Below are 57,671 nucleotides of genomic sequence, written 5' to 3' on the forward strand. Positions count from 1 at the left end.
AGTTAAAGGGATGTTAACTGGACCGGTAACGATTCTTAACTGGTCATTCCCACGTGAGGATATTTCGCAAAAAGAATCGGTATTCCAAATTGGATTGGCCATTGGTGATGAAGTGTTAGATCTTGAAGCTGCAGGCATTAAGATTATTCAAATTGACGAAGCCGCGTTAAAAGAAAAATTACCACTGCGTAAAGCGGATTGGAACAGCGAATATCTTGATTGGGCGATTCCGGCATTTAGATTAGTACACAGCAAAGTCCAAGCTGATACTCAAATTCATACACATATGTGTTATAGCGAATTTGCTGACATCATTAAAGATATTGATGCCATGGATGCTGATGTAATTTCGTTCGAAGCTTCTCGCTCTAATCTGCAATTAATTGATGTGCTCAATGCCAATAATTTTAAAACCGAAGTTGGACCAGGTGTTTACGATATCCATTCGCCACGCGTTCCACCTGTTGCTGAAATTAAAGCGACGATCGAAAAGTTACTGGCGAAGATCGATAAACAAAAATTATGGATTAACCCAGACTGTGGTTTAAAAACACGTGGTGAAAAAGAAGTGGTTGAAAGCTTACAGCATCTTGTTGAAGCTACATTAGCAGTAAGGAAAACACTCAATTAAGCACTGTTTTATAAAGAACTGAGCTTATTTATTAAGACATCGTATTTTACGATGCTGACAATTCCGCCGCCTATTTGGGCGGCGGAAATGTCAATAAGGAAAATAAGCGATATAACGAATGGATGATAAAAATGAAAACAAATCTATTATTTAATAAAAAAACGGTGTTCTCTTTTGAAGTTTTTCCACCTAAAAAAACATCACCTTTAGAAACCATTTACAGCACTCTGCGAGAGCTTGGTTATTTTAAACCCGATTTTATCAGTGTCACTTATGGTGCGGGTGGTAGCTTAAATGGACAAACCACCATTGATATTGCCCACTCGGTAAAACACACTTATGGTATCGAAAGTGTTGCTCACTTACCGGGCATTAATTTTGATAAAGCCGAGATGCAAAAAATCCTACACGATCTTAAATGTGCAGGGATTGATAATGTGCTTGCTTTGCGTGGTGACATCAGCCCGAATGTACCGCCTAAAGATGATTTTCGATACGCCAGCGAACTGGTGACATTTATTAAAGAAAACGGTGATTTTAACGTGATTGGTGCATGTTATCCAGAAGGACATCTTGAAGCATCAACCCTAAAACAAGATCTGATCCACCTAAAAGAAAAGGTCAATGCGGGTACTGATCAACTTATTTCACAGCTATTTTTTGATAATGACTATTTTTATGCATTTTTAGATAAAGCACACGATATGGGCATTAATGTGCCAATCGAAGCCGGCATTATGCCAGTGACCAATAAAAACCAAATTGAGCGCATGGTATCGATGTGTGGGGTGAATTTACCTAAAAAATTCAAACAAATGATGGAAAAATATGAACATCATCCCGATGCATTTCGTGATGCGGGTATTGCTTATGCCATCGATCAGATTGTTGATTTAGTTTCACAAAATGTGGACGGCATTCATTTGTACACCATGAACAATAGCTACATAGCCAGACGCATTAGCGAAGCTGTTGCAACATTATTAGCTGTGCCAAAAACAAAACAGTGATTTAGAAAAAAGGATATATCAAGGATTGATAGGAATTGGTTGCGGGGGCTGGATTTGAACCAACGACCTTCGGGTTATGAGCCCGACGAGCTACCAAGCTGCTCCACCCCGCGTCAAAGAGGTGACCATATTATAGTAATTAAATAATAAAGCAATACTTATTTAACGCAATCGCGCCATTTTTAAACACTATTGAGTAAATATGTACTATTTTTTTACATAAACACAAAGTGACATAAAAATTTTTAACAATAACTTTAGTCTTTCATTAAAGCTAAAAGGTATATAAAACCTAGCGGTTTAAAAATAGAAACTTTCCAATAGCTATTATGATCTTACATAAAAACATTAATTTTTATTATATAAATCTAAATATTTCTTGTACAAATTAATAAAAATATTATCTATAAGAGATAGTGTGGCAAACTATATAAAATAATTTTCATATTTATAATCATTATCAACAAGTGTTTTTAATGATGGCAAGTGTTGTTGAACACACAATATATTATGAGCACATCTATTTCTATGACGATATAGATGTTTTTCATATATTTTTTCTTTTAAAAAGTTATTTTTATTTTCAGCTAAAAATAAAGTACCTTTAGCAAAATGATCTATTGTAATAGTCTTCCAAAAATCTTCAAATTCATAATATTTTTTTGTGCTCCAGTAAAACAAATTAGTATTTTTGAAAATATTATGTATTTCGAGTGTTGTATCTTTTAATATTTTTTCTCTTTCCTCGTCAGAAAAATGTTCAAAGCTTGGATCATGTTTTTTAATTTGTTCAACAAGTTCTGTATATATATTATTTTTGTCTTTATATTGAGAACATTCTCCTAAACCATTTCTAAATTTCTGATATCGATAATCGTAATCGTCTGTTGCTAAATCCCAACAAATACACTTCATTTTTTGTTCTTGAAATCCAGTCATTTTGAGAAAAATTGATTGCATTATGTAGTCACATAGGGGAAAAGTTTCAATACCATTACCGATACCTGAGCAGGAAGTCACTGCAATTTCTAAATTGCTTGTAATAGGAGTTAAAATAAAATTTTTATGCATTTTCATTATCTATAATTTTTTCATATAATTTTATTGATTGTTCCATACGTTTTCTTAAATGTTGTAAGTTGCTAGGTGATTTTTTATGAGCACCTTTTTTAAAAATATTAATCTTCTCATCTAGTTTTGTTTTAAATTCATCAATTTCAATATACTTTATTGAATCGCCATCTTTAAATTTTATTTTAGTATTATCTATGATAGGTATTTCATTTTTATTAAAGATAATTTGATATATTAGACCAAAAAAATATACATCTAGATCAATAATTGAACTATATTCATTAGGGATTTTGAGATTGTTTATTGTTTGTTTTAATAGTTCAAAACGTGAACTATATTCTTTATTAGGAAAAATTTCTGAAAATTTGCCGAATAATTTTGATTCTTCATCATTAACTACACAATAGATATATTGTTCATAATATTGTTCCATTTTAGATTTATAGCTACGTGCAACTATATTTTTATTTTGACTTTTAAAATAATGCGAAAGAAGAGATAAATATCTAACAAAATCGAATTTAGCCTTATTACCAAAGTTTTTTACCGTTATTTTTTGACAAAAATCTGGTGTAAAAAAATTTGTTAATTCTTTATCCAAAAAATATAATGAGGCTCGACTTTCTTGGGGTAACAGTGTTTGACCTTGAATATTGATATTTCTAAAAACGGAAGAATAGTATTTTTGTTGGATTTTAGCGTCATCCGATATATCAGGAACTAAATAAGAAAAACCCAAAAAATTTTTTTCAAAAAATTCATCGTCCAGATTGAAATCTAGCGATTTATATTCTGCATTTTCTGCATTATTTATATTTATCTTCTTAATTAAATCATCTCTATTGCTGCCTTTTTTTGTAAGCTCTCTAAAAGTCCATTCACATATACATGGATCTTCATCATCATCATCTTCATCATCATTTTCACTAACATATGATTCTAACGGCTTAGAATATTTGTCTTTATTTGGATATAGACCTAAATAAGCTAATAAAATACTTGTTAAGCGTTGTTGTCCATCAAGAATTAAATTATCATTTTTACCATCGATTTTAAAAGCGCCGATTGTTACAGGAGGTATAAATTGTTTATCTGAAAAAGTTTGTATTAATGTTTTTACTTTTTCATCACTCCAAACAAAATGTCGTTGATAATCAGGTAACACAATATTTTTATTCAAGATTAATTCAATCCAATGTTTTAAAGTATACTCTCCATAATAAACCCTATTTTCCATAAAATTACCTGCCATAAATTTTTCATGATTAACAATACGAAAACAACTATCGCGGTTTTAATTAACAAATCTGCTATATTTTGAACGAATTTATTATATACGTATAACGGATAATTTTTCCAATATCCTGTATCATAATGAGGTTTAGAATGTTACCAAAATTCCTAAATCCCAATGTACATCACTTTATAACCATATGATTTTAATTTAAAAAGTTAAAAAGTCAAAAAATAAAAATTCAATAAAATCAAAATTCTACCTGAACTATTTTTATAGTAAACACGTTAATTTTTTACAAAAGAGTAAGGTTATTATAGCTAATCTATTTAGCTTAATACTGTTCTGGTGAAAAGATGTTGGTGTAGTAAGCCATAAATAATCATCCAATTGTAATTAACATAATTTTTTAATTGCTTAGTTTTATTTTAGAGCGATCAACTAAATGAGCCATTTTTTTATCTGCTTTTCCCTGTGGTGGATTCGGTGTCATTGAAAAACCTGCTTTGCCCTATTTTTGGTATATTTTAAACCAGTGGCCTACATATCGAAAGTGTATATCAAACGCCAAAGCAGCTTGGTTTTGTGACGGGTTTTAGTTCTTCAATGCCTTTTCTTTTATATAACTTTACCCACGACTCCACTGTACCGACAGGCACTTGAAAGTGCCAAGCGGTTAAACCATAACCATCATGACTCTTAAAATAATGTTCAATAACTTGTTTTTTAAAATCGAATGTATATTTTTTTGCCATAATTTTGTTCCCAAAAGTAGATTTAAACAATCCAACTTTTGGGGGGCAGTTCAGAAACCTGCGCACCCAATTTATTCTATTCACCAACCCCAAAAAGGCCTGATTTCCCGTCCAAAAATCGGTCAGAAAAGGTATTGATTTTATTGAGGTTTTTTGGTTGTTTTTTTAACAAAAACTGCCTTACAAAAACACAACAATCCTTCCCAAAACGATGGTTATGTTATTTGTCTTATTCCGGCGTCAGAATGTGCCGACAACAGAGTGAGGTTAGCACGCCAAACAAGGATGTTTGGCGAGTTTGTGGTGCGTCTGACAAATTTGTCTGGAACAAATTTGAACACCTGAGCATAGCGAAGGTGGCCTCGTAGAGGCGAGTATCAGGATGATACGAGTAATCCCACAAACGGTGCGTTAAGACCGAGCGACGGCGTCGGACAAATTTGTCTGGAACAAATTTGAACATCTGAGCAAAGCGAAGATGGCCTCGAAGAGGCGAGTATCAGGATGATACGAGTAGTGCCACAGGCCACATTCTGCAGCCTTGCGCGGGGTTTTTAGGGGATTTCGCAAAAAATTCCCTAAATCGGACGTGGTCACTGTGGCTATTTTGTTTATTATAGGTCAAAACGTCCGAAACCACCGCACTCAATTTATTCTATTCATCAAAACAAAAAAGACCTGATTTTTCGTCAAAAATCGAAAAATATTATTTATTTACTTTCTGATTAAATGTATTAAGCTCCTCTACCGTATTGATATTGATAAAACAAGCTGCTTTATCACTAAAATCAACAGATTTAGCACTGATTTGTTCTAAAAATAGCATCAGTTTACGTTCACCTTGTTCTAAATAAGCTTGTAGCTGTGGAATAGTTGTTTTATGAATAAGCAAGATGGTTGGATGGTGATGTTGTCCATCATATGGATAAATAGCACTGTTATTTGCCGTATAAACAGCTAAGCGGTCAATTAAGTCATCTGGCAAAAAAGGCGTGTCACAACTGATAAATAAGTTCCAATCGGTTTTGCTGCGTAGTAAGCCACTATAAATCCCCGATAATGGCCCACAAAATCCTGCCAGATCGTCACTAAATACAGGATAACCTGCTTTTTGGTATTGTTGGATATGGCGATTACAATTAATCATGAGTGCGTCAACGTGAGGTTGGATGCGATCAATAACATGTTGATAAAGTGGTTTTTGTTGTAATAATAACAGTCCTTTGTCGTTGCCATTCATACGGGTACTTTTACCGCCGGCTAGAATGATTGCAGTAATAGAGGGTTTTTCCATAAATTATTTCTCTTTTACGTTGCGAAAAAACAAAATAACATTACTATATAGCAAAGTTATTGCAAGTCGTAGCGTATCATTTTTTGATGATTGCTTATTTATCATTATCTTCGAAAGGTTTGAAGATCTACTAAAGGTAACAATTATGAAATGTCATCGTATTGATGAAGTAGTGGAATTATTGCAACCCGCATGGGAAAGCGATTCTGATCTTAACTTATTACAATTTTTAGCTAAATTAGGTCAAGAGGCTGGTTTTGAAGGTGAATTAAAAGATTTGAGCGATGAAGTTTTAATTTATCATTTAAAAATGCGGGGTTCGGATAAGAATGAGGCTATTCCTGGTCTAAAAAAAGATTATGAAGAAGATTTTAAATCCGCATTGTTAAAAGCTCGTGGAATTATAAAAGAATAAGGAGAATTATTAAAATGAAAAAAACACTTATTGCAATTAGTATTTTGCTTTCTTCTGTAAGTTGTTTTGCCGATGAAGGAAAAACAACAACTAAAACTGATGAATCACAAACTGTCTCTACCAATGCACCAGCGCCGATCGAATTAGGCAAACAATATGCTGCACTGCCAACTAATCCATCACCCGATAAAGAAGTTATTGAGTTCTTTTCGTTTAATTGCCCAAGCTGTTTTAGATTTGAAATTCAAAATAATGGCTCACAAACTATCAGTAAGGCTTTACCAGAAGGCTTTAAATTTAAACGTTATCATTTAGAGAACTTTGGGTTATTAGCTAAAGAGCTTTCACAAGCATGGGCGGTGGCTAATGTACTTGGTATTCAAGATAAAGCTTCAGATGCACTTTATAATGCAGTTCAAAAAGATAAAACAATAAAAACAGCTGATGATATTAAAGCGGTTTTTGAAAAATTAGGTATCAGTGCTGAAGTGTATGATAAAACGAAAGATAGCTTTTTAGTTAAAGCGTTTATGGCACAACAAAGTGATGCGATTAGAGAGATGAAACCAGAGTCCATTCCTACTGTTATTGTTAATCGTAAGTTTTTTATCATAGCAAATCAACTTAATCTAACTAGTGATACAGCCTTTATTCAGGATTATGCAAGAGTGACTTCATTTGTTGCTGGATTAGATCCTAATGCAAAAATAGAAGAAAAAACGGATTCTAATAAAAAATAAATGATTATCAGGGTTAAAGAAAAACCTGTATCAATTAATTTTTAAATCCCTTTGCATCATTATTTGGTGCAAAGGGATTTTTTATTATATTAGGATGACTATTCTCGCTCTAATGCATAAATAGGATCGAGTTTTGCGGCACGTTTTGCTGGAAAGTAACCAAAGATAATGCCAATTATGCTTGAGCAGCTAAATGCCGCAACAATGGCAAGTACGGAAAAACTCATGGCAAATGATGTAACAAAAGCGTTAAAAATAAATCCAATAGCAAACGAAAGTAAAATACCTATTGTGCCACCGGTTAAACAAACTAATACGGCTTCAATTAAAAATTGTTGTAATATGTCGCTTGAACGCGCACCAACGGCCATACGTACGCCAATTTCTCGCGTTCTTTCTGTGACCGATACTAGCATAATATTCATTACGCCAATGCCTCCCACAATAAGTGAAATGAGTGCTATAGCCGAAACCAAGAGTGTCATTACCCAAGCTGATGAGTTAATGGTTTCTCGTATATTGTCTGAGTTGAAGATGAAAAAATCTTTTGTGCCATGTCGTTTTAACATGATTTGATTAATGGCTTGTTCTGCAATTGATAAATCAACATGATCTTTAACGCGTACTGTGATGCTTTTTAACGAAGTTTGACCCACCATTCGATTAATAACGGTGGTATAAGGTAACCAAATATTCAAGCTTTCATTACTACCAAACCCTTGTTGTTGTTTAGTCGCAACGCCAATGATTCTTACAGGTAGCTGGCCGGCCATTAAAATTTTTCCGATAGGGTTTTGATCTGCAAATAGTCGTTTAACGGTGTTTTCATCAATTACCGCATCTTGTGCTGAAGTAATAATGCTGGTTTCATCAAACGATTTTCCTTGAGAAATAGTATAACCACGAACAGCAAAGAATTGCTCTCCAACACCGTTTACTGTTCCTGTTACCGCTAAGTTGTTAATTCGAAAATAAACACTGGTTGCAAGATTTGGTGTGGTGCTGTGAACAAAACTTTGTTGCGCTAAAAAATCGGCATCAGATGAGCGTAGTGTCGTGATTTTATCTGCATTGCGATCGCCAAAGCCTGAGCCTGCATAGATTTCAAGTGTGCTTGTTCCTAACGAATTAATGTTAGATAAAATTTTCTGCTTTGTGCCTTGTCCTAATGCAACGACTGATACCACAGAAGCAATACCAATAATGATACCTAACATCGTTAATACAGTACGTAATCTCTGTGAAAGCATTGATAATATAGCCATCTTAAACGCATCACGAAAACGATAATATTTTGCCAAGAAGTTATCTTGGGTTTTAGTCGCTTCGATTTGTTTAATTTGACGATTATCACTTTGTTCAGATTGGTATTTGGGGTTAATAGAATCAGAAATAATATTACCGTCACTAATTTCAATAATTCGCTGGGCATTTTGGGCAATATTTGCATCGTGTGTGACAATAATAACTGTGTGGCCTTGTTGGTGTAACTCTTGTAATATGGCCATCACTTCTAAGCCACTTTTGCGGTCGAGGGCTCCGGTTGGTTCATCTGCTAAAATGATTTGTCCACCATTAATTAAAGCTCGGCCAATACTGACACGTTGTTGTTGTCCTCCTGATAATTGACTAGGTTTATTATGTATTTTATCGGCAAGTCCTAAACGTGTTAAAATTTCGTTCGCTCTTTTTTGTCGCTGTTCACTGGTTACACCAGCATAAATGGCTGGGATTTCTACATTGCCTTGTGCAGTTAGTGCATTTAACAAGTGATAACGTTGAAAGATAAAACCAAAATGTTCGCGACGTAATTCGGCGAGCTCATCAAGTGACAATTTACTAGTTGTTCGTCCGCCAATGGAGTAGGTGCCAGTGGTTGGTTTATCTAGGCAGCCTAATATATTCATTAAAGTGGATTTACCAGATCCTGATGCCCCAATAATCGCCACCATTTCACCAGCATTAATTGTCAGATTTATGCCTTTAAGAACTTGTATGGTTGAATCGCCTGCTGGAAATTCACGAACAATATTTTCAAGTTTGATAAGAGGTGTATTATTTGCCATATTAGAATCGAATCCTTGGGGATCTTGCATTATTACCTATTGATGCTCCATTAGTACTACTTACTACAACAATATCACCTTCTTTTATACCCGATTTTATTTCAACATTGATATTATTATCGATACCTAAAATAACTTCGTGTTCTTCAATTTCTTTATTTTTATTTAATAGATAAACAATGGCTTTATTATTGCTTAATTTTTTTTGGACTGCTTGAGAAGGAATGGTTAATACATCTTTTGCTTCAGATAGGACAATATAGACTTGTGCTGTCATTGAAATTCTTAAAATATGATCAGGATTATCCACATCAAATAATCCATTATAATAAATCGCGCTTTTTGTGGTTGATGATGAACTTGATAAGGTTGTTTCGGTATTAATTGAATCTGGTGCGGGCTCTATCGCACGTAGTGTTAAGCCATCAAAACGTCTATTAGGCTGTCCTAAAATGGTAAAATAAACAGGCATGCCTTTTTTGACATTGACCACATCGGCTTCAGAAATTTGCGCTTCAATCGTCATTTTATCAAGCTGAGCTACTTTAACAATGGTTGGTGCACTTTGGACGGAGTTTACTGTTTGTCCTTCATCGACTGGAATTGCGACAATTACACCATCAATGGGCGAGCGGATTTTAGTATATCCTAAGTTAACTTTCGCTGTATCAACCGCAACTTGCGCCTTAACTATGTCGGCATTAAGCGCAGCAATATCGGCTTTGATTGCATCAAGTTCGGCTTTTGCTGTATCCAAATCCGATTGAATACCCACACCCTTACTGACCAGTTTGTGCTGACGATCATAGGTTAACTGATAGTTGATTAGTCTTGCCTTTTTGGCTTCACGTTGTGCTTCTAAACTATTAAGTGAGGCTTCTGATTGTTTTAAATCGTTGCTTTGTTTTAGATCGTCGATTTCGGCAATCATATCGCCTTGTTTAATTTCATCACCCAACTCAACATAGAGTTTTTTTATTTGACCAGAAACCTGAGCACCCACACTAACTTGTTTAAAGGCACTAATTGTGCCATCGGCCAGTACTGTTTTTTCAATATTATTTTTTGTTACAGGCGATGTAATGTAATTGACTGTCGGTTCTGAACGTGATGTGATGAAATATGCAATACAAATAATTACAAAAGTGGCAATAGCCATAAATATATATTTAATTTTTATCAATTTTAACAATCTTTTTTATCCTTTAATGTTCTTATTATGATTTTAACATTCTATCGCAATAAACTAAATGCTATTGATAACCATTCTTAATAAATTGTAATAATTATGAAAATATACCCGATATAAGTTATTGCTTTGATACATAAAATATATGTTTAATCGGCATTTTAACTAGTATGTATGTTGTTCAATAAGCAATAATAGGATCCTTATTCGGATTTATTAGCGATTGCGCTATAATGTCGCAAATTTTTTATAGTCGGTAAAGATAAACTGTAATGGCATTAAAAATAACTAGCAAATGTATTAATTGTGATATGTGTGAACCCGAGTGCCCAAACGAGGCTATTTCAATGGGATTTGACACGTACGAAATCGATCCCAATAAATGTACTGAGTGTGTGGGATATTATGATCATTCGACTTGTCAGCGAGTTTGCCCTATTCAAAATGCGATTATTGCTGATCCTGAACATATTGAAACAAAAGAAGAATTATTAGTAAAATTTGAGGGACTGAAGTCTTCTTAATTCAAGTTGATTTAATGTCAATTCGAAGTTCTTTTGGAATTTCAAAAGTGATATTTTCTAAAATGCCATCTGTTTCAATAAGAGATGTGCAACCTAAGCTTTTTAAATGATCAATCACCTGTTGCACTAAAATCTCAGGTGCAGAAGCGCCTGCTGTTACACCTATCGTATGTGTATTTACTAGCCACTCTTTTTTGATGTCAGATGCAAAATCAATTAAATAAGCTTGCTTGCTGTTTCGCCTTGCTAGCTCGGCTAGGCGATTTGAATTAGATGAATTTTTAGATCCTACGACTAAAACAATGTCTGCGTGTGATGATAGTTGTTTCACTGCTTGCTGGCGATTGGTTGTAGCATAGCAGATATCATTTTTGCGAGGACTGCGAATATTAGGAAAACGTTTTTTTAAAGCAGTAATGATTTCGGCTGTATCATCAACCGATAACGTTGTTTGTGTGGTAAAGCAAAGATGATTTTCGTTTTTTACTTGCAGTGTTTTTACATCATCAATTGATTCGATTAAATAGATGCCACCTTCGGGATTGCTATATTGCCCCATTGTACCATCTACTTCGATGTGACCAGCATGACCGATTAAAATCACCTCTTCGCCACGATAGCTTGATCGAGCAACTTCCATATGTACTTTGGTTACGAGTGGACAAGTTGCATCAAAAATGCGCAGTTTACGTTGTTTTGCCTCCTCTCGGATCGCTTTAGACACGCCATGTGCTGAAAATATAAGAATGGTGTTATCAGGTACTTCGCTAATATCTTCAATAAAAATCGCCCCTAACTCTTTTAGACGATTAACAACATAGCGATTATGTACAACTTCGTGGCGTACATAGACCGGTGCTCCAAAGAGTTCTAGTGCACGTTCAACGATGGTGATAGCTCGATCAACACCAGCACAAAAACCACGAGGATTGGCTAAAATAATTTGCATATTATACGGTCTTCTTCGGTTTTTTATAACTATAGAAAATAAATAATCCAATACCTACGCAAATGGCACAGTCTGCGATATTAAAGGTTGGATAGTGCCAATCACCAAAATTGACATCAAGAAAGTCGACGACAAAACCATGATAAAGGCGATCAAATAAATTACCTAATGCACCACCTAAAATCAGCGATAATGAAAAGTTTTCTAATTTTTGCTGGCGAGTATTGCGGTATAACATATGCAAAATTACAGCACTGATAATTAAGGCGATAGCAGCAAGCATCATACGTTGGCCCTCAAAAATGCTAAAGGCAGCACCAATATTACGTACATAAGTAATTGAGAAGAAGGGTAAGAGGTTCACTGATTCAAATAGTGAGAAGTTATTTAAAATCCAAAATTTACTTGCGATATCAATGATAAAAACAAGGATTGCAAATAATAACCAGTAAAGTCCGTTATCTTTTTTCATATAAGTCTGTGCTCATTATTATATTTCCGCCGACAATTGTCGGCGGAAAGGGTACTAGATAGCTATAAGGCGTCGCTATAGCTTATTTTAATGTGCTAAATAGCTTAGCATTATGCAAAATGCCGCACTTCGCCTTGGCCGTGAATATTTTCTGCACAACGTTTGCATAAGTGTGTGGTTGGCTCATTATCGACGGTATAGTGCCAACAACGAGGGCATTTATCACCTTGCGCCTTAGCAAGTTCAATTTTCAGTCCTTGAATATCGCTTTGCACAGCATTAGCCGGCGCTGCTTGTAATGGTTTTACACTTGCTTGTGATGTGAGTAAAACAAAGCGTAATTCGTTTTCTAACTTAGCTAATGCCGTAGCAATATCTTCATTAGCATAAAGTGTAACGGCAGCTTCAAGTGCACCACCGATCACTTTGTCATTACGACCTTGCTCAAGTACTTTATTTACTTCACTACGAATAGTTAAAATTTTTGCCCAATATTCGCTATTTAACGCTTCGTTATCTGATAACGTAAACAGTGAGCAATACCATTCATCTTCAAATACAAATTCTGATTTTTCTGAACTAGGTAGATATTGCCAAATTTCATCGGCAGTAAATGATAAAATCGGCGCGATCCAGCGAACTAATGCTTGTGCAATATGATATAACGCAGTTTGACAACTGTGGCGAGCGATGCTGTCGCTTTTCGCTGTGTACTGACGATCTTTGATGATATCTAAATAGAATGATCCCATCTCAATTGAACAAAATTGCATAATTCGTTGTACCACTTTATGGAAATCATAATTTTCATAAGCTTGAATAATTTGTTCTTGAGCTTCTTTTGCCATACTAACCGCCCAGCGATCAAGGACAACCATATCTTCTGGTTTGACCATATCTTTCTCTGGATCGAAACCATTTAAATTCGCCAGTAAGAAACGTGCGGTATTACGAATGCGGCGGTAACTATCAGCGGAACGTTTGATGATTTCATCTGAATAGTTCATTTCGCCAGAATAATCTGTTGAGGCAATCCATAAACGTAAGATGTCGGCACCAAGTTTATTCATTACATCTTGTGGAGTTACAATGTTACCAAGCGATTTAGACATTTTGCGTCCTTGCCCATCAACCACAAAACCATGAGTCAATACTTGTTTGTAAGGTGCTTTGTTATCAATTGCCGTTGATAACATTAATGAAGACATAAACCAACCACGGTGTTGATCTGAGCCTTCTAAATACATGTCGGCTTCATGTCCTTCAAATTCTGGGCGAACGCGAACCACTGACGAAAAAGTAGATCCTGAATCAAACCAAACATCTAATGTATCAGGTACTTTGCGATAATCATCAGCATCAGGGCCTAAGAGATCTTTAATATCAGCATCCCACCAAGCTTGAATACCATCTTTTTCAACTAATTTAGCGACTTTTTCAACTAATGCTAACGTATCTGGATGAAGTTCTTCTGTTTCTTTATGAACAAACAACGTCATAGGCACGCCCCATGTTCGTTGACGCGAAATACACCAGTCTGGACGATTAGCTACCATGGTTTCAATGCGAGCTTGTCCCCAATCAGGGATCCAACGAACTTGTTTGATCTCTTTTAATGATTGTGCCCGTAAACCTTGTTTTTCCATGCTGATAAACCATTGCGGTGTTGCTCGGTAAATAACAGGGGTTTTATGACGCCAACAGCATGGATAACTATGTTCAATATTTTCAAAGTGTAATAATGCGTTGTGTTCTTTTAATATTTCAACGACTACTTTGTTTGCTTTGAACACAAATAGACCATCTAGCCCTGCGCCTGTTCCCGGTAAGTAACAGCCATTTCCTCCAACAGGGTTAGCTACTTCTAGCCCATATTTTTGTCCTACTATAAAGTCTTCTGTACCGTGACCTGGTGCAGTGTGCACAGCACCCGTACCGGCATCAATAGTTACATGATCGCCAAGCACAACCGGCTCGTCAAAATCAAGGAATGGGTGCTTAAAGCGTAATAACTCAAGTGCATTGCCTTGACAGCTACCTAACACTTTCCATTCGCTGATATTAGCTCGCTTCATCACTGTTTCAACTAAATCAGTGGCTAAGATTAAGCACTCTTTATCATTGATTTGAACGAGTTGGTATTCAAAATCTGCATTTAAAGCAATCCCTCGGCTAGCAGGTAGAGTCCAAGGCGTGGTTGTCCAGATAACTGCATAAATGGTTAAATCGGTATTGATACCAAATTTATTTGCAACAGCTTGATTATCAACCGCTTTAAATTTTACATCGATTGCTGGTGATGATTTATCATAATATTCGACCTCGGCTTCCGCTAAAGAAGACATACAATCAGTACACCAATAAACCGGTTTTGCACCTTTAACTAAATGACCATTTTCAATCACTTTACCTAAAGCACGAATAATGTTGGCTTCAGTATCATAATTCATGGTGCGATAAGGGTTTTGCCAATCACCAAGTACGCCCATACGAATAAAATCGGCTTTTTGTAGTTCAACTTGTGAGGCCGCATAATCACGGCAAATTTGGCGAAATTCAGCCGGAGATACTTTAACCCCAGGCTTACCAACTTGCTCTTCGACCTTTTGTTCAATTGGTAAGCCATGACAATCCCATCCTGGAATATACGGGGAATCATAACCGCTTAAGCCTTTTGATTTGATAATGATATCTTTGATAATTTTATTAACAGCATGACCAATATGAAGTTTACCGTTTGCATAAGGAGGACCATCATGCAAAATAAAGGCTTTTTTGCCTTTTTTCACTTGGCGGATTTTGCGATAAAGTTCTTTATCGTACCAATTTTGTAACATTGCAGGTTCGCGTTTAGCGAGATCGCCTCGCATTGGAAATCCTGTTTCAGGTAAATTCAATGTGTTTTTATAGTCTGTCATGCTGATTTATTCCAGTTAAATTTGTTGATACTACTTTTAATTGGTTAATTGTGCACTGATCTTTTTCGCAGTGCAAATATCTTGTGTAATTTGTTGTTTTAAATCTGTTAATGAATCAAATTTTTTCTCATTACGTAATTTTTGGACGAATGTTATGTCTAAATATTGTCCATAAATATCCTCTGAAAAGTCAAATATATTCACTTCTAAAATAGCCTTTTTCCCATTAATGGTTGGTCTTAAACCAATATTGGCGATACCATGATAATGTTGGTTGTTACAGATATTTTTTACTTTAACAAAATAGACACCTTGTAGCGCAGGCTTTTTTCGGTGTAGGTGAATGTTGGCTGTTGGGAATCCTAATTGTCTAGCTAAAGCATTACCATGGACTACGCGACCTTGTATTGTATAATCACGCCCTAACAGACAATGAGCCAATTCAAAATCACTATTTAAAAGTGCTTGGCGAACGGCGGTACTACTTATGCGGAAATTATTCCAAACAAATGTTGGCATGCTTTCTACTATAAAGTTGTTGTTGTGCGCATATTGTTGTAGAAGATTGATATTCCCTTTACGTTCAAACCCAAATTGAAAATCATCACCAATAGTAATATATTTAGCTTGTAGCTTATTAATTAACCAATCTTGGATGAAATGATTTGCTGACATGTGGGCAAATTTTTTTGTAAATGGAATAACAAGAATATAGTCAATACCTAACTTTTCAATCAGAATGACTTTTTCTTGAAATGAAGTTAACCGTGACGGTGCCCTATCTTGTGTAAAAAACTCTAGTGGTTGAGGCTCAAATAACATCACAACCGTAGGCAAGTTTCTCTTTTTTCCTTGTTTAATAATATGGTTAATTAATTGCTGGTGCCCTAAATGAACCCCATCAAAATTTCCCAAGGTTAAAACACATTGAGAGAATTGATTTTTTAAATTAGTTATACCACGGATAATCTTCATGAAAACAATGTTATTTATATTGAGTAGCCCAGAATTATACCAATCTTTCTTTAAGATGCACGCAATATAAAGTGGCTTTTTGCGCTAGATGTTTGGTTTTTGTGATAGCTTAAGGAAGAGGTACTGTATTGACAGTACCAAATAGCATCAAATGATTAATAGTGATTTAACGTGCGTAAAAACTCTTGTCTTGTGCTTGGATTAGTCTTAAATCCACCACCAAGCGCTGTTGTTGTTGTCATACTGCTTGAGTCTTTAATGCCTCTTGCTTTTACGCAATAGTGGGTGGCATCAATTGAAACAGCAACATTGACTGTGCCAAGTAATGTTTGTAGCGCAACTAAAATTTGTTGGGTTAGTCGTTCTTGTACTTGAGGACGCTGTGAGAAAAACTCAACAATGCGATTGATTTTTGACAGTCCAATCACTTTATCTTTGGGGATATAAGAAACCGTCGCTTTGCCGTCTATTGTTACAAAATGATGTTCACAAACACTGGTTAAAGTGATGTCGCGGACGGTTATCATCTCGTCAACTTGCATTTTGTTTTCGATTAACGTGATTTTCGGGAAATTTTCATAATAAAGACCCGAAAAAATTTCATCAACATACATCTTTGATACTCGATGAGGTGTTTCTGCAAGGCTATCATCTGTCAAATCGAGCTCCATAAGTTTCATTATTTCACGAAAATGAGCTTCGATTTTTTCTTTGCGCTCACCATTATCCATTGCCAATCGGCATGATGGTGTTTCAAGGTTTTTAGCCGCAAGCGCCGCTTTTACTTTTTGCGCAGCAAGACTTAATTCTGTCATTTATTACATACTCAGGCGAAAATAGATACAATATTATATAATACTCCTTATACAATATATAGTCGTTTACATATGGTTTTATATGTGAAACATTTATACTTTTTTGAAAATTCTTTACATTATATAATGGTTCTTCGTAAGAATATTATTGTTAATTAGGTTATACTACTTAAACAATTGTATTGAATAACGTTTAGGTGACTGTAATGCTAAATAACACACCGATTATCTTAATTGATGGCTCTTCTTATCTTTATCGTGCTTTTTTTGCATGCCCTCCGTTAACCAATGCTAGAGGTGAACCAACAGGGGCTATTGTTGGTGTGATTAATATGATTCGCAGTTTGATTAATCAATATAATTCCTCTCATGTTGCTGTGGTATTTGATGCTAAAGGTGGCTCTTTCCGTAACGAAATTTATTCTGACTATAAAGCAACACGTGAAGCGATGCCTGAGAATCTTCGACCACAAATTGAACCAATTCACGCTATTTTAAAAGCAATGGGTTTACCACTGCTTTGTATTGATGGAGTGGAAGCCGATGACGTTATTGGTACACTAGCTAGACAAGCAGAAAAGGAAAATCTTGACGTATTGATTAGCACTGGTGATAAAGATATGGCTCAGTTAGTGAGTGACAAAATTACATTGATTAACACCATGAATGATACCGTCTTAGATCCGCAAGGCGTAATAGATAAATTTGGTGTGCCGCCTGGCAAGATTATTGATTATTTAGCGTTAAGGGGGGATGCGTCAGATAATATTCCCGGTATTGCTGGTGTGGGTGAAAAGACCGCACAAAGTTTGTTAGCCGAGTTTGATGGTTTAAAAGATATTTATAATCGGTTAGACGATATTGAAAAATTGACAATCAGAGGCGCTAAATCCTTAAAACAAAAACTGTTAGACAATCAAAAAGAAGCCGAGCTTTCTTATTTACTTGCGACGATAAAAACCGATGTTGAATTAGATTTTACTAGTGAACAACTATTATTGGGAGATATTGATGTTAAAGCACTCATTGAGCTGTTTAATTATCATGGCTTTCATCGTTGGCAAAAAGAGCTAATTTCAGGCACTTTTTTGAAACAGCAAAACAATACCCCTATTGATGATAGTTTGCTTTCATTTATGCAACAATCTACACCTGATTTACAAACAAACGATTATCAGTGCATATTAACCAATAAACAACTAGATGAATGGATTGCAACATTAACAAATTGCAAGCAATTTGCTTTTAACATTGAAAGTGATGGTATTGATCATGTACATGCTCAATTAGTAGGAATTTCATTGAGTGTTGAACCTAATCAAGCGGCTTATATTCCTATTTCTCATCAATATTTAGGTGCTCCAAACCAGTTGCCAATAAATGAGGTGTTGGATAAATTAAAACCAATATTTGAAAATCCAGAAATCAAAAAAGCCTCCCAAAATGCGAAGTTTAATTATAGCGTTCTGGCAAATTATGGTATAACCGTGCAAGGCATTGCGTTTGATACAATGATTGAATCTTATGTATTAAATAGCACTGAACGTTATGATATGGATAGTTTGGCAAACCGCTATTTAAACCACAAAACTATTACTTACGAAGAGCTAACTCCAGCTGAGAAAATACAACTCAATATTGATGCCATAGAAGTAGAAAAAGCCACACTATATGCCGCCGAAGATGTAGATATTACTTTACAATTGCACAATAAGTTATGGATAGATCTTGAAAAAGACCAAAAATTAAAAAATCTATTTACTGATATTGAAATGCCATTAGTTATTGTGATTGCCGAAATGGAAAGAACGGGGGTTTTGGTTGATACTAATTTATTGAATAAATACTCCGCTGAGTTGAACAAAAAATTAAAAGAACTGAAAGAAAAGTTACAATTTCTAGCTGGCGAAAAATTCAATCCTAGTTCGCCTAAACAGATTCGAGCTATTTTATTTGATAAACACCAACTACCGGTTTTAAAAAAGACACCAAAAGGCGATCCAGCAACCAGTGAAGATGTGTTGAGTGAACTGGCTAATCAATACGAATTACCGCGCATGATTTTAATGTATCGTAGTTTAGCTAAGTTAAAAAACACATATACAGATAAATTACCATTGATGGTGAGCCCTATCGATCATCGGATCCACACTAATTATAATCAAATCGGTACGGTAACAGGGCGATTATCGTCAAACGAACCAAATTTACAACATATTCCAGTGCGTACCGAAGAAGGGCGACGAATTAGACAAGCATTTATTGCACCAAAAGGTTATAAGATTATTGCTGCCGATTATTCTCAAATTGAATTACGTATTATGGCGCATTTATCACAAGATAAAAGTTTACTTAACGCTTTTGCCAACGACAAAGATATTCACCGTGTAACAGCAGGCGAAATTTTAGAAAAACCCGAATCTCAAGTAACGTCTGAAGAACGAAGGTGCGCTAAAGCGGTTAATTTTGGTTTAATCTATGGTATGAGTTCTTTTGGTTTATCTAAACAAATTAATATTAGCCGTAAAGAAGCCAAATTTTATATTGATCGTTATTTTGAACGTTATCCTAGTGTACAAACCTATATGGAGCAGACTCGCCAGCAGGCTGCTGAGAGTGGTTATGTTGAAACCTTATCGGGTCGACGTTTATATTTATCAAAAATTACTTCAACCAATGGTGTTGAGCGTCGAGGCGCGGAGCGGGCGGCAATTAACGCACCAATGCAAGGTACAGCGGCAGACATTATTAAAACCGCAATGATTAAAATGAATGAGTGGATTAAAAGTCAGCCTGTCGGCAATATTAGAATGTTAATGCAAGTTCACGATGAATTAGTATTTGAAGCTAAAGAGGAACTAATCGAGCAGTATTGTGCTGAAATTAAAAAAATTATGGAAAATTGCTATCAATTATCCGTGCCACTAAAAGTGGATATCGGTGTGGGTGAAAACTGGGATGAAGCGCATTAATCATTCTAAATCAGTGTGAAACAAAAGGATAAAATACTAACTGCCTAACATTAATGGAACTATTGCCGAAACCTTTCGGCATGTTAGAATAAGCAACTAAATTGAATTGATATCAACATGTTATTTTGCTTGTTGATTCTGGCAGAATTAAGGAAAAGGGCGCTAGCAGTCTTTTTGTTGTTTAAGCTCGTTTTACTGTTATTATTAGGATTATTTCATGAAAATCAAAACCCGTTTTGCACCTAGTCCAACAGGCTATTTACATGTAGGTGGTGCACGTACAGCGCTTTATTCTTGGCTTTATACTCGTCATGCAAAAGGTTCGTTCGTGTTACGTATTGAAGATACTGATCTTGAGCGTTCAACACCAGAAGCGATTGAAGCAATAATGGAGGGTATGAATTGGTTAAAATTATCATGGGATGAAGGTCCTTATTATCAAACTAAACGTTTTGATCGTTATAATCTCGTTATTGACGAAATGTTAGCTAAAGGTACCGCTTATCGTTGTTACTGTTCTAAAGAACGTCTTGAAAAATTGCGTGAAGAACAGATGGCGAAAGGTGAAAAAGCGCGTTACGATGGTCATTGCCGTTGTGATTCGGTACAAAAAGAACATTCTCATGATGAGCCTCATGTTGTTCGTTTTGCTAATCCTATTGATGGTACTGTTATCTTTAATGATTTAATCCGTGGACCGATTGAGATTGCCAATAAAGAGCTTGATGATCTTATTATTCGTCGCACAGATGGTTCACCAACTTATAATTTCTGTGTGGTTGTTGATGATTGGGATATGGAAATTACCCATGTTATTCGTGGTGAAGATCACATCAACAATACGCCTCGTCAGATCAACATTCTCAAAGCGTTAGGTGCACCATTGCCTGAGTATGGGCACGTATCGATGATTTTAGGAGATGATGGACAAAAATTGTCTAAACGTCATGGCGCGGTAAGTGTAATGCAGTATCGTGATGACGGTTATTTACCTGAAGCATTACTTAACTATTTAGTTCGTTTGGGTTGGTCGCATGGCGATCAAGAAATTTTCTCAGTGCCAGAAATGATTAGCTACTTTTCATTAGATGCAGTGAGCAAATCAGCTAGTGCTTTTAATACCGAAAAACTACTTTGGTTAAATCACCACTATATTAATCATTTAGATGCAGATTATGTTGCTCAGCATTTAGTTTGGCATATGAACCAACAAGGCTATGATTTAGCTAATGGTCCCGATCTTATTACAATTATTAAGCTATTTGGCGAACGTTGTAAAACACTGAAAGAAATGGCTGAATCTTGTTCTTATTGTTATCAAGACTTTGCTGATTTTGATGCAGATGCAGCTAAAAAACACCTTCGCCCAGTGGCTAAACAGCCATTAGAGACTATTAAGGCTAAAATTGAAGCTATTGCTCAGTTTGACTGGCAAATTGATAAAATTCACCATGCTATTGAAGCGACGGCTACTGAGCTTGATATCGGTATGGGCAAAATTGGGATGCCACTACGCGTTGCTGTAACCGGTATCGGGCAATCCCCATCGGTTGATGCTACTGTTTTTGCCGTTGGTAAAAAGCGCACGCTTGCTAGAATCGATAAAGCTTTGGCATATATTACTCAGCGTGAGCAATCTCAAAATTAATCTATTTATTGCAGGGTAATCCCTGCAATTATTTTCGCCAAATCGAGAACTTCTATGGTTCGCTTAAAAAAACGCTATTGGATCTCACTTAGTATTTTATTTTTGATTGTACTGTTTTGCTTATATGGGTGGCACTATTGGCAGTCATTTAAGCAGAAACATGGAATTATGGTCGATTGGCATGGTGCTAGCCTTGGTTTTGAAGGGCTTACTTTTGATGAACTTACTGTTAGCAAGCAATCTCAAATCTCTATAACAGCTAAAAATCTGTTAATTTCGTGGTCATATTTATCTGCAAATAATTTGGATATCCACTGGCAAGTAAATCAATCTGAAACGGTCGTAGATTCTGTCGAAAATGTAGTTGATACTGCTACTGATAATCTTAATCAATCTGATTTTGATCTCTCTTTGATTTCAACTGCTGTTTATTGGTTACCTAATAATATTCATATAGATACACTGCGATTTTATGAACAAGATAAAAAACAATTCGATTTAAAAGTCGATATCAGTAAACAGCAAGAAGCGATACAACTGGATGTATCAACCAATACCCAAGAGATCGCACAATTATCGGCTACTTTGTTTGTTAATCAAACAGCTTCGCGTGTTGATATACAAAACGGTCTTTTAAAAACATCTTTAAATCAATTAGGTCTAGAAAATAGTAATTTAACATTGCCTTTTACTGGTTGGGTATCTGGCCATCAATTGGCATTAACAACTTCAGATAAAGCCTCAATTAGCTTAGAAAAAGCAAATCTTTCTGACGATTTATTTCTTGGATCGTCCTCTGGGCAATTGAATATTCAACTAGAATCAAAAATTCCATTTGATAGTAATAAATTGTCTGTTATAGCAATGCTAACGGTTAATAAGCTCAATGGTACTTATAAAAGTAGTGAAATTAAATCGGTGACAGGTGATGTTAATATTATTATAAAAGATAACCAATTTACGGTTTCGACGCCCGCGTTAAATGTTCAAGAAGTAAATATGGGTATTGCCTTTGAAAAGCTAAAATTAGTGGGTAGTTATTCCGCTTCATTTAAAGCACCTAGCAAAGGTATAGTTACTTGGAACAAGCTTGAAGCTAATGTTTTTTCTGGTTTAGTTTTTATTGAAGAAAATAAATTGAATTTAGCCAAATTACCCCAACAATTTAATTTAGGGTTAAAACAGATACAACTAAAAGATATTTTTGATAAATACCCTGCCGAAGGGCTTGCCGGTGCGGGCGTAATTGAGGGGGGTTTACCTATTACCTTATTAGAGGTAAAGAAAAGGGGCGAAACAGCATTAAACCTTGTCATTAAAAATGGTCGGTTAGCTACGATTAATGAAGGTTATCTACAGTTTGAAAATTCAACCTTGAAAAATTATGCACAAAGTAACCCAAATATGAAAATACTCACTGATATTATTAAAAATTTTCATTATACTAAGTTACAAGGTACAGTTGATTATGCTAATGACATTGCTAAACTAGGATTGAATATTCAAGGCAGCAATTTAGATGTCGAAAATGGCAAAGCCGTGAATCTAAATATCAATCTTGAAGAAAATATAACTAAATTGCTCATGAGTTTACAGTTGTCCGATCAAATTAGCGAACCTATCCGTAAACGTATTGAAGATAATTTAAAAAAGGGATCTTCAAAATAAGGAGTTATTTTATGGTACGAAATGTTATTGTAATGATGGCACTAGCGGGAGTGTTAATTGGCTGTTCACCAACAGTTAAGGTTCAAGCTCCAAGCGAGCCAATTAATATCAATTTGAATGTTAAGATAGACCATGAAATTAATATTAAGGTTGATAAGGCGTTAGATAATATTATTAATAAATCTGGATTATATTAAACCAATAGGTTCTATTTTAATCGATGTATTTGATTGTGGACAAAAGGCGCCCCACATTCGAATTAATAAAATATGATGTATTTATTAAGGAGTTTGTTATGACTATCTATAAAAAAGTAATAATAACGTTATTATCAGCTGTTTTATCTTTTTCTGCATTTGCATTAAATTTAGAACAAGCGATGGATTCATTAGGTCAAGCTAAAGCACAAGGCATTGTTGGTGAACAGGCTGATGGTTATTTAGGCGTAGTGAAAAATGAAGGTAACGCTACTGAAATTGCACAACTCATTAATCAGGCTCGTAAACAACAGTATCAAAAAGTATCCGCTGAAAGTAATATCCCTTTAAGTGAAGTAGAAAAAAAGGCGGGTAGTAAAGCGCAAGAAAAGACCCCAGCAGGTCAATATATAAAGCAACAAGGTCAATGGATAAAAAAATAATTATCGCTTTTTAGTAACAATAACAAAAGTATAATGACATTGTACTTTTATTGTGTATCAATAATGTGTATCCTGTTTGTTTAAATATCTGTTCATAGTGTTTTTATATTAAATAAAAAATGGTATGAAATCTTATCTAGTTAGTTTTTATTTGTAACAATATCGCTTATGCGATTTGAAATGGAGAAAATCAATGTGTTCGATTTTAGGTATTCTTGATATTAAATCAGATCCAGAACAACTACGAACAAAAGCATTAGAGCTATCATGCCTACAGCGTCATCGTGGTCCTGACTGGTCTGGTATTTTTGCTTCTGATAAAGCTATTCTTGCTCATGAACGTTTATCTATTGTGGATGTTAATACCGGATCTCAGCCGCTTTATAATAAAGATAAAACATTAGTTTTAGCAGTAAATGGCGAAATTTATAATCATCAAGAACTCCGAAATCAGTACAAAGATCGTTATGAATTTCAAACCGGTTCAGACTGTGAAGTGATTCTTGCTTTATATCAAGAAAAGGGTATTGACTGTCTTGACGAATTACAAGGCATGTTTGCGTTTATTCTTTATGATATCAATAAAGGCACTTATTTTATTGGCCGTGACCATATTGGTATTATTCCAATGTATACTGGTCGCGATGAAAATGGTACATTTTATGTTGCTTCTGAAATGAAAGCCTTAGTGCCTGTTTGTAAAACAATTGAGGCTTTCCCTCCAGGATGTTACTTATCTAGTACCGAAGGTGAAATCAAAACCTACTACAAACGTGACTGGATGGATTATGAAAATGTTAAGGATAATAAAACAGACATCAATGAACTTCGTGTTGCATTAGAAGAGTCAGTAAAAGGTCATTTAATGTCTGATGTACCTTATGGTGTGTTATTATCAGGTGGACTTGATTCTTCAGTCATTTCAGCAATCACTAAAAAATTCTCTGCTCGCCGCGTTGAGGATCACGAAAAATCAGAAGCATGGTGGCCGCAGTTGCACTCATTTGCTGTTGGTTTAAAAGGCGCACCCGATCTTAAAGCGGCGCAAGCTGTTGCGGATCATTTGGGCACTGTCCACCACGAAATTAACTTTACCATTCAAGAGGGTATTGATGCGATCCGTGATGTGATTTATTTCATAGAGACCTATGATGTCACTACTATTCGTGCCTCTACACCGATGTATCTAATGGCACGTAAAATCAAAGCTATGGGCATTAAAATGGTACTATCTGGTGAGGGTGCTGATGAAGTGTTTGGTGGTTATCTTTATTTCCACAAAGCACCAAATGCCAAAGAGTTCCATGAAGAAACCGTACGCAAATTAGCGGCACTGCATATGTATGATTGTGCTCGTGCTAATAAAGCGATGGCGGCATGGGGCGTTGAAGCTCGCGTTCCATTCCTTGATAAGAAATTCTTAGATGTTGCTATGCGCATTAATCCAAAAGATAAAATGTGTGGTAGTAATGGCAAAATGGAAAAACACATTGTCCGCGAAGCATTTGAATCTTACTTACCAGCATCGGTTGTTTGGCGTCAAAAAGAGCAATTCTCTGACGGTGTCGGTTATAGCTGGATTGATACATTAAAAGAGATTGCCGAAAGTAAAATTACTGATCAGCAATTAGAAAATGCAAAATTCCGCTTCCCGTACAATACGCCGACTTCAAAAGAAGCCTATATGTATCGTGAGATTTTTGATGAACTATTCCCACTTGAAAGTGCAGCGCATTGTGTGCCAGGTGGTCCAACAGTTGCTTGCTCAACCGCTAAAGCGATTGAATGGGATGAATCTTTCAAAAACCTAAATGATCCATCAGGCCGTGCAGCGGTAGGTGTGCATAATGATGCTTATAAAAAATAAAGGATTAGACTCAAGATAATATTATCTAATTCAAATTTGTAAAAAGGGCTATATGCCCTTTTTTTATATTTAGCTAGAACATTCTGATTAATCTACTTTTTGTTAAATTCATTTTAACTAAACTATCATAGTTTAGTGACGACAAATCTCCCATTTTTCATTCAACGATAATTTAATCATTTATTAAAAACTTTTCATTATTTTAAAATTTAGTTCATTAATTTCATTGATTGGTATACGTTTTAAAAAAAATAACGCAATTTTCTATACTTCATGTCTTGGATTTTTTATGAGCATTTTTTATTAAATATGTGATCTAAATTCATTTTTTTGTAAATCTAATAAACTATACTTAATGTTACCAGTCACATAACGACAGGGTGGAAAGTAAACAATGTTTATTTTCCAATAAATATAATTGTAAGAGTGGTGATTTATTAACTAGGAGCATTGAGTGAAAAATTATAGAATTGCAATAATCAACTCAAGTAGTTTTGGAAAATATTTTCCAGATCATTTAAAACGACTAGAAAAAATAGGTGAAGTAAAACATTTTATTTTTGAAAATAGTATTTCTGGAAAAGAATTAGCTGATGCATTGCAAGGATTTAATATTGTAATTGCGAGTGTCAGACCATTTTTTGATAAAGAGTTTTTTGATAACAAAAAAGATCCTTTACTTTTACTTTCTCGCCATGGAATAGGGTTTAATAATGTTGATGTTATTGCCGCTAAAGAGCACGGTACGATCGTTACTATTGTTCCCCCTTTAGTTGAGCGAGATGCGGTTGCTGAAAATGCTGTAACCAATTTACTAGCATTAATTAGGCAAACAGTTCAATCTCAAGCAGCTGTTAAGTCAAATGAATGGAAAAAAAGAGCCTCTTTTTTAGGCATTAATGTTACGGGTAAAGTTGTTGGTGTTATTGGATGCGGTAATATTGGCAGTCGAGTAGCAGAAATATTTAAACACGGCTTTAATACTCGGTTACTTGTGGTTGATCCTAAAGTCAATAAAGAATGGGCAAATAAAAATAATATCGAAATTGTTGAATTAGATTATTTGCTTCAAAATTCCGACATCATCTCTTTAAATGCATCACTGAATGAAACAAGCTACCATATCTTAAAAGAGCCTCAATTTTCTTTAATGAAAAAAGGTGTCTATATTACGAATACTGCACGAGCTGAATTGATTGATGAAAGTGCATTATTAAACGCACTTGATAGTGGTATTGTTGCGGGACATGCAACTGACGTAATGTATGTTGAACCTTCATACAATGACCATCCTTTAGTTAAGCATCCTAAAGTACTTGTTACACCTCATACTTCCGCTTATGCCATTGAATGCCTGCAAGGTATGGGGGAAAAGTGTGTACAAGATGTAGAAAACTTTGTTAATAATTTAGAACTACAATCAGTTGTTTCTTAATAAATTGTTTTAAATTTTAATTAATAATAAAAAATATTAAGGAGTTTATATATGCAAGAAATGCATGTAACGTTTCTTCAAGCGGCGATTATTTCCATATGGGTTGCAATGGTTATGTCACGGGGATTGGGTGGCGCAACCTTAACGTTAAGGTTTACCCCAATGATGACAGGTTTAATTGTTGGTGTTGTTTTTAATGATATTCCAAATGCCATGATAACAACTGCAGCAATACAATTAATTTACATGGGCGTTTTTTCGCCAGGTGGTCAAATGCCATCAGAGCCTGCTATTGCAACTGCAGTTGCTGTTCCTGTTGCGTTGCTTGGAAATATGGAGCCAACCGCCGCGGTTGCAGTTGCTGTACCCGTTGGTTTATTAGGATCTTACTTGTATCAACTAAGATTTTTCTTTAACACTATGATTATGAAATTAACTGAAAGATATGCGCAAGAAGCAAATAGTTCAGGATTAACTTTTTCTATAATTATATTACCAATAATTTGTAGTTTTGCCTTGTTTGTTCCGTTTATGTTTGTTGCACTATATTTTGGAGCACCGATTATTGCTGATGTCATTAAATCCAATGCCGGAGGAGTGGTTTTCCATATTCTTAACGTTATTGGTGGTGGGCTTGCCGCAGTTGGTATTGCATTAACCATTTATGTTATTGGTAAAAAGAGCTACATCATTTTCTTCTTATTGGCTTATTTTATGGCAGTAATGGCCAAACCACTGAATATAACAATGGTAACTTATGCGATTGTGGGAGCTATTGTTGCCTTTATTTTCGTTCTTGCAAAAAGTGAAGCAGTAAATTCTGCGGCGGATCAGCCTAGAAATAATTCAAATAATAACAATCAAGATGATGACGATTATTAATCTACAGTGATTTGATGAATCAATTAGATAGAGGAATTTTATAATGACAGAAATAGTACAAGAAAGCATTGATCTAAAACCAGAAACTATTACTAAAAAGGATATAACTTTTGCTTGGTTACGATGGTATTATGCCAACGAAATCCCACACTCATTTGATCGTTATCTTGCGGCATCATTGATGTGGGGGTTAATGCCAATCCTTAAAAAATTATATAAATCAAAGAGCGAACTGGCAGCAGCTTACCAACGACATTTATTGTTTTTTAATACTCAAATAACTTGGGGGGGAGGAACAATTTCAGGAATTATGGCCTCACTTGAGTCAGTTCGAGCCGATGAGGTTTATCAAAACAAACCAATTAGTATTGATGATGATGTACTTTATAATACTAAAGCGGGTTTAATGGGAGCATTAGCCGGTATTGGTGATGCGATTGACTCGGGTACTATACAATATATTTTTATTGCAATTGCACTTCCTTGGGCACAAGAAGGATTAGCAATTGGTGCCTTGTTCCCTTTCTTTGCTTTTGTAATATATCAACTTTTTGTTGGATATTATTTTGCACAATTAGGATTTAAATTAGGTAGAAATGCTGCTACAGAAGTTGTGGGTAACAAAATGCAGATGCTTATAGAAGGCTTATCTATTTTAGGTCTGTTTATGATGGGGATTTTAGCCGCGAGCTATATTAAAGTCTCATCAAGTTTAAAATTTACTTTATCAGGTAAAGAGTTTGTTATACAAGATACATTGGATAAAATTTTACCAGGTGTGTTACCGCTTGTTGTTGTCATGGGGCTTTATTTTTATTTTTCTAAGAAAGGTTTAAAAGTCACCAGAGCATTAGTTGGGTTAACCATCATACTGGGTGTTTTAGCTGCAATTGGCATTTTATAAAATAGCGATATAAAAAATAGAGGTTATAAATTATGGGAAAAGTTGTTTTAGCTCGTGTAGATAGTCGTCTCATTCATGGTCAAGTTGCAACTAACGTTTCTAAAGCGGCTGGGGCTAATGCCTTATTCGTTGCCGATGACTATTCAGCAAATGATGAGTTCACAAAAAATATCATTTTAGGTGCCGGTGCTAGTACAGGCCATAAAATCAGAGTATTAAAAGAAGATGGCGCGGTAAGATATTGGAATGATCGCAAATATGATGATTTTAATGTTATCTTAATTACTAAAAATATTGAGGTAATGTATAAAATTATTAAAGCTGGGGTACCAATAACCAACCTTAATATTGGTGGATTACCGCTAGTGCCTGGTGCAACTTCAATAATCAAAGAAGTATCCATTAACAAAGAGCAACTTGATCTATTGATTGATTTACAAAAGAGTTTCCCTAATATGGATATCTATTTTCAAGCAACGCCTTCATTGAAAAAAGTAACACTAAATGAAGCAATTAAGATGTTTGAATAATCTAGGATGGTAAAAATGATAGGTGTCTTATTAATTAGCCATGGCAAAATGGCATCAGGAATGAAAGATAGTGTAACAATGATTGTTGGAGAACAAGACAAATTTGAAGCATTATCACTTAACCCAGGGCAAGATATTAATCAATTAAAAACAGATTTATTTAATTGTACCAAATCGTTAGATTCTGGCGATGGTGTTTTAGTTTTTGTCGATCTGTATGGGGCTTCACCTTATAACGCATCAATGCAATGTGTGCCACAATGGCATGATCTTGGCATGAATGTTCGCGTTATTACTGGTATGAGCTTGCCAATGGTAATTAATGCAGTATGCAATAGAGATTCGCTATCACTCCAAGAGTTGACAAAAGAGTGTATTGAATCAGGGCATGAAAACATTCAAGATGCTATTGCAAATATTATGCATTCCAACAAATCTGAAAGTGAAGACGATTATTAATTAGTTTAATTTAACTAATATTATTTATTAAGTTGATAGTTTTTAGTTTATACCTATCAACTTATTTTTTATCTTCATAGTTAATCGGATTGTATAAAGGTTTATTCACTATATTATTTTAAATTTAGATAGTTTATTAAAAATGGAAATACTTAAAGATCTTGTTCTACGATATTGCGTCATCTTTGGCAAACGGTTTTCTTCTAAAGAAAAGATTGCTTTTTTAAGAGTGATATCTAAAGAACTCAGTCAATTAGGCTATATAGTTGATGCAAAACTGGCTAAATTAAAATTAGCCACAAGACGGTATGAAAACTACTACAATGCTTATATTGGTGATTTAAATAAAGCCGAATTAATCATCTGCACTTATTATGATACGGCTATTAACTGTTTTAATCTTCAAAAAAACTATGCATTTACACCGCAATTTAATAAATTAAATTACTTTATCAGCATTGCGCCTATTGTTTTTTTATTTATTATATCGCTGATATTAAATTATTTTGTCTTTCTTCCAAATATTAGTACTCAAGGCTTTTTTAGTTTTTCTGGCATCAGCTCAATTATTTCAACCGTTTTGCTATTTTTTGTTGTATTTAAATTTAAAAGCGGCATTCCTAATCAAAAGAATTTTGTTTGTAATTCATCAAGTATTATTACTATTATTAACTTAATTAATCAACTCGACAAAAAAGACAAGAAAAAAATAGCCTTTGTTTTATATGATGGAGGCAACAGCGGCCAATACGGCTTAAAAATGCTGGAAAGTTACTCTAGCCAAATGAAGGACAAAAAATTTATTTTTATAGACAGTATTGGTAATGGCAATGATTTAATTTATCTAAAACCCGAAGGATCTAGTCTACAAATAGAAGGTAAGACTATTTATACAGGAAAAATGGAAACCCAATTACCCAATTACATCATGATCACATCTGGTAATATAGATAAAGAGGGTAAAATTGTTATTAATAATGCTCATTCATCAAAAGACAACTACTTATCTAACGAAATAATCGAAAAACATACCCAGTCGCTTCATGATGTATGCCGTTCATTAACAACTCGTTATGCCAATAACAATCAAAAATAGTATTTGAGTAGAGGGAAAGCGATCACATCTACCAACCGATTGGGTAGATGTGATAGAAAAATTAATGTGCAGCGCCTTTTGGTGCACCAATAGGTAAAATGGTACGACCGTATTGTTCATTAATCACTTCAGCCATTGCTAAATAAACAGCACTTGCTCCACAAATAATGCCTTCAAAACCGGCAATATGGATAATGCCATGGTTACCAGAAATATTACCAATGGCTAATAAAGCAAATAAAACCGTTAAACTAGCAAAAACAAATTGTAATGCGCGGTTACCTTTTAATGTACCAATAAACATAAAGCCAGTAAAAATTCCCCATAAAGCAAGGAAAATACCAACAAAGGTAGCATCAGATGGTGCTGTTGCTGGTGAAGTTGGTAAATACCAAATACCCACTAACGCAATCCAAAAGAAACCATAAGAAGTAAATGCCGTTGTACCAAACGTATTACCTTTTCGAAATTCTAAAATACCAGCAATGACTTGTGCAAGGCCGCCATAAAAAATACCCATTGAGACGATGACTGTCATAGCAGGGAAAAATCCAGCATTATGAATATTTAATAAAATTGTTGTCATACCAAATCCCATTAAGCCAAGAGGGCCAGGATTTGCAAGTTTTGTTTGTTCCATAAGGATCCTATAGGTTAAATTTGATGATTAAAAAAGAGCGGCAATGATAAGTGCAGAAAACGCGATAATCAAGATTTCAGAGAAAATTATTTTTTTGCCCCCCTTGATATTAATAATAATGTTCCCATTTATGTGAAAACAAAAACATTTCTTTGTGAAATAAAGGCTTGAAAATTAATATTTAAGACCTATATACAAGAAATAAAATACAGATTTTGAGGAGAAAGACTATGGGTAAAATTATTGGTATTGATTTAGGTACAACAAATTCATGTGTTGCTGTCATGGACAATGGCCAAGCAAAAGTATTAGAAAATGCAGAAGGCGATCGCACAACCCCTTCCATTATTGCTTATACTCAAGATGGTGAAATCTTAGTTGGTCAACCAGCAAAACGTCAAGCAGTAACCAATCCACAAAATACATTATTTGCCATTAAACGTTTAATTGGTCGTCGTTTTGAAGATGCCGAAGTACAACGTGACGTTAGCATCATGCCATATAAAATTGTAAAAGCCGATAATGGTGATGTATGGGTTGATGTTAAAGGTCAAAAAATTGCGCCACCACAAATTTCTGCCGAAGTATTAAAGAAAATGAAAAAAACAGCAGAAGATTATCTTGGCGAAGCAGTGACTGAAGCGGTAATTACTGTTCCTGCTTATTTTAACGACGCACAACGTCAAGCAACCAAAGATGCTGGTCGTATTGCTGGACTTGATGTAAAACGTATCATCAACGAACCAACAGCTGCAGCCCTTGCTTATGGTTTAGATAAAGATGTAGGTAACCGTACTATTGCTGTTTATGACCTTGGTGGTGGTACATTTGATATTTCTATTATCGAAATCGACGACGTTGATGGCGAAAAAACCTTTGAAGTACTAGCAACAAATGGTGATACTCACTTAGGTGGTGAAGATTTTGACTCACGCTTAATCAACTATTTAGTTGACGAATTTAAACGTGAACAAAACTTCGATCTAAAAAATGATCCGCTAGCAATGCAACGTTTAAAAGAAGCAGCAGAAAAAGCAAAAATTGAATTATCATCAGCACAACAAACTGATATTAATTTACCGTATATCACTGCTGATGCAAGTGGTCCAAAACATTTAAATATTAAAGTAACACGCGCTAAACTTGAGTCTTTAGTTGAAGATTTAGTTAAACGTTCAATGGATCCTGTAAAAACAGCATTACAAGATGCAGGTCTTTCTGTTTCTGACATTAAAGACGTTATTCTTGTTGGTGGTCAAACACGTATGCCAATGGTTCAAAAAGCGGTTGCTGACTTCTTTGGTAAAGAACCACGCAAAGATGTAAACCCTGACGAAGCGGTTGCTGTTGGTGCGGCTGTTCAAGGTGGTGTACTTGGTGGTGATGTTAAAGATGTGTTATTACTTGATGTTACGCCATTGTCTTTAGGTATTGAGACTATGGGCGGTGTAATGACCGCTTTAATTGAAAAGAACACAACTATTCCAACTAAACATAGTCAAGTGTTCTCAACTGCTGAAGATAATCAATCAGCTGTAACCATTCATGTGTTACAAGGTGAACGTAAACGTGCGGGCGATAACAAATCATTAGGTCAATTCAATCTAGATGGTATTCAACCTGCACCTCGCGGTATGCCACAAATTGAAGTTACTTTTGATATTGATGCTGACGGTATTTTGCATGTATCTGCAAAAGACAAAAATACTGGACGTGAACAAAAAATTACGATTAAAGCCTCTTCAGGATTAAGTGAAGAAGAAATTCAAAAAATGGTAAACGACGCAGAAGCGAATGCCGATGCAGACCGTAAATTTGAAGAGCTAGCTCAAACTCGTAACCAAGCCGATCATCTTGTTCACACAACACGTAAACAAGTGACTGAAGCCGGTGATCAGTTATCAGCTGATGATAAAAAAGCAATTGAAGATGCAGTCAGTGCTTTAGAAGTTGCCGCTCGTGGCGAAGATAAAGCAGAAATTGAAGCAAAAATTAATGCATTAATGGAAGCTTCTAAAAAATTGCTTGAATTAGCACAACAACAAGCCCAAGCAGCTCAAGGTGCGGGTCAAGCAAATAGTGGAAACACTAATGCGCAAGATGATGTTGTTGATGCAGACTTCAAAGAAGTTGATGATGATAAAAAATAAACATTAACTACAATGTTTTTTAATGAGTTATTTCAACAAGTTTTAAGCATATAACAAGTTAAACGGGCGCGAGGTAACTCAAGCCCGTTTAGTTGTTTATACAATCATAAAAAAATAAAGGTTAATTATGGCGAAGAAAGATTATTATGAAACATTGGGCGTTAGTAAAAGTGCCAGTGAAAGTGAGATAAAAAAAGCCTATAAACGCCTAGCGATGAAATATCATCCTGATAAAAATCAAGATAACAAAGCCGAAGCCGAAGCAAAGTTCAAAGAAGTGAAAGAAGCTTACGAAATCCTAACTGATCCGCAAAAAAAAGCGGCTTATGATCAATATGGACATGCTGCTTTTGAACAAGGACAAGGTGGATCGGGTGGATTCGGCGGATTTGGTGGCTTTGGCGGTGGTGCGTTCGACGATATATTCAGCGATTTCTTTGGTGGTGGTCGTGGGCGCAGTCAAACCGCATCTCGCGGCAATGACTTACAATACAATATCACTCTAACATTAGAAGAAGCAGCAGCAGGTGTTAGTAAAGAAATTAAAGTACCAACTTGGGTAAGTTGCGATACTTGCCATGGGCAAGGCACCGAAAAATCCTCTGATGTGGTCACGTGTAATACCTGTCATGGTGCAGGTGTTGTCCAAATGCGACAAGGATTTTTTGCCGTGCAACAAGAGTGTCCAACTTGTCATGGACGGGGTAAAGTGGTTAAAAACCCATGTAAAAAATGTCATGGTGAAGGTCGCGTTGAAAAAACGAAAACATTGTCTGTTACTATTCCAGCCGGTGTTGATACAGGCAACCGTATTCGACTATCTGGTGAGGGCGAAGCCGGTTTAAATGGCGCACCAGCAGGTGATTTATATGTTCAAATGCAAATTAAACCACATGCTATTTTTGAGCGAGACGGCACCAATCTGCATTGCGAAATTCCAATTAATATTGCATTGGCATCACTCGGTGGCGAAGTTGAAGTACCAACTCTTAATGGCAAGGTCAGCTTAACGATTCCTGCTGAAACACAAACCGGTAAAATGTTCCGACTACGAGGCAAAGGCGTCAAATCATTACGCGGTAGTGCGGTAGGTGATCTTTACTGCCATGTTGTGGTTGAAACACCCGTTAACCTAACGAGCAAACAAAAAGAGCTGCTTAAAGAATTAGGTGAAAGCTTTAAAGCCGATAAAAACTCTAAACACAGCCCCAAAGAAAAAAGCTTCTTTGACAAAGTGAAAAAGTTTTTTGGTTAATTTGATATAGCAAAAGCACGATTGAACAGTAAAATAACTTGTTCAATCGTGTGTTAGCCAACATTCAGACCTCTACACCCATCCCTATTTATTCACAAAAACAAAAAAATTTTAGCCAAATTAACTGTTTATGTAACTATTTCGTTTTTTACTACGATCCTGTTTTTTGCTTACGATATTTTTCGGTCAAAATTTCAACAGAAAACTTACCGTTATTTTCTCGGGATAGATTTAAAGAGTATGGTTTGTAGCTCCATATTTTATCCCCTACTATGTTTTTATATTCTTCTTTACCATATTTTTGGGTTAATTCTTTATAAACTTTCTGTTCTATTTCTGCTGTGTATGTCATTTTTTTATAAACATTGAACACAACCAATTGGGTAGGGTTACGCTCTAAGTCATCTTCAAGTCTAATGGTTAATTTTTCGTCTTGATTGTTGGCATTTAAAGTTATTTCATAGCTTTTGATTGTGCCTTCGGTTATCGATTTTTCGCCTATTTTTGATGGCGGTAATCGCATGTTCTTTTCACTAACCTTTATGTCCTTTTCAGAAAGGTGATATTGGTTTTTGAGTAATTCAACCAGTTCCGGTTCGGTTATTCCAAGCTTAACCCCTGCAAGCTCAAGATTTTCCGCCTGCTCTTTTGTTAAACCATCAGCCCAACAGGTTGGGATACAAAATAACAAAGTGAATAATAAAAAGTACTTTTTTAACATTGTTTAGCTCCTAGTTGTGTTATAGTCCATTGCTCCGAATAGATACATAGAATTTACCCTCAGTTTTTGGGGATAAGCCTAAATGGTATGCGTTGTAACGCCAGACTTTTATTCCGAAAAAGTTTGTTGTTTCTTCCTTACCATATTTTTCGGTTAACTCCTTATAAACCTTCTGCGCACTTTCTACTGTATATGGCATGGTATGATAAATACTATAAACCACCATTTTTTGTGGAGGATTATGCGTGATATCGTCTTTAAGTTGAATTGTTAACGTTTCTTCTGGATGGTTGGTATTTAAAACGACTTCATAGATCTTAATTGTGCAAGTAGTTATGCTTTTTCCATCTATTTTGGTTGGCGGTAATGCCATTTGCTGCTCACTAACAGTAAAGTCATTTTCAGAAAGGTGATATTGGTTTTTGAGTAATTCAACCAGTTCCGATTCGGTTATTCCAAGTTTAACCCCGGCAAGTTCAAGATTTTCCGCTTGCTCTTTTGTTAAACCATCAGCCCAACAAGTTGGGATACAAAATAACAAAGCGAATAATAAAAAGTAACTTTTTAGCATTGTTTTTTTCCAATTTTTATATTAATTCCTTAAGTTATTATTTTATTATAATAAAATAATAACTTAGGCACCAGTAAACAATAAAAAGCAGTCATAGTGCAAAAAAACAGCAAAATAAATCTACCAATCAGACTGATTATTTAGCTATCTACACACTAAAATACGTCAGAAAAAATATTGATTTTATTAAGTTTTTTCTGGTTGTTTTTTAACAAAAACCGCCTTATAAAAACACAACGGCCCATCCCAAAAAACGATGATTATGTTATTTGTCTTATTCCGGCGTCAGAATGTGCCGACAACAGAGCGAGGTCAGCACGCCAAACAGGGATGTTTGGCGAGGCTATGCTTCGCCGGGAGCGAATCATAGCCGGTGCGTTAAGACCGAGCGGCGGCGTCGGGTAGCCGCAGGCCACATTCTGCAGCCAAAGCGTGGGTTGTCAGGGAATTCGCTTTAATTCCCTGACTCGGACGTGGTCACTGTAACTATTTTGTTAGCTAAAGGTCAAAACGTCCGAAACCACCGCACCCAATCCATCCTATTCACCAACCCAAAAAAGACCTGATTTTCCGTCCAAAAATCGGTCAGAAAAGGTATTGATTTTATTAAAGTTTTTATTTGATGTTTTTTATTCAAAAAACATCACCAAAACCATTTCCCAAAGCCCGCCAACATAAGCTGACTCATCCTTTAACAAAACTTTACAAATTTTTAACAAAAAAGGTAGCGCATTATTGGTCAAGCGGTTATAATTTAATCGCTTACAAAGCAAGGGAGTGCTCATTATTAGAGCAGTAAGTTATAAAAAATCGAAATAAAACAAAAAATTACTTGACAGGATGATCGAAATGCATTACCATTTATGGCATCTGGCATCTGGCATCTGGCCTGCCAAACCTACGCCCTAAAACTTTTTAATTTTCACCGTAGTCGAAATCAGACACAATTCTTATTTTCATCAGCGAGGTCATTTCGCGTAGCGAAATCGGAGACGTTATCGGTAGGGTTATCACCGAGGTCAAGGCGTTTACCTCTTCTATCTAAATTTTCAGGTTTACCAAGTTTACCAAGTTTACCAAGCTTATCAGGCTTATCAGGTTTACTCAGCTTACTTAGATTATTTAGATTCCTTAAATCGGCGTTGTTCTTCGTGGCATTGTTGTTGTTGTCATATACACAGAGTTCTGTGGCATTAACGCCTTGTTCACAGCCATTCATGGCGTGTACTTCAAGGGTAATAGAGGGTAGTGCGCCGTATTTAGCGTTCAACTATGGTCGAACAAAGGCAACAGATACAGACAGTTTGTTGTCTATTCGGTTGCAGGATGGTCAGGTAATCACGCCATCTAGTAATACATCAAGCGTATCAAATCCAATAAGCTTACCTTATGCAGGAAGTACTTTGGGAAGTATAGGAATGATATTCCCACGAACAACAGCTAGTTCAGTGAGTTTAAGTGATTTAGCCACAAGGTATAATTATTGGCGAGATGATGATGGAGATGAGCCGGCAGCAAATGGTATATCAGGGAGTATATCGGCATCCTTTACAGATAAGGATGGCAATGATGTTAGTTTTAATGAAGAATTAAGTGGATGTAAGGCTCCTTATAGGGTAACTTTAAGTAGTACAGGGGGATATTTACAGACCCAGTACGGTGTTCCTAATAGGACCAATTTTAGCAGTCAGGCGGTGACATATTATATCAATCCGTATGGTGTTACAGGTCCTGTTGCTTGTTACTTTGTGAGTTACGCAAGGCCGAGGGTCGCCCGTGGCACAGACGATTACGCCGGCCCAGCTAACATATGGGCCCCTAATAAGGGTTTTTTAACTCAGTCAACTGATTCATCCTCTTACGGCCGAAATTTTCCTACAACGGGTGCTGATGGGTTGTATTTTTTCTTAGAGATGCCTGCAGGAGTGAATGGAAGGCGATTTACGTGGTCTCCTGTTACTCGTGATGGAATAACAGCTACAGTCAACTGGGAGTCAAATAGGGCAAGGACAAGGGTAAAATTAAGCGGTCCTAGGGCTGATGATACTCAGAAAAATTCAAGTAATCCTAGTCTGCTAGATGTGCCCTCTTTGCCACAGACATTTGAGTTAGTCGGTAGGGATAGTCGAGGTAATGAGGTGAGGTATGGGTTTGTCTTAAAACAGTGGTTCGTCAATCGGGGTGATAAACGGGATACTCAGGCTAACCAATCCACTTGGTGTAGTAGTTTGGGTTATCGTGCGCCACAGGTTAAGGATTTAACCAATGCAGTCAGAACTGGTCGTAATCCTATTTCTGGCGCCTTGCCTCATTCATCTGGTAATCATTATATGCGTCACATAGGTTCTGGTTTTTTCACGGAGTGGGGCGACCTGGCCTACTACGCTGATGCGGGCTTCGTCAACGACCACGGCTTCTGGTCGAGTGACGCAACAGGTGGCTATGGCTTCGATGTCTACTCGGACTACGGCAACGTCGGCAGCTTCAGCGTTTCCAGCAGTTATTACGCTGTTTGCACCGCACCTTAGTTTTTAGCGTTTAGTCCTTAATCCTTGGGCCGCGGGGGAGATTATGGTGCCTGAGAGGACAATCTAACCAAGAATAACGCCCCCGCGCAAGTTGGGGCACTTTCCTTAGGGTTGTGCTGTTGCGGTTTAAATTTGTGGTCTATTTATAGTACGGCAAGGTTTCGGACGTTTTGACCTTTAGTGAACAAAATAGCTACAGTGACCACGTCCGAGCAAAGGGAATTAAAGCGAATTCCCTTTGCAATCCCACGCTTTGGCTACAGAATGTGGCCTACGGCACTACTCGTATCATCCTGATACTCGCCTCTTCGAGGCCACCTTCGCTATGCTCAGGTGTTCAAATTTGTTCCAGACAAATTTGTCCGCCGGCGCCCTCGGTCTTAACGCACCGTTTGTGGACGCGTTCCAGACGCACCACAAACTCGCCAAACATCCCTGTTTGGCGTGCTAACCTCACTCTGTTGTCGGCACATTCTGACGCCGGAACAAGACAAACTACATAACCTTTAGTGCTTTTTGTGAGTTATTTTTGTGTTAAAAAGCAATGCAATTACATCCAAAAAGTGGTCAGGAAAGGTATTGATTTTATTGAAGTTTTTATTTTGCTATTTTTAAGCTAAATCAATCAATTAAACAACCTAAGCAAAGCGCCGACATACAACAAATCAACAAAACCACAAATAGCGCCCCAATAACAGCAATTTAACCGCTCCAAACCCTTTTTTTAACGATAATTTAAAATTAAATAAAATCAAAACATTATAAAGCACCTCAAAAAAAGGGTTTTCAAAGATGAAATTGTTGTTTATCTTTATACAGCAAGATTTATCAAATCTTGAGTTCTACTTTAACGCCGTGTAGGTGGTTTAGAAATAACTTATTATCATAATGCCCGTAATGAATATCTTTAACTCCGTGTAGGCGTTTAATCAAAATAAAATCAACGATATAATTATAAAAACATAACAATCTTTCCCAAAAACGATGGTTATGTTGTTTGTTTTATTCCGGCGTCAGAATGTGCCGACAACAGAACGAGGTTAGCACGCCAAACAGGGATGTTTGGCGAGTTTGTGGTGCGTCGGGAACGCGTCCACAAACGGTGCGTTAAGACCGAGCGGCGGCGGAGGGCAGCCGTAGGCCACATTCTGCAGCCAAAGCGTGGGATTGCTAAGGGAATTCGCTTTAATTCCCTTAGCTCGGACGTGGTCACAATAGCTATTTTGTCCACCCAAGGTCAAAACGTCCGAAACCTGCGCACCCAATTTATTCTATTTACCAACCCCAAAAAGGCCTGATTTTCCGCCCAAAAATCGTTCAGAAAAGGTATTGATTTTATTAAAGTTTTTATTTAATGGTTTTACCAAAAACCATAAAAAAACCCAGCCAAAGCTGGGTTCTTATTTTAACCAACTAATTAAATTTTAGTTGTAAATGTACGAGCAATAACGTCGCGTTGTTGTTCAGCAGTTAGTGAGTTAAAACGCACCGCATAACCAGAAACACGAATGGTTAATTGTGGGTATTTTTCTGGATGTTGTACGGCATCTTCTAAAGTTTCACGACGAAGAACGTTTACATTTAAATGTTGACCACCTTCAACTTTAACAGTTGGGGCAACATCTAATGGGACTTCACGATATTCGAATTTACCTAGTTCTGCAGTTGGGATCACTTGATCTTCTTTATAAACTGATTTAGCAGCTACACAACGTGCTTCTTTTGTAGCGTTGTCTAATAACCAGAAAGAGTTAAGAAGTGCTGCATTGTCTGCTTTAGTAATTTGGATACCTGTAATCATTTTAAATCCTCCTAACGGGGCCTTATTGCCCTAAAATAATTAGGGTTAATATAGCACTTTGGATATTTGATTAAAGTCAAAAAAAGCTATCAATTCAATAAGCAATACCTTTGTTTAGCATTTTAGCTATGGTTGTATGAAAACTATTTATTACATTAATTATTTATTTTCTTTGTTAATTGTCCTTTTAGCAATAAAGGAGCACGACTGAATATTTAATACTCTTGATGTAGTGAGGTTTAAGCTGATTAGCATTAGGTTTATTATGATTTTTAGGTATAATTATTGTAATCAGCAAGTAGCATTGTTGAGTCATATAAAATTATAGTATAGGTATTGTATGAGTAATCAATTAACATGGCATGACGTCATCGGCGGTGAAAAAGAGAAGCCCTATTTTCAACATATAATACAATTTGTGGCATCTGAGCGCGCTAATGGTAAGATTGTGTATCCGCCCCAGCATGATGTGTTTAATGCGTTTCGTTTTACGCCATTTGACCAAATCAAAGTCGTAATTTTAGGGCAAGATCCTTATCATGGTCCTAATCAAGCCCACGGACTTTCATTTTCTGTTTTACCGGGCATTAAGCCACCACCATCGTTAATGAATATCTATAAAGAGCTATCAACAGATATTGAGGGATTTACAATTCCTTCCCATGGTTATTTAGCTTCTTGGGCGACTCAAGGCGTATTATTATTAAATAATGTGCTCACTGTTGAAGCAGGGCAGGCGCATTCTCATGCAAAAATAGGTTGGGAAACCTTTACTGACCATGTGATAGCAGCAATTGATAAACATCTTGAGGGTGTGGTTTTTTTATTGTGGGGATCGCCAGCACAAAAAAAAGGGCAGTTTATTAATCGTCAAAAACACCATGTATTAACGTCAGTGCATCCATCGCCGTTGTCTGCTCATCGTGGCTTTTTTGGTTGTAAACACTTTTCTAAAGCAAATGATATTATTACGCAGCAAGGTAAAACGCCAATTGATTGGCAACCAAGGCTACCGGAAGATCATAAATGAATACGAATAAAAAACGTCGAACAAGCTTGCAAGAGATCGCTAATTTAATTGGGATTAGTAAAATGACGGTGAGTCGTTTTTTGCGCGATCCTAATTTAGTATCTAAGCCTCTTCAATTACAAATTTCTGCTGCGATTGATAAGCTTGGTTATATTCCGAATAAAGCGCCTGATATGCTGTCTAATGCAAAAAGTAATGCAATTGGCGTTGTGTTTCCTTCGTTAACTAATCAGGTTTTTGCTGATATCTTAAAAGGTATCGAAAAGGTTACCGATGTTAGGGGTTATCAAACTATGATTACCCATACTGGCTACAGTGCAGAAAAAGAAGAGTCTCGATTACGTTCACTGCTTTCTTATAATATCGATGGCCTAATTTTAACCGAAAGAATACATACCCCTGCAACATTAAAAATGATCGAAATTTCTGGTGTCCCTGTGGTTGAAATTATGGATAGCGTTTCTCCTTGTATTGATATGGCTGTTGGATTTGATAATTTTACTGCGACTAGAAATATGATCCATCGTATGATAAATAAAGGGCGTCGTAATATTGTCTATTTTAGTGCAAGGCAAGATCAGCGCAGTATTATTCGTCAACAAGGTTATGAAAAAGCAATGGAAGATGCGGGATTAAATCCACGAACTCTAGCGACTAAAGAAGCATCATCTTATGAATTGGGTGCAAGATTTTTACATCAAGTTTTAAATGATTTTCCTGATGTTGATGGTATTTTTAGTACTAATGATGACTTAGCTTTAGGGGTATTGCTTGAATGCCAGAGAATTGGGATCGAAGTGCCAAAACAAATCGCGATTGTCGGATTTCATGGACACCAAATTGGTCAATTTATGAATCCAAAATTGGCGTCTATCCATACCCCAAGAGTTGAAATGGGGCAAATTGCTGCCGAGCTGTTATTAAAACGAATTAATGGTGAAAAAGTCGAGCAAAAAGTGGTTGATTTGCCGGTTGAGTATTTAGACGGCGAAAGTATCTGATCAAATAATTTTAATAAAACAACTGTTAATATTAAAATTGATTTTACTTTATCCAGCTCGTTGATTTCAGGTTTTCATAAAATGAGTTCTATGTTAGAATTATCGCTCAGTGGTTATTTATACCTACTAATAGATTATAGAAATAACACTGAGGTTCCCTCCCATGAAAATAGTTGAAGTAAAACACCCTCTCGTTCGCCATAAAATTGGTTTAATGCGTGAACATGATATCAGTACCAAGGACTTTCGCGATCTGGCCAGTGAAGTTGGTAGCTTATTAACTTATGAAGCAACGGCTGATCTCCCTACCGAAAAAGTCACCATAAATGGTTGGTGTGGACCGGTTGAAGTTGAGCAAATTAAAGGTAAAAAAATTACTGTCGTGCCTATTTTGCGTGCCGGCTTAGGTATGATGGATGGTGTGCTTGAGCATATTCCAAGTGCTCGTATTAGTGTTGTCGGTTTTTATCGTAACGAAGAGACACTTGAACCAGTTCCTTATTTCCAAAAGTTAACCTCAGATATTGAAGAGCGAATGGCTTTGGTTGTTGATCCAATGCTGGCAACAGGCGGTTCTATGGTTGCGACGATCGATCTGCTTAAAAAAGCAGGCTGTAAAAATATTAAAGTATTAGTTTTGGTTGCTGCACCAGAAGGCATTAAAGTGCTTGAACAAGCTCATCCTGACGTTGAACTTTATACCGCATCAATCGATGAGAGGTTGAACGAAAAAGGCTACATATTGCCAGGACTTGGGGACGCTGGAGATAAAATCTTCGGCACAAAATAAAATCTCAAATTTTAGACCGGTTAATCCGGTTTTTTTATGCCTGTCAATTAGGCAAGTTATACAACAAATTAGTTAAGTAAGAGAGGCGCGATGTGAGCAATATCACAACAGACAAAACAAAAAATATAACATCACTGCATAAGCATTCTTGGCAGGATATTTTTACTGGCGCACAAATGTTATTTGTCGCATTTGGTGCATTGGTGTTAGTACCATTGTTAACGGGGTTAAATCCCAATGTAGCGCTTTTTACTGCTGGGGTAGGTACTTTACTATTTCAATTAACCACTAAAGGTAAAGTGCCGGTATTTTTAGCTTCATCATTTGCTTTTATTGCCCCTATCTCATTTGGTGTTGCTCAGTGGGGGATCCCCGCTACGTTAGGTGGTTTAGTTGCCGCTGGTTTTGTATTTATGCTTTTGGCTTTTTCAGTCAAAATGAATGGTAGACATGTTATTGACCTCATTTTACCGCCGGTTGTGACCGGTCCAATTATTATGGTTATTGGTTTATCGCTTGCACCGGTTACTGTTGGGATGGCAATGGGTAAAAATAGTGGGCTACAAGCTGAAAATTATCAATTGATTCTTATTTCAATGGCTTCACTATTAACAACGCTAGTAGTGGCTATTTGGGCAAAAGGTTTTTTAAAATTATTACCAATTATTTCCGGTATTGTGGTTGGTTATGTGCTTTCTTGTGTGTTCGGTATTGTCAATTTTCAACCGGTGATTGATGCGCCATGGTTTAAAGTGCCTGATTTCACGTTTCCTGAATTTCACTGGCAAGCGATTTTGTATATGTTGCTAATTGTGATTGCTCCAACCATTGAACATGTTGGTGATATTATGGCAATTGGTGCTGTTACAGGTAAAGATTATACGCGTGATCCTGGTTTACATCGCACATTACTCGGTGATGGACTAGCAACTTCGGCAGCTGGATTTTTTGGTGGACCACCTTGTATTACTTATGCCGAAGTGATTGGTGCGGTTACATTAACGCGTAATTTTAAAACTCGCGTTATGACATGGGCGGCAATTTGGGCTATTTTAATGTCTTTTATTGGTAAAATCGGTGCACTTTTAGGAACAATTCCAACTGTAGTCATGGGGGGAATTATGGTGCTATTGTTTGGTTCAATTGCATCAGTAGGCATTAATATTTTAGTCAAACATAAGGTAGATCTATCCGTGCCTCGAAATATGTGTATTGTCTCATTAGTTTTAGTTTTTGGGATTGGTGGAATGATTTTTGATTTTGGGTCATATGCATTACAGGGTATAAGCTTGTGTGGGATTTTAGCCATTGTGTTAAATCAGATCCTACCACATCAAGGAAGCTCAACTGATATTCATTAAGTCCTTCTCCTATAATCGTTGGCGCTATTATGGTGGCCAACGATATAGATAAATCAACGTGCTAATCTATCGTGGTATTGTGCATTTTTTATGGCTTGCATGAATAGTTAAAAGTGAATAATTACTCACTTCTTTATTTTTATTGGACACAGTTAAGAACACCTATCTTTATTTCCTTATAATGAGCCCCCTCAACCAATTTTCCCTTCGTTTAGTTATGTTATTTTTGTTGTTCTATTAGCATAATGTATATTGTTTTTTTGAGTATGTAAGTAAAAACTCACAACTGATCATGGCTTTTATATATTGAGTATTAAATAAGGTTTAATTTAGATTTAAGTAATATTAATGGGTGCGCCTTTGGGGAGAATGATGCAGATCTGTTTATCTTAATTGTGGGCGAAGTGAGTGCTTAAGCATAAAAACTCACTTATCAAAAATAAGTGAGTTTTAAGTAATAATTGACTTTATTTGATTGGACGCATAGTCGGGAATAAAATCACGTCACGAATAGTGTGACTATTGGTAAATAGCATCACGGTACGGTCAATCCCAATCCCCAGTCCTGCTGTAGGTGGTAGGCCGTGTTCAAGTGCGGTGATATAATCTTCATCATAAAACATGGCTTCATCATCACCCGCATCTTTTTGTGACACTTGGTCAGCAAAGCGCTGTGCTTGATCTTCCGCATCATTAAGTTCTGAGAATCCATTGCCAATTTCACGACCACCAATAAAGAATTCAAATCGGTCAGTAACAAATGGGTTTTCATCGTTACGGCGAGCAAGTGGTGAAACTTCGGCTGGATATTCAGTAATAAACGTTGGTTGAATTAAATTTGCTTCAGCCACTTCTTCAAAGATTTCAGTAACAACGCGACCAAGTCCCCAGCCTTTTTCGATTTTGATGCCAACAGATTGGGCAATGGCACATGCTTTATCAAAATCATCTAAATCGGCATTATTGGTTTCAGGACGATAATGGCAAATGGCTTCACGCATGGTCATTTTAATAAATGGTTTACCAAAATCGAAAGTATGCTCGCCATATTGCACAACAGCATCACCTGTTACGGCAATCGCTAAACGACGGAATAAGGCTTCGGTTAATATAATTAGATCTTTATAATCGGCATAAGCCATGTACATTTCCATCATGGTGAATTCTGGATTGTGTCTTGGCGATACCCCTTCGTTACGGAAGTTACGGTTAATTTCAAAGACACGTTCAAAGCCACCCACCACTAAACGTTTTAAATAAAGCTCTGGCGCGATTCGTAGATACATATCTAAATCAAGCGCATTGTGATGCGTAATAAATGGTTTTGCTGATGCACCACCTGGAATGACTTGCATCATTGGAGTTTCAACTTCCATAAAGTGATTTTCAAGCATAAAGTTACGGATTTCGCTAACCACTTTTGAACGAGCCTTAAACGTCTCTCTTGACTCTTGATTGGTGATAAGATCCAAGTAACGTTGACGATAGCGCATTTCTTGATCGGCAAGTCCATGAAACTTATCAGGCAATGGACGTAGCGCTTTGGTTAGTAAACGAATTTCTTCACAGTGAATAGAAAGCTCGCCTGTTTTTGTTTTAAATAGGTAACCTTTCGCACCGACAATATCGCCTAAATCCCATTTTTTAAATTGTTCGTTATAAAAACCTTCAGGGAGATCATCGCGGGTAACATAAAGTTGGATCTGTCCAGCAACATCTTGCAAAGAAACAAATGACGCTTTCCCCATAATACGGCGCATCATCATACGTCCTGCGACCGTTACGGTAATTTTGTTTTCAATGAGTTCTTCGTTAGTTTTATCGCCATATTGTTTGTGGAGATCGTTTGAAATCGCATCACGGCGAAAATCATTAGGAAACGCAACACCTTGTTCGCGAAGATGAGCGAGCTTTTCGCGACGTACTTTTAGTTCGTTATTTAACTCTTCAATTTGTTTTTGTTGATCTTGCTGCTCTGTTGACATAGTTTTACCTTTTATTTATAGCCAAGCGGTTTATAAGCCTGCTTTTAAGCTTTCTTCAATAAATTGATCTAAATCGCCATCTAATACGGCCTGCGTATTACGCGTTTCAACACCAGTGCGTAAATCTTTAATACGTGAATCATCAAGCACGTAAGAGCGAATCTGACTGCCCCAGCCGATGTCAGATTTGTTTTCTTCCATCTGTTGCTTTTCGGCATTTTTTTTCTGCATCTCAAGCTCATACAGTTTTGCTTTTAACTGTTTCATGGCTTGATCTTTATTGCTATGTTGTGAACGGTTATTTTGACACTGCGTCACAATACCGGTTGGCACATGGGTAATACGTACAGCAGACTCGGTTTTATTCACATGCTGTCCACCCGCACCTGATGCACGGTATACATCAATGCGAAGATCAGCTGGGTTAATGTCGATATCAATATCATCATCAATTTCAGGATAAACAAACACTGACGAAAACGAGGTGTGACGTCGATTACCTGAGTCAAATGGACTTTTACGGACAAGGCGATGTACGCCTGTTTCAGTACGTAACCAACCGTAAGCATAATTACCGGATACTTTAATCGTTGCTGATTTAATACCGGCAACATCGCCATCAGAGACTTCCATCACTTCGGTTGCAAAGCCTTTTGATTCCGCCCAACGCAAATACATTCTCAGTAGCATTTCAGCCCAATCTTGTGCTTCAGTACCGCCCGATCCAGATTGAATATCCAAATAACAATCTGCACTATCGTAATTACCTGAAAACATACGCCGAAATTCAAGGCCGGCCAGTTTTTTTTCTAGTTGTTCAAGTTCGCTATTTGCTTCATCGAAAGTCTCTTGATCGTCCGCTTCGATAGCTAGTTCAAGTAAGCCTTCAACATCGTCAAGACCTTGCGTTAATGAATTGATAGTATTAATAATTTCATCTAATGCAACGCGCTCTTTACCTAACGCTTGCGCTTTTTCGGGATCGGCCCAAACTTCGGCTTGTTCTAGTTCGGCATTAACTTCTTCTAGCCGTTCCTTTTTGACATCATAGTCAAAGATACCCCCGAATCACGGCCGTGCGTTCGGTAAGTTCTGCTATCTTTGATCTAACAGGATTAATTTCAAACATGATTTAAATTGGTTTGCTCAGTTTTATGATTTTTTAACAAGCGTTCATTGTAGCGGATTTGGGCATAATTTAGCAATTGCCAATTGCCATTTTGACTTGAACTTGATGAATAAAGTGCTCAGCGAAAAGCAAAGATAGCGCATAAAGCGCTATCTTTTTAGTTGAAGATATTTAGTGCAAGTTGGGTTATTTTTTTGCTTCAGCGTATAGCTCAGCAACTTTATCCCAGTTAACCACATTCCAAAATGCACCGATGTAATCAACACGACGATTTTGGTATTTCAAATAATAAGCGTGTTCCCAAACATCAAGCGTTAAGATAGGTGTACCAGAAACGCCAGCAAATTTTTCGCCCATCAATGGTGAATCTTGATTAGCTGTTGAAACAACTTCAAGTTTACCATTTTGTAATACTAACCAAGCCCAACCAGATCCAAAGCGAGTGGCTGCCGCTGCTGCAAATTTTTCTTTAAATGCATCAACTGAACCAAAATCTTTTTCGATGGCTGCTTTAAGTTCACCTTTAAGTTCGGTACCAACTTTTAATAGTTCCCAGAAAAGGGTGTGATTAACATGACCACCTACGTTATTTTTAATGCCTGTAAGTTTATCAGCGGGCACTTTATCTAAATTTTTTAATAAATCGCTTGGGCTAAATTGTTTAATTTCAGCAGATAAAGTTTCAATGATAGCATTGGCATTGTTGACATAGGTTTGATGATGTTTATCGTGATGAAGATGCATTGTTTCAGAATCGATATAAGGCTCTAATGCATCATAAGCATAAGGTAAAGGGGGTAAAGTATAAGCCATGAAATTTGCTCCTTTCATATATTAGGTATTATTAACTACTTTATCTTATGAGTATACGGGCTATTAGTATAGCCCTCAAACTATCACTTAGATAGTTAGTGGCTATCTGTGATTGGGGTGATTATTATTTTCCCAATTAGCTTTCATTACTTGCGATAAATGGGGTATACATCATAATTGCGTGGTTTTCGCTGATGAGCTTTTCTTCGACATGGTTATCAATTAAATGTGTTTTGCGTTGCCATATTTTATTATGTCTGGTATAGCCTCCCCACCACTGTTGTTCAATGCGATGATCGGTTTCTAGGATTTGATAATGATGAGTTAATGGGATATTAGCAAGTAATTCACCATGTAAATATTGATCATCAAGCCAAAGATTAAGCCGGTAAGTGGTATTGGTTTTATTGATTAATTGTAAATCAACATAGTTATAAGACAAGGTTGCGCCACAAGCAAAAGGAATTGTACGATTGATATCAGGGAAAACATCAAAACTATGCCGCCAACGCTCCATAATGGTGAGATCAGAATGTAACACAATCCAATAAATCAAATTACCTAATTGGCATAATCCTCCACCAATATCTTTGCCTATCTGCCCATTATGTAATGATAGTCCTTCTAAAAATCCTCGTTTTTTGGATGGGCGTCCTACTTTTTGCCAGATCGAAAAACGTTGATTGGGCTTAATGATTGAACCATTAAGTTTTTCAATGGCTAATCTAAGATTAGTAATTTTATTATACTGTAAATACATATCCACATCTTTTAGCGGTCTTAATAAAACAGACTGATGTTTTTTGTGTGAATAACAACAGGTATTATTATTTATGTCGATAGTGCTATAGGCGTGACGATGTCGCCACCACTCAAATTTTCGTTTTAAGATAAAATACTCTTTGCCTAATTTTAGCCTTAATTTACTGCGCTTTATCGGTTTATCGACAATGATATCCTTCATATTTTTCCATTCCTTTATCTACAATATATAATCAGTTATTTTTTTAAAGATGATTGATAGCGCTGGCTCAACTTGTCGAGAAAAGTGAAAAGTTTTTGATTCATTGCCGTGTAATCATGCGAGCGAAGCGTTTCAGGCGTATCAACAAAGCGGTAATTTGCAGCTTGATTAAGCTCTTTTTGCGAATGGACAATCAGCAATTCAACGACTTCAGGCGTGAACTCCATATGGCATTGAAATCCATAAACGAATTTATTATAAGCAATAATTTGCCGAGGACAGCCTGTGCTATAAGCTATAATTTGGGCATCTTTGGTTAAACCAGGCATATCATTGTGCCAATGACCGACTTCTAATGTATTGCCAAAATCAGTAAATAAAGGATTTGTTTTACCGAGTTGCGTTAATGTAATTGGGAATTTTCCAATCTCTTTTTCTGGGCTTTGGGCATGACTTGCGCCTAACGCCTCACCAATTAATTGAGCGCCTAGACACACACCAATAACTATTTTACCGGCATTTATCATTGATAAGATCACAGCTTGTTCTGCTATAGAATCAAAATGAGCGCATTCTTGTTTGGTTGTTGACGGTGATTGTGGACCACCCATCACAATAAGAAAGTCGATATCATCAATGCAATTAGGAAGTGGTTCACCAAGATAAACGCGAGAATAGGTTATGGTGTGATGATGCATCCTAGCCCATTGTTCATAGGCTCCAGGTGCTTCGAAAGCTTCATGGATAATAAAATGGATATGCATTAATAAAGGTTCCTTGCCTATAAATATTATCACCAAAAATCATGGTTTAATGACATTATATATATCTAAAGATAAATTTATTATTGAATTATTATGAATAATTTTTTCGCAAATACAATATAGACTTTTGATATCAACAGGATAAAAATTTGGAAGAAAGAAAAGAAGTTTGGTATAAGAAGTAATTTATCTAAGATGGTTTTAGAATTTAGAAGTTGGCTCCTCCAACAGGACTTGAACCTGTGACATACGGATTAACAGTCCGCCGTTCTACCGACTGAACTATGGAGGAACCGAAATGTAGCGCGCATATTATAGATTTTATGGCGCTATGTCAATAGTTAAATGCTTTTTTTGTATGAACTCGCCTCCTTTATAATCATTCAAGTGTTAGGATTGTCTTGAATAAGTGTTTTTGTCTGAGTAATTGTTGTGGATGCGAACCAAGCTCTTGTTGTGGGATGCTCTGTTTTAGATCGCGATAATAATCAAGCCAATAAGGCAAAATTTGATTTGTTGTTATATCCTTAAAATTCATTGGATATAATGCGAAATAATCATTACCTTGTTTAGTTTTAAAGGCATAAGTAATCAGTTCACTGCAATAAAAACCATCTGCATTTTGATGAAAGCTATGATTGTAAGGTAAACCTAAGCAATGTTTAGCTCGCTTTAATGCATTTTGAATAACGGCCAAATCATGGATTCTACCAATGATATTACGTCTAGCCGCACCAACAAAGTCAATCAAAGATTGTTCAATTACGCCATGCTTTTGTGTCGCTTCGATGACGCTATTATTGCCAATATATAAACCGACATGATTGATATTTTTTGTTATCTCATCCATGTTAGGCACTGCGCCAGAACGGTTTATTGCGTGACTAAAATCATTATCTTCGTTAAGGCTTTGGAAGATGATATCGCCACTTTGAATATTATTGATTTTTAGCACGATAACGCCATAGAGAAAACATTACACAAGTTGCAATAATAAATTTAAGTGCATCAATACCAACAAATGGAAAATAACCCACTTTTAATGCATCAATAAGTGTAATATGCAAATAACCCATTAAATAGACAACACCAAATATAAATAACAATTGATGTGCACAAGCAAATGCAATTAAGCCTAAAATAAAGTGACGATCATATCCCTTTTCTGCTGCAAAACCAGCTAAATAGGCACTAAATACATAGCCATATAAGTAACCGGAAGAAGGTGACGCTAATGCCATAATCCCACCACTGCCATTAGCAAATAGCGGTAATCCCATCGCGCCTAAAAAAAGGTATTGAATTATTGCTAATGCACCTAATTTACGACCTAAAAAAGCGCCAATTAGCAATACTGCCAATGATTGTAATGTAAATGGAACCGGATATGTCGGAATACTAATATTAGCAGCTAATCCTAAAAGTAATGCTGCACTAGTGGTGGCCAGTAATTTACGTTGCCAAGAAGATAAATTAACCAGTGTCGTGATAAATGTTGGATAATACGAAGTAAGTTGTTGTTTCATTATTTTCTACCTTTGATACATAAATAGTAGAACTATAATAGCGCAATGTATTTCAATGTAAACTATTTTTTATATAAAAAGTTTACATATAGGTTAAATTGTTGCTATCACAGCCCAATACAAAGAGCGTGATAACAAAAAATAAGGTTCTACTTAAACTAAGTAAGGATTGCTGATTCGTTCATGACCAAAACTTGACATAGGGCCGTGTCCTGGTACAAAAATAAAGTCATCACCAAGTGGTAATAATTTGTTAGTGATTGATGAAATTAAATCGGTATGGTTGCCTCGAGGAAAATCTGTCCGTCCAATACTGCCTTTAAATAATACATCGCCGACAAAAGCTAGTTTATCCAAATGATTAATAAAAACAATATGTCCAGGAGTATGGCCTGGGCAAAAAAGCACATCAAGAGTTATGTTACCTACTTGAATTTGGTCGCCTTCTTTTAACCAACGATCAGGTAAAAAGCTGTCAGTATGAGGAAAACCAAATTGTATGCATTGTTGTGGCAAACTTGTTAGCAAAAATTCATCTTCTTGGCTTGGTCCAATAATTTTTACATCATAATATTGAGCTAATGTGGTTGCCGCACCAACATGATCTAAATGTCCATGGGTTAATAAAATCTGTTTAATATTTACACCTAGTTTTTCAACGGCTTTTTTCAGTAGTTCTGGTTCACCACCAGGATCAATCAGTGCGCCTTCCATGGTTTGATCACACCAAATAATGCTACAGTTTTCTTGGAAAGCAGTAACAGGGACGATTTGATATTGAAACATTTACTTATCTCCTTATTTCTTGGCGATGGGTGATTAGATTTTTGCCGTCTTCATTTTTTAGTTGCGCAAAAATAATGCTTGATAGCACTGTAACCACACCGAGTATAACAAATGTTAATTGAAATGCGTGAATAGTACTAGCAGAGTTGCTAATTAATCGCAGTAAAACTGCACCAAATCCTGTACCAAAACTAATAGCAAGTTGTTGATTAACTGCCATTAAACTATTGCCACTACTCGTATTTTCCTTTTCTAAGTTCGCTAAAGTTATGCTATTCATCGCGGTATATTGCATAGAATTAATACCACCAATACAAAATAGCAATAAACTAATTAATATAAGTGGTGTTGATAAATTTAACAACGACATTAAAACAATCATGATGCCCGCTAAAATGGTATTAGCAACGAGCACAAAACGATAGCCTAAACGAGCTAAAATACGTGGAATAAAAATTCGAGTACAAATTGATGCAATGGCCATTGGCATTAGCATCACACCGGCAAAAATGGCTGAGTAGCCAAAACCAACTTGTAACAACAATGGAATTAAAAAAGGCACACCAGATATACCTAATCGGCAGATTAAATTGCCAATAATGCCTATTTTAAAAGTATGGATCTTAAAAAGTGATAGTGGGAATAATGGTGTTGGTTTCTTTTTGGCATACCCATAATAAATAATTAGAAAAACGAAGCTGATTACGGCAAGTAGCAATGGAAAATCATATGTCTGATTTTGGTTTAAAACCTCTACACTTAAAGTGGCACTAATAAAGGCAATCACAATAAATATAAAACCAAACAGATCAAAAGGCATATGTTCACCCTTTAGATTAGGCATATATTTCCAACTAATTATCACACCTAAAATACCAATGGGTAAATTAATAAAAAACACCCAATGCCAACTCACCACATCAACCAAATATCCTCCTAATACTGGTCCCAAAACAGGTCCAATTAAACCGGGAATAGTGGCGGTATTTAAGGCAGCTAAAAAATCACTACGCTTAAAAGATTTAATTAATACTAAACGTGATATCGGCACCATCATTGAGCCACCAATACCTTGAATAACACGTGAGATATCTAAAAAAATTAATGAATTGGATAAGGCACAAAGCAATGAGCCAAGGGTGAACAGTGAAACTGCCATCACAAAAATATTTCTAGTGCCAAATTTATCCGATAAAAAACCACTGACTGGAATAAATAATGCCAAGGTTAAAGCATAGCTTATCACTGCTGATTGCATATTTAAGGGGGATTCATTAAGATCTTTAGCCATCGTGGGAAGCGCAGTGTTTAATATCGAGGTATCAAGCGATTGCATAAAAAATGCAAATGCTGCAATCCATGGTAATATTCGATAAACAAAGGGTGGTAACTGTAATTCGCTATTCATTTTAATTTTGCCTAAAATTAATTTAAATGCTGGGTGAGCAGTTGGCTATAAGCACTGGAAATTAAGCTCTCTTACTACTTATTTTATTAAGAAAGAGAGCGATGGATGCCATTTTACAATATTATTTATTAATTATTGGCTTTTTTCTTATTCTTAACAGATTTATCTTGCCAATAGCCAGCTAGTAATGAACCAGAGATATTGTGCCAAACCGAAAATACTGCCGCGGGCAGCGCTGATAAGGCCGAAAAGTAGGTAGTACCTAAGGTAGCGGCAAGGGCGGAATTTTGCATTCCCACTTCAAGTGACATGGTTCGGCAAGTTGACTCATCAAAACCAAATAAACGACCACCCCAGTAACCGCCAAGTAAACCTAATGCATTGTGAATCACAACTGCAAAAATAACGGTGCCCCCCACTTGACCAATTTGCGTATGGCTACCTGCTACGACAATGCACAGAATTAATAAGATACAGAGCATTGATAAAAGTGGTAAAAATTGTTCACATTTTTTGACGATAGGATATAAAAAATGGTGAACAATTAAACCTAATATAATCGGTATTAAAACGATCTGTACAATATGCAAAAGCATGTCCCAAACAGGGACTTCAACAGTTGTTCCTACTAATAATAGTGTGAGTAGAGGTGTTACAACCACGCCTACTAGTGTTGACACTGATGAAATTGTCACCGATAACGCAACATCGCCTTTAGCAAGATAAATCATCACATTTGAAGCCGTACCGCTGGCAACGCTACCGACTAACACCATTCCAACTAATAATTCTGGTCTCATTGTAAACAGTTTGGCTAAGATTAAAGCAGTTAGTGGCATTACAATATAATGTAGTAAAGTGCAAATTATTACTGCTTTAGGCTTGGTTACCACACGTTTAAAGTCATCAATACTTAATGTAACTCCCATGGTAAACATTACAAACATAAGTAAATGTGCGGTGTGGGGGCGTATAGGAATAAAGGTATAAGGAAAGAAATAGGCAACACCGGCGCACAGTATTGCCCACAAAGGAAATAATCGGGTAAGAGAGATAATAGATCGAATCAACAGCTGATTAAATTGTCTGGTCATATAAACCTGCTATGGGTTTAATAAAATAATTCTAGAATAATGATAGGGTTATTTTATTTGTTTTGTGTAATTTTCATTCTATTTATTCTATTAAATAGCGTCAAGGTATTTATTAAAATCGTGCTGCGTATGTGTTCTGCTGATTCATTGCGTAATTGGGTTAATATTTTAAAGACTTCGGCGATATATTCAGGGCGATTTATTTGACCTTGACGGCCATTTAATGGCATATCAGGAGCATCCGTTTCGAGCACAAGGCTCTCTAGCGGTAATTGAGCAATCGTATTGCGCGTTTTATTCGCTCGTTCATAACTTATTACGCCACCTACACCAATATAGTAGCCCAACTTAACAAATTGCATAGCTTGCTGATAGCTACCTGAAAATCCATGTATTACACCACGGCAAGGTAAGTTGGCGCGGTGTAATTCGTGGTACATAATATCGTGCGCTTTGCGTGAATGAATCAAAACAGGTAAATCAAACTGTTTAGCAAGCGCTAATTGTGACCTAAAAAATGATAACTGCTGTTGCCAATCAATACTTAAATCATAGCGATCCAGTCCTATCTCACCAATGGCAATTAATTTTTTAGGTTTGGTTTTAACGATATTGGTTAACAGCTCTAAATCCGCCATGGTATGTTGATAAATAGGATGCAGCCCCAAAGCAGCATAGATCTCGCAATAATTATCAGCAAGTTGCAAAACGGTATTAAAATAGTTAGCGCTAACTGCGGGTATGATTAACCCAACAATATCCGCTTGGCGAATTTTATCTATTGAATCGGCCAGATGATCAGTAAAAGGCGGAAAATCAAAATGACAGTGTGTATCAATAAACATAATGCCCCTTATTCTACGGTTGCTTGATGTAATAAAATTGGTAGTAAAAATCGTTGGGCAGCAAAAGTAATTTGTTCAATTAATTCATCCGTTAATTCAGGATAAAGTCTAGCGTAGTAGCTATCACACTCAGCCGATTGGTATAATCCACCTTGCCAAGTATTTAACAGTTGATTAATTGCTTTTTCACTCGCGATAACCTCACCTGTTTTTTTGTTATAGGCTGCAATTAACCAATTCCATGCGCATTGTACAGGTAGTAATAAAGGTTGATTGATACCTTGTACATAGCCTTCAATTAACGAGGTTAAAATTGCCATAGCCTCATTACTTGGAAAGTGTGAAAAACGCCATTCGTTTTCTTCTCTGCCATAGATACGGCTTTGACTTTCAACTTTATCTGGATTTAAGATGCAATAAACCAAATGGTCGATCCACAACGAAATACCATCTCGAATTGAAAGTTTTGAAGGGCGCCATGTTAAAATACCATCATCTTGAATATGGGGTAACCAACCTTGTAATTGGTAATGTTGTTGATTTAGTGAAATGGCTAAGTTCACTTCTTGAGTTGTTATTTCTAGGCGTTCTTGGCAGATTTTATTAGCTAATGATTGCATTGCTTCATTTTGTTCATGATAAATAATCTGTCCAAATGCGCCATCTGGCAAGTCACCAGTTAGCGCTAAGTGTTGATAACAATCATTGGATTGTTGTGATTCTTTGGTGATAAGTTGATTTAAAATCTGCAAGTTCAATTGATAACGCTGTAAGCTATCAAGATTAAAGTTTTCCGCATCGGGTAATGTATCATCAAGATAATTAATATAAAAATTAAAACGTTTTTGTAAAAATAGCCTAATTGAGTGCTGGTAAAATCGTTTTAGTTCGTCAAGATTGATATTATCGACGCTAATAGCGGCTATTTCACTAATAAAGTCTTGATTTTCCCCTCGTTGTAATGCAGCGGGTAACCATTCATCAGCATAACTTTTGGGATCTTGCAAAAAGTTTTGGGGGTTAAATGGTGTGCGTGTATGGTTTACACGTAAAAAATCCAAGTTATTTGTCGAGCTATCAACTTGATTAACAGGCTTGTTATAATATTGTGCAATATACTCCCAAAGCTCATCAACTAGTATTGATGGGTAACGTTCACTATCATCTTTTATATCTCGCCCAATATAGCTAATATATAACTGGTTTTGCGCTGATAAAATAGCCTCTAAAAATAAATAGCGGTCATCATTACGGCGACTGCGATCGCCTCGTCTTGGATGATGAGCAATAAGATCAAAGTCGAGAGGAAGCGATGTTCTTGGATAATCTCCGTCATTCATACCCAGC

Annotated in this window: 51 protein-coding genes and 2 tRNA genes (2 of these 53 cut by a window edge); 24 read left to right on the forward strand and 29 right to left on the reverse strand. The window is 36.2% G+C overall.

Translation table 11 applies throughout. The features are described 5' to 3' along the window. Nucleotides 1-631 carry the end of a 5-methyltetrahydropteroyltriglutamate--homocysteine S-methyltransferase gene (gene metE / locus GYX25_RS09375; RefSeq protein ID WP_174787245.1) on the forward strand. It extends 1,643 nt beyond the left edge of the window, so the window shows 631 of its 2,274 coding nt (coding positions 1,644-2,274); the start codon falls outside the window, past its left edge; it ends in the stop codon at nt 629-631. Between the two features lie 131 nt (nt 632-762). Then, complete coding sequence (gene metF / locus GYX25_RS09380) at nt 763-1,641, forward strand: methylenetetrahydrofolate reductase [NAD(P)H] (RefSeq protein WP_174787246.1); 879 nt, start codon at nt 763-765, stop codon at nt 1,639-1,641. Between the two features lie 36 nt (nt 1,642-1,677). Here metF and GYX25_RS09385 read toward each other — a convergent pair. The 5 genes from GYX25_RS09385 to mobA all read right to left on the reverse strand — a co-directional run bounded on the left by GYX25_RS09385 (nt 1,678) and on the right by mobA (nt 5,998). Then, a tRNA-Met gene (locus tag GYX25_RS09385) sits at nt 1,678-1,754 on the reverse strand. 313 nt (nt 1,755-2,067) lie between these two features. Continuing rightward, nucleotides 2,068-2,718, reverse strand: coding sequence for a hypothetical protein (locus tag GYX25_RS09390; RefSeq protein ID WP_238786099.1), 651 nt, complete (start codon nt 2,716-2,718; stop codon nt 2,068-2,070). Beyond that, complete coding sequence (locus tag GYX25_RS09395) at nt 2,705-3,967, reverse strand: DUF262 domain-containing protein (RefSeq protein WP_202983856.1); 1,263 nt, start codon at nt 3,965-3,967, stop codon at nt 2,705-2,707. Before GYX25_RS09395 ends, GYX25_RS09390 begins: the two co-directional genes overlap by 14 nt. Before the next feature lie 542 nt (nt 3,968-4,509). After that, nucleotides 4,510-4,704 carry a helix-turn-helix domain-containing protein gene (locus tag GYX25_RS09400; RefSeq protein WP_174787248.1) on the reverse strand — a complete coding sequence of 65 codons (195 nt, stop codon included), beginning with the start codon at nt 4,702-4,704 and terminating at the stop codon, nt 4,510-4,512. A 706-nt stretch (nt 4,705-5,410) separates the two neighbouring features. Beyond that, on the reverse strand, nt 5,411-5,998 hold the full coding sequence (gene mobA / locus GYX25_RS09405; protein ID WP_174787249.1) for a molybdenum cofactor guanylyltransferase MobA: 588 nt from the start codon (nt 5,996-5,998) through the stop codon (nt 5,411-5,413). Between the two features lie 145 nt (nt 5,999-6,143). Between mobA and GYX25_RS09410 the strand changes: the two genes are divergently transcribed. Continuing rightward, nucleotides 6,144-6,413 carry a YihD family protein gene (locus GYX25_RS09410; RefSeq protein ID WP_091349323.1) on the forward strand — a complete coding sequence of 90 codons (270 nt, stop codon included), beginning with the start codon at nt 6,144-6,146 and terminating at the stop codon, nt 6,411-6,413. A 14-nt stretch (nt 6,414-6,427) separates the two neighbouring features. Then, a complete protein-coding gene (locus tag GYX25_RS09415; RefSeq protein ID WP_174787250.1) occupies nt 6,428-7,153 on the forward strand; it encodes a DsbA family protein in 726 nt (241 codons plus the stop codon). A gap of 98 nt (nt 7,154-7,251) precedes the next feature. Here the strand turns inward: GYX25_RS09415 and GYX25_RS09420 are convergent, their stop codons facing one another. Beyond that, nucleotides 7,252-9,219, reverse strand: a complete 1,968-nt coding sequence (locus tag GYX25_RS09420) for a MacB family efflux pump subunit (RefSeq protein ID WP_091349328.1) — start codon at nt 9,217-9,219, stop codon at nt 7,252-7,254. A 1-nt stretch (nt 9,220) separates the two neighbouring features. Beyond that, entirely contained in the window at nt 9,221-10,411 is a 1,191-nt protein-coding gene (locus GYX25_RS09425) for an efflux RND transporter periplasmic adaptor subunit (protein WP_202983857.1), read from the reverse strand. Between the two features lie 269 nt (nt 10,412-10,680). Here GYX25_RS09425 and GYX25_RS09430 point away from each other — a divergent pair, with 269 nt between their 5' ends. Further along, nucleotides 10,681-10,932, forward strand: coding sequence for a YfhL family 4Fe-4S dicluster ferredoxin (locus GYX25_RS09430; RefSeq protein ID WP_091349331.1), 252 nt, complete (start codon nt 10,681-10,683; stop codon nt 10,930-10,932). A 1-nt stretch (nt 10,933) separates the two neighbouring features. Here GYX25_RS09430 and ispH read toward each other — a convergent pair whose 3' ends face one another. The 5 genes from ispH to folE form a co-directional block, all read right to left on the reverse strand. Continuing rightward, a complete protein-coding gene (gene ispH, locus GYX25_RS09435; protein ID WP_091349334.1) occupies nt 10,934-11,881 on the reverse strand; it encodes a 4-hydroxy-3-methylbut-2-enyl diphosphate reductase in 948 nt (315 codons plus the stop codon). 1 nt (nt 11,882) lies between these two features. After that, nucleotides 11,883-12,353, reverse strand: a complete 471-nt coding sequence (gene lspA, locus GYX25_RS09440) for a signal peptidase II (protein ID WP_091349336.1) — start codon at nt 12,351-12,353, stop codon at nt 11,883-11,885. Between the two features lie 110 nt (nt 12,354-12,463). Beyond that, entirely contained in the window at nt 12,464-15,271 is a 2,808-nt protein-coding gene (ileS, locus tag GYX25_RS09445; protein WP_174787251.1) for an isoleucine--tRNA ligase, read from the reverse strand. Between the two features lie 36 nt (nt 15,272-15,307). Further along, a complete protein-coding gene (ribF, locus tag GYX25_RS09450) occupies nt 15,308-16,246 on the reverse strand; it encodes a bifunctional riboflavin kinase/FAD synthetase (RefSeq protein WP_174787252.1) in 939 nt (312 codons plus the stop codon). Nucleotides 16,247-16,401: 155 nt separating this feature from the next. Then, nucleotides 16,402-17,061, reverse strand: a complete 660-nt coding sequence (folE, locus tag GYX25_RS09455; protein ID WP_091349344.1) for a GTP cyclohydrolase I FolE — start codon at nt 17,059-17,061, stop codon at nt 16,402-16,404. A 206-nt stretch (nt 17,062-17,267) separates the two neighbouring features. Between folE and polA the strand changes: the two genes are divergently transcribed. The 12 genes from polA to GYX25_RS09515 all read left to right on the forward strand — a co-directional run bounded on the left by polA (nt 17,268) and on the right by GYX25_RS09515 (nt 31,162). Then, the gene (gene polA, locus GYX25_RS09460) at nt 17,268-20,033 is read left to right on the forward strand and encodes a DNA polymerase I (protein ID WP_174787253.1); all 2,766 of its coding nucleotides are present in this window, start codon (nt 17,268-17,270) and stop codon (nt 20,031-20,033) included. A gap of 217 nt (nt 20,034-20,250) precedes the next feature. Continuing rightward, entirely contained in the window at nt 20,251-21,681 is a 1,431-nt protein-coding gene (gltX, locus tag GYX25_RS09465; protein WP_091349348.1) for a glutamate--tRNA ligase, read from the forward strand. A 54-nt stretch (nt 21,682-21,735) separates the two neighbouring features. After that, entirely contained in the window at nt 21,736-23,349 is a 1,614-nt protein-coding gene (locus GYX25_RS09470; protein WP_174787254.1) for an intermembrane phospholipid transport protein YdbH family protein, read from the forward strand. 11 nt (nt 23,350-23,360) lie between these two features. Further along, nucleotides 23,361-23,546, forward strand: a complete 186-nt coding sequence (locus GYX25_RS09475; RefSeq protein WP_091349352.1) for a YnbE family lipoprotein — start codon at nt 23,361-23,363, stop codon at nt 23,544-23,546. A 98-nt stretch (nt 23,547-23,644) separates the two neighbouring features. Continuing rightward, nucleotides 23,645-23,989, forward strand: a complete 345-nt coding sequence (locus tag GYX25_RS09480) for a YdbL family protein (RefSeq protein ID WP_174787255.1) — start codon at nt 23,645-23,647, stop codon at nt 23,987-23,989. Nucleotides 23,990-24,182: 193 nt separating this feature from the next. Then, nucleotides 24,183-25,856 (forward strand): asparagine synthase B, encoded by a 1,674-nt coding sequence (asnB, locus tag GYX25_RS09485; RefSeq protein WP_091349356.1) that lies wholly within the window; start codon nt 24,183-24,185, stop codon nt 25,854-25,856. A gap of 454 nt (nt 25,857-26,310) precedes the next feature. After that, nucleotides 26,311-27,291, forward strand: a complete 981-nt coding sequence (locus GYX25_RS09490) for an NAD(P)-dependent oxidoreductase (RefSeq protein ID WP_174787256.1) — start codon at nt 26,311-26,313, stop codon at nt 27,289-27,291. 60 nt (nt 27,292-27,351) lie between these two features. After that, nucleotides 27,352-28,173: a PTS mannose/fructose/sorbose/N-acetylgalactosamine transporter subunit IIC gene (locus tag GYX25_RS09495; RefSeq protein ID WP_091349396.1), complete on the forward strand. Its 822-nt coding sequence runs from the start codon at nt 27,352-27,354 to the stop codon at nt 28,171-28,173. Between the two features lie 43 nt (nt 28,174-28,216). Next, entirely contained in the window at nt 28,217-29,077 is an 861-nt protein-coding gene (locus tag GYX25_RS09500; protein ID WP_091349361.1) for a PTS system mannose/fructose/sorbose family transporter subunit IID, read from the forward strand. Nucleotides 29,078-29,109: 32 nt separating this feature from the next. Next, complete coding sequence (locus tag GYX25_RS09505; protein ID WP_091349363.1) at nt 29,110-29,607, forward strand: PTS system mannose/fructose/N-acetylgalactosamine-transporter subunit IIB; 498 nt, start codon at nt 29,110-29,112, stop codon at nt 29,605-29,607. Between the two features lie 15 nt (nt 29,608-29,622). Next, nucleotides 29,623-30,066: a PTS sugar transporter subunit IIA gene (locus GYX25_RS09510; protein ID WP_160402350.1), complete on the forward strand. Its 444-nt coding sequence runs from the start codon at nt 29,623-29,625 to the stop codon at nt 30,064-30,066. Between the two features lie 142 nt (nt 30,067-30,208). Continuing rightward, nucleotides 30,209-31,162: a hypothetical protein gene (locus GYX25_RS09515; RefSeq protein WP_091349368.1), complete on the forward strand. Its 954-nt coding sequence runs from the start codon at nt 30,209-30,211 to the stop codon at nt 31,160-31,162. A 61-nt stretch (nt 31,163-31,223) separates the two neighbouring features. Here GYX25_RS09515 and satP read toward each other — a convergent pair whose 3' ends face one another. Next, the gene (gene satP / locus GYX25_RS09520; RefSeq protein ID WP_091349371.1) at nt 31,224-31,802 is read right to left on the reverse strand and encodes an acetate uptake transporter; all 579 of its coding nucleotides are present in this window, start codon (nt 31,800-31,802) and stop codon (nt 31,224-31,226) included. A gap of 230 nt (nt 31,803-32,032) precedes the next feature. Between satP and dnaK the strand changes: the two genes are divergently transcribed. Both dnaK and dnaJ read left to right on the forward strand, forming a co-directional pair. Beyond that, nucleotides 32,033-33,952 (forward strand): molecular chaperone DnaK, encoded by a 1,920-nt coding sequence (gene dnaK, locus GYX25_RS09525; protein WP_174787258.1) that lies wholly within the window; start codon nt 32,033-32,035, stop codon nt 33,950-33,952. A gap of 127 nt (nt 33,953-34,079) precedes the next feature. After that, nucleotides 34,080-35,207, forward strand: coding sequence for a molecular chaperone DnaJ (gene dnaJ / locus GYX25_RS09530; protein WP_091349377.1), 1,128 nt, complete (start codon nt 34,080-34,082; stop codon nt 35,205-35,207). A gap of 151 nt (nt 35,208-35,358) precedes the next feature. Here dnaJ and GYX25_RS09535 read toward each other — a convergent pair whose 3' ends face one another. After that, entirely contained in the window at nt 35,359-35,928 is a 570-nt protein-coding gene (locus tag GYX25_RS09535) for a hypothetical protein (protein ID WP_091349379.1), read from the reverse strand. A gap of 19 nt (nt 35,929-35,947) precedes the next feature. After that, on the reverse strand, nt 35,948-36,499 hold the full coding sequence (locus GYX25_RS09540; protein WP_174787259.1) for a hypothetical protein: 552 nt from the start codon (nt 36,497-36,499) through the stop codon (nt 35,948-35,950). Nucleotides 36,500-37,362: 863 nt separating this feature from the next. On the opposite strand from GYX25_RS09540, the gene GYX25_RS09545 reads away from it, so the two are divergent. Continuing rightward, complete coding sequence (locus tag GYX25_RS09545) at nt 37,363-39,027, forward strand: hypothetical protein (protein ID WP_174787260.1); 1,665 nt, start codon at nt 37,363-37,365, stop codon at nt 39,025-39,027. A 1,417-nt stretch (nt 39,028-40,444) separates the two neighbouring features. On the opposite strand, the gene grcA is transcribed toward GYX25_RS09545, so the two are convergent. Continuing rightward, entirely contained in the window at nt 40,445-40,828 is a 384-nt protein-coding gene (gene grcA / locus GYX25_RS09550; RefSeq protein WP_091350418.1) for an autonomous glycyl radical cofactor GrcA, read from the reverse strand. Between the two features lie 340 nt (nt 40,829-41,168). On the opposite strand from grcA, the gene ung reads away from it, so the two are divergent. The 4 genes from ung (at nt 41,169) to GYX25_RS09570 (ending at nt 45,010) form a co-directional block, all read left to right on the forward strand. Then, on the forward strand, nt 41,169-41,858 hold the full coding sequence (gene ung, locus GYX25_RS09555; RefSeq protein WP_160402359.1) for a uracil-DNA glycosylase: 690 nt from the start codon (nt 41,169-41,171) through the stop codon (nt 41,856-41,858). After that, nucleotides 41,855-42,859 carry a gluconate operon transcriptional repressor GntR gene (gntR, locus tag GYX25_RS09560; RefSeq protein ID WP_160402360.1) on the forward strand — a complete coding sequence of 335 codons (1,005 nt, stop codon included), beginning with the start codon at nt 41,855-41,857 and terminating at the stop codon, nt 42,857-42,859. The genes ung and gntR overlap by 4 nt, the downstream gene beginning before the upstream one ends. Before the next feature lie 163 nt (nt 42,860-43,022). Continuing rightward, nucleotides 43,023-43,649 (forward strand): uracil phosphoribosyltransferase, encoded by a 627-nt coding sequence (upp, locus tag GYX25_RS09565; protein ID WP_091350428.1) that lies wholly within the window; start codon nt 43,023-43,025, stop codon nt 43,647-43,649. Nucleotides 43,650-43,750: 101 nt separating this feature from the next. After that, on the forward strand, nt 43,751-45,010 hold the full coding sequence (locus tag GYX25_RS09570; protein WP_425337795.1) for a uracil-xanthine permease family protein: 1,260 nt from the start codon (nt 43,751-43,753) through the stop codon (nt 45,008-45,010). A 467-nt stretch (nt 45,011-45,477) separates the two neighbouring features. Here GYX25_RS09570 and lysS read toward each other — a convergent pair whose 3' ends face one another. From lysS to recC, 13 genes are all read right to left on the reverse strand, one after another. After that, nucleotides 45,478-46,995, reverse strand: a complete 1,518-nt coding sequence (gene lysS, locus GYX25_RS09575; protein WP_174787261.1) for a lysine--tRNA ligase — start codon at nt 46,993-46,995, stop codon at nt 45,478-45,480. A gap of 30 nt (nt 46,996-47,025) precedes the next feature. Then, nucleotides 47,026-48,124 (reverse strand): peptide chain release factor 2 gene (prfB, locus tag GYX25_RS09580; protein WP_174787262.1). Its coding sequence is split into 2 segments (ribosomal slippage): nt 47,026-48,048 and nt 48,050-48,124, totalling 1,098 coding nucleotides; the frame shifts between segments, so codons are not numbered across the junction. 186 nt (nt 48,125-48,310) lie between these two features. After that, a complete protein-coding gene (locus tag GYX25_RS09585) occupies nt 48,311-48,937 on the reverse strand; it encodes a Fe-Mn family superoxide dismutase (RefSeq protein ID WP_174787263.1) in 627 nt (208 codons plus the stop codon). A gap of 136 nt (nt 48,938-49,073) precedes the next feature. Continuing rightward, the gene (locus GYX25_RS09590; protein WP_174787264.1) at nt 49,074-49,901 is read right to left on the reverse strand and encodes a VanW family protein; all 828 of its coding nucleotides are present in this window, start codon (nt 49,899-49,901) and stop codon (nt 49,074-49,076) included. 35 nt (nt 49,902-49,936) lie between these two features. Then, nucleotides 49,937-50,665: a type 1 glutamine amidotransferase gene (locus tag GYX25_RS09595; RefSeq protein ID WP_174787265.1), complete on the reverse strand. Its 729-nt coding sequence runs from the start codon at nt 50,663-50,665 to the stop codon at nt 49,937-49,939. 216 nt (nt 50,666-50,881) lie between these two features. Beyond that, a tRNA-Asn gene (locus GYX25_RS09600) sits at nt 50,882-50,957 on the reverse strand. 87 nt (nt 50,958-51,044) lie between these two features. After that, nucleotides 51,045-51,620 (reverse strand): YiiX/YebB-like N1pC/P60 family cysteine hydrolase, encoded by a 576-nt coding sequence (locus GYX25_RS09605; protein WP_174787266.1) that lies wholly within the window; start codon nt 51,618-51,620, stop codon nt 51,045-51,047. Beyond that, entirely contained in the window at nt 51,604-52,191 is a 588-nt protein-coding gene (locus tag GYX25_RS09610; RefSeq protein ID WP_091350442.1) for a biotin transporter BioY, read from the reverse strand. The genes GYX25_RS09605 and GYX25_RS09610 overlap by 17 nt, the downstream gene beginning before the upstream one ends. Before the next feature lie 153 nt (nt 52,192-52,344). Next, nucleotides 52,345-52,977, reverse strand: coding sequence for an MBL fold metallo-hydrolase (locus tag GYX25_RS09615; RefSeq protein WP_085247616.1), 633 nt, complete (start codon nt 52,975-52,977; stop codon nt 52,345-52,347). A gap of 4 nt (nt 52,978-52,981) precedes the next feature. After that, entirely contained in the window at nt 52,982-54,385 is a 1,404-nt protein-coding gene (locus GYX25_RS09620) for a DHA2 family efflux MFS transporter permease subunit (RefSeq protein ID WP_091350448.1), read from the reverse strand. 128 nt (nt 54,386-54,513) lie between these two features. Continuing rightward, nucleotides 54,514-55,479 (reverse strand): ketopantoate/pantoate/pantothenate transporter PanS, encoded by a 966-nt coding sequence (panS, locus tag GYX25_RS09625; RefSeq protein WP_091350450.1) that lies wholly within the window; start codon nt 55,477-55,479, stop codon nt 54,514-54,516. A gap of 53 nt (nt 55,480-55,532) precedes the next feature. Beyond that, nucleotides 55,533-56,324 (reverse strand): TatD family hydrolase, encoded by a 792-nt coding sequence (locus GYX25_RS09630; RefSeq protein ID WP_091350452.1) that lies wholly within the window; start codon nt 56,322-56,324, stop codon nt 55,533-55,535. Nucleotides 56,325-56,332: 8 nt separating this feature from the next. Then, a protein-coding gene (gene recC / locus GYX25_RS09635; protein ID WP_174787267.1) for an exodeoxyribonuclease V subunit gamma crosses the window boundary here: on the reverse strand, nt 56,333-57,671 show its 3' end. Its footprint extends 1,871 nt past the window's final position; the window shows 1,339 of its 3,210 coding nt (coding positions 1,872-3,210); the start codon falls outside the window, past its right edge — the gene reads right to left on this strand; it ends in the stop codon at nt 56,333-56,335.

It is taken from the genome of Gilliamella sp. ESL0254 (genome assembly GCF_013344985.1).
Classification (GTDB): Bacteria; Pseudomonadota; Gammaproteobacteria; order Enterobacterales; family Orbaceae; genus Gilliamella; species Gilliamella bombicola.

What these genes read in the sequence shown, in the direction of transcription:
- metF (WP_174787246.1), top strand. Translation starts at nt 763, where the DNA reads ATGAAAACAAATCTATTATTTAATAAAAAAACGGTGTTCTCTTTTGAA.
- GYX25_RS09390 (WP_238786099.1), bottom strand. Translation starts at nt 2,718, where the DNA reads ATGAAAATGCATAAAAATTTTATTTTAACTCCTATTACAAGCAATTTA.
- GYX25_RS09395 (WP_202983856.1), bottom strand. Translation starts at nt 3,967, where the DNA reads ATGGCAGGTAATTTTATGGAAAATAGGGTTTATTATGGAGAGTATACT.
- GYX25_RS09400 (WP_174787248.1), bottom strand. Translation starts at nt 4,704, where the DNA reads ATGGCAAAAAAATATACATTCGATTTTAAAAAACAAGTTATTGAACAT.
- mobA (WP_174787249.1), bottom strand. Translation starts at nt 5,998, where the DNA reads ATGGAAAAACCCTCTATTACTGCAATCATTCTAGCCGGCGGTAAAAGT.
- GYX25_RS09410 (WP_091349323.1), top strand. Translation starts at nt 6,144, where the DNA reads ATGAAATGTCATCGTATTGATGAAGTAGTGGAATTATTGCAACCCGCA.
- GYX25_RS09415 (WP_174787250.1), top strand. Translation starts at nt 6,428, where the DNA reads ATGAAAAAAACACTTATTGCAATTAGTATTTTGCTTTCTTCTGTAAGT.
- GYX25_RS09420 (WP_091349328.1), bottom strand. Translation starts at nt 9,219, where the DNA reads ATGGCAAATAATACACCTCTTATCAAACTTGAAAATATTGTTCGTGAA.
- GYX25_RS09430 (WP_091349331.1), top strand. Translation starts at nt 10,681, where the DNA reads ATGGCATTAAAAATAACTAGCAAATGTATTAATTGTGATATGTGTGAA.
- ispH (WP_091349334.1), bottom strand. Translation starts at nt 11,881, where the DNA reads ATGCAAATTATTTTAGCCAATCCTCGTGGTTTTTGTGCTGGTGTTGAT.
- lspA (WP_091349336.1), bottom strand. Translation starts at nt 12,353, where the DNA reads ATGAAAAAAGATAACGGACTTTACTGGTTATTATTTGCAATCCTTGTT.
- ileS (WP_174787251.1), bottom strand. Translation starts at nt 15,271, where the DNA reads ATGACAGACTATAAAAACACATTGAATTTACCTGAAACAGGATTTCCA.
- ribF (WP_174787252.1), bottom strand. Translation starts at nt 16,246, where the DNA reads ATGAAGATTATCCGTGGTATAACTAATTTAAAAAATCAATTCTCTCAA.
- folE (WP_091349344.1), bottom strand. Translation starts at nt 17,061, where the DNA reads ATGACAGAATTAAGTCTTGCTGCGCAAAAAGTAAAAGCGGCGCTTGCG.
- polA (WP_174787253.1), top strand. Translation starts at nt 17,268, where the DNA reads ATGCTAAATAACACACCGATTATCTTAATTGATGGCTCTTCTTATCTT.
- gltX (WP_091349348.1), top strand. Translation starts at nt 20,251, where the DNA reads ATGAAAATCAAAACCCGTTTTGCACCTAGTCCAACAGGCTATTTACAT.
- GYX25_RS09470 (WP_174787254.1), top strand. Translation starts at nt 21,736, where the DNA reads ATGGTTCGCTTAAAAAAACGCTATTGGATCTCACTTAGTATTTTATTT.
- GYX25_RS09475 (WP_091349352.1), top strand. Translation starts at nt 23,361, where the DNA reads ATGGTACGAAATGTTATTGTAATGATGGCACTAGCGGGAGTGTTAATT.
- GYX25_RS09480 (WP_174787255.1), top strand. Translation starts at nt 23,645, where the DNA reads ATGACTATCTATAAAAAAGTAATAATAACGTTATTATCAGCTGTTTTA.
- asnB (WP_091349356.1), top strand. Translation starts at nt 24,183, where the DNA reads ATGTGTTCGATTTTAGGTATTCTTGATATTAAATCAGATCCAGAACAA.
- GYX25_RS09495 (WP_091349396.1), top strand. Translation starts at nt 27,352, where the DNA reads ATGCATGTAACGTTTCTTCAAGCGGCGATTATTTCCATATGGGTTGCA.
- GYX25_RS09500 (WP_091349361.1), top strand. Translation starts at nt 28,217, where the DNA reads ATGACAGAAATAGTACAAGAAAGCATTGATCTAAAACCAGAAACTATT.
- GYX25_RS09505 (WP_091349363.1), top strand. Translation starts at nt 29,110, where the DNA reads ATGGGAAAAGTTGTTTTAGCTCGTGTAGATAGTCGTCTCATTCATGGT.
- GYX25_RS09510 (WP_160402350.1), top strand. Translation starts at nt 29,623, where the DNA reads ATGATAGGTGTCTTATTAATTAGCCATGGCAAAATGGCATCAGGAATG.
- GYX25_RS09515 (WP_091349368.1), top strand. Translation starts at nt 30,209, where the DNA reads ATGGAAATACTTAAAGATCTTGTTCTACGATATTGCGTCATCTTTGGC.
- satP (WP_091349371.1), bottom strand. Translation starts at nt 31,802, where the DNA reads ATGGAACAAACAAAACTTGCAAATCCTGGCCCTCTTGGCTTAATGGGA.
- dnaK (WP_174787258.1), top strand. Translation starts at nt 32,033, where the DNA reads ATGGGTAAAATTATTGGTATTGATTTAGGTACAACAAATTCATGTGTT.
- dnaJ (WP_091349377.1), top strand. Translation starts at nt 34,080, where the DNA reads ATGGCGAAGAAAGATTATTATGAAACATTGGGCGTTAGTAAAAGTGCC.
- GYX25_RS09535 (WP_091349379.1), bottom strand. Translation starts at nt 35,928, where the DNA reads ATGTTAAAAAAGTACTTTTTATTATTCACTTTGTTATTTTGTATCCCA.
- GYX25_RS09540 (WP_174787259.1), bottom strand. Translation starts at nt 36,499, where the DNA reads ATGCTAAAAAGTTACTTTTTATTATTCGCTTTGTTATTTTGTATCCCA.
- GYX25_RS09545 (WP_174787260.1), top strand. Translation starts at nt 37,363, where the DNA reads ATGGCATCTGGCATCTGGCATCTGGCCTGCCAAACCTACGCCCTAAAA.
- grcA (WP_091350418.1), bottom strand. Translation starts at nt 40,828, where the DNA reads ATGATTACAGGTATCCAAATTACTAAAGCAGACAATGCAGCACTTCTT.
- ung (WP_160402359.1), top strand. Translation starts at nt 41,169, where the DNA reads ATGAGTAATCAATTAACATGGCATGACGTCATCGGCGGTGAAAAAGAG.
- gntR (WP_160402360.1), top strand. Translation starts at nt 41,855, where the DNA reads ATGAATACGAATAAAAAACGTCGAACAAGCTTGCAAGAGATCGCTAAT.
- upp (WP_091350428.1), top strand. Translation starts at nt 43,023, where the DNA reads ATGAAAATAGTTGAAGTAAAACACCCTCTCGTTCGCCATAAAATTGGT.
- lysS (WP_174787261.1), bottom strand. Translation starts at nt 46,995, where the DNA reads ATGTCAACAGAGCAGCAAGATCAACAAAAACAAATTGAAGAGTTAAAT.
- GYX25_RS09585 (WP_174787263.1), bottom strand. Translation starts at nt 48,937, where the DNA reads ATGGCTTATACTTTACCCCCTTTACCTTATGCTTATGATGCATTAGAG.
- GYX25_RS09590 (WP_174787264.1), bottom strand. Translation starts at nt 49,901, where the DNA reads ATGAAGGATATCATTGTCGATAAACCGATAAAGCGCAGTAAATTAAGG.
- GYX25_RS09595 (WP_174787265.1), bottom strand. Translation starts at nt 50,665, where the DNA reads ATGCATATCCATTTTATTATCCATGAAGCTTTCGAAGCACCTGGAGCC.
- GYX25_RS09610 (WP_091350442.1), bottom strand. Translation starts at nt 52,191, where the DNA reads ATGAAACAACAACTTACTTCGTATTATCCAACATTTATCACGACACTG.
- GYX25_RS09615 (WP_085247616.1), bottom strand. Translation starts at nt 52,977, where the DNA reads ATGTTTCAATATCAAATCGTCCCTGTTACTGCTTTCCAAGAAAACTGT.
- GYX25_RS09620 (WP_091350448.1), bottom strand. Translation starts at nt 54,385, where the DNA reads ATGAATAGCGAATTACAGTTACCACCCTTTGTTTATCGAATATTACCA.
- panS (WP_091350450.1), bottom strand. Translation starts at nt 55,479, where the DNA reads ATGACCAGACAATTTAATCAGCTGTTGATTCGATCTATTATCTCTCTT.
- GYX25_RS09630 (WP_091350452.1), bottom strand. Translation starts at nt 56,324, where the DNA reads ATGTTTATTGATACACACTGTCATTTTGATTTTCCGCCTTTTACTGAT.